The following is a 57671-nucleotide window of genomic DNA, read 5'->3' as shown; positions in this document are numbered from 1 at the left end:
CTTGGATGAAAGGCTTTATCTCCACTTACTAATAATATCCCTTCCATTTCTTCATTGGAATTAAGTAATTGTTGTGCTAATAATAAAGAAGTATGAATAGAAGCGCAATTTTGTTGAGCAACAGAAAATGTGGGTATGTCCAATAAATCATAATCATGCATCAGTTTACGAAATATATTTTGCTCATGCCAATATATCTGAGAAGTCCTAGTCAATATTATTCTATCTATCGCTTTACCCTCTTTTTGTAATTTACATATTGTTGGAGTACAAGCCTTGTAAAGCATCTCCTCCAAACTTAATTTTTCCTCTATTGGTACACATTTAAAACCTAAATTGCTGTCAAATCTATCAATATCGCTTTTACTAAACGGATAATCAACAGCATTTATCATTCTTGCAACTTCAGGAATATCAATTTTCTTACTAGGTATATAACTAGATATATGTGATAAGGCAATAGGATTCATAGTCTTACAACCTACCATTCATCATTTTATTTTTGATATCCATTTTCAATATATTGGTTGAACCCTCCATAAACTCTATCATTCTTGCATCTCTTAACCACTTTTCCAAAAGAGGATGCTCTATCAATCCGTAGTCCCCCATTAATTTTGAGCATTCTCTAACTACCTTTACTACTACACCATTCATATACTGCTTTGCCATTGATGAATAATATGAGTTAAAATTACCAGCATCACATGTAATAGCTGCCTGCAATGTTAATACTCTTCCTCTTTCAACTTCCCATTTCAACCTGTCTAAAATAAATTTATTATATTCATGATTCACGCATGTTTGTACATAATCTATAATAGCTTTACTTAATCCAATAGCAATTGCAGCTGTTGCCGGTCTCATGTGTAAAAATGTTTCCATCGCTCCTCTTATCCCTCTTTTTAACGAACTCTTGTCATGTCCCAAAATATCTTGCTCCGTTACTAGAAAATCAGTAAACTCAATCTTTCCTAAACGAGCCGATTTTAATCCGAGTGTATTATCGACACTCTGTTTAATATTGGATAAATTATTATTTTTATTAATTAAAAAAGCATCTAAAAAAATACTTTTATTTTTTGGTAAATCTTTCTTTGTCTTTTTAGCAAAAACAACCATATAATCTGCAATAGCCCCATTTCCTACATATCTTTTTTGACCATTTAATAAATAAGTATTGTTTTCTCCTTTTTCTGCAGTCATTAGCATATTGGCTACATCAGACCCCGCGGTTGGCTCTGTTAATGCAAAAGCTGACCAAGAATTTTTATTGATGAAATATTCAAAAAAATTATCCCTTTGTTCTTGCGTTCCTATTTTATCCACTATTGTTCCCGAAAGATTCGGACCTGGAAGGGATAAATATAAACTTGGATCTCCATAAGCTATTTCTTCTACAAAGATGACATTCTCTAATGCCGTTGTACCGAATACTTTATTTCCATCCTTTAAAGTAATTCCATCCCAATATCTAGAAGGTGTTTTAAAAAAATGAAGAGGCTTGAAATAGGAATCCTCAACAAAAGTATTAACAGGTTTACCAGCCCTATCACTTTCTAAAGCCAGATCTCTTACAACTGTAGCATATGGGTTTAACCATTTTTTAAATAAGTCTATTTTCATCCTTAAGCCCCCCTTTAAACTGATTTAGTATATGTTGAACCATAGAAATTTTATATTTTTTATATTTCGAGATGCTAGTATAATCAAATAACTCAGTAATATTAGTTCTATATAAATCTATTATTATTGGATACTCATTAATTCCTGTAATAGCAGCTTTTTCATTAACAATGGTGACACCAAGCATTTGCCTACTCTTTAAGTAAAATTTAATATATAGACTATTATGTATTTTAGGAATTTCTATTCCCAAAATAAGTTCATCTGATTTTAAATATAATTTATTTTGTCCCTTTACTAACTCTTTTATAGGTACCTTCTTCAAGTTATTTTTAGATCTTATCCAAACTAAAGCATTAGTAAGGTACCATCCCCCCCAATAATCTCCTGACAAATTAGCATCACAAATTGTTCCACCAATTGTTGCTCTATTCCGGACTTGTAAATCTCCTATAGTGCCCGCTGCTTGATAAAAAGCTGGAAGAGATTCTACTACTATGTGATTATTTAAAATATCGGTATGTGTAAGACACGCCCCTAAAAACACACCATTTTCTTCTACTCTAATTTCTTTAAGTTCCGGAATTCTTGTTATATCTAAAACTGTATCTGGGAAGAGAGTTCCTTTTACTATTTGGTTTGTTACAACTTGTCCACCGCTTAATATTACTTTTTTTCCCTTTTTTACAGTTAATGCTTTTATTGCATCCTCAAGACTTTTAGGTGCCATGTATTCCACCATTGTTAGCCTCCTGTATTAATGACCAAATTTTATCTGATGTTGCAGGCATATCAATATGCTCTATACCAAATATAGATATTGCATCTACGATTGCATTTATTATAGCCGGTGGACTTCCTATTGTACCTGCTTCACCTACTCCTTTAACTTTTAAAGGGTTTACGGGAGATGGGGTGATTGTCTTTTCTAGTGTGATTTTAGGAATATCCATCGCTCTTGGTAATTGGTATGTTCGAAAAGATTGTGAAAAAGGGACTTCATTATCTTCGTCATTACATACTTCTTCTAATAGTGCTTGTCCCATCCCCTGGACTATACCTCCTTTAATCTGCCCTTCAACAAGCTCTTCATGAAGTATATGTCCACAGTCATCCACTGCAAAATACTCTAATATTTTGGGTTCACCAGTTAAAATATTAATTTCGACAATGCATAAATGCGAACCAAAAGGAAATGTAAGGCTAGAGGGTTCAAAAAATACCGTTGCCTCTAAACCTGGATCAACACCTTCTGGAAGATCATGGGCTAAGTATAATTTTTGTGTCACTTCTTCAATCCTCATAGTCTGTTTTTCATTAATGAAGAATAATCCTTTTTCAAATTGAATGGAACGAATATCTTTGTCCCAAATCGCAGATAAGTATATCTTTGATTTATTAATAATTTGCTGACACGCCTTGTATATAGCACTTCCACCAACAGCAGCACTCCTACTACCATAAGTCCCTCCCCCCCAAGGTACATTGCTTGTCTCACCGGTAATTACCTCAATATCTTCAAAATTTATTCCTAGTTCTTGTGATACTATTAATGACCATGCAGTTTCATGTCCTTGACCAGCCGGGCATGATCCAGAAATAACAGTTACAGTACCTAAAGGATGAATCCTAACAACAGCAGATTCAAAACCACTCGTCATCAAACCGATTGCCTTATGTTCCTTAGATGGACCAGTTCCACAAAATTCTACATAACTCGAAAGGCCTATACCTAACTGATAGTTACTTTTATTTTCCCTTCTCATTAACTGCTCTTTTTTCCATTTTTCATATTCACTAATTTTTATTAATTTTATTAAAGATTTATGGTAGTCACCACTATCATAAGTCAATCCAGTAACTACACTTTTAGGAAATTCATAAGATTTTATGAAATTTCTCATTCTTATTTCTACAGGATTTATACCACATTTTAGAGCTATGATATCTATAATTCTTTCTAATAAATAGATTGCTTCAGGCCTTCCTGCTCCCCTATATGCATCTATGGCTACTTGATTAGTATAATATGCTTTTATTTCAACATTTATATAAGGAATATTGTAGCACCCTGATAACATCTTTGAAGTATAGATAGGCATTCCCGGTGTAGCTACTTGCAAATATGCTCCCATATTTGCATGTAATAATAAATCTATTCCTAGGATTTTTCCTGCAGGATTATAGTAGACCTTTACATCATGTATTTGATCTCTACCATGGGTAGTCGTACAAAAATTTTCATTTCTTGTCTCTATAAACTTAAGAGGCCTTTTTATTTTCTTAGCAAAGTAAGCTAACAGAACTTCTTCCCTATAAACATTCATTTTTGAACCAAATGCCCCACCTACATCAGGACATTTCACATACAAACGATTTTCCGGATGTCCTAAAGCAATTGATAAAGATAATCGTAAAGCATGGGGAAGTTGAGTAGAAGTCCACATTGTTAGCGTATCCTGATACTCATCATAGTAAGTTACTACTCCTCTAGTCTCCATTGGTAGAGGTGCTACCCTTGGAATTATGATTCTCTGTTCAAAAGAATGTACTGCATTTTCAATCTCTTTCTTATCTCCAAATGTTTTTTTTATATTGTAAGCTACGTTTTCCTTAATATTTTCATGTACAGATACATCTTTGTTATCTATTGCTTCCAATAGATTTGTAATAGCTTTTAATTTTTTATATCTTACCTTAACTTTACTAGCTGCTAATAAAGCTATTTCTCTACTTACAGCAATTATTATGACAATAGGCTCTCCTACGAATCTTACCTTTTCTTTTGCTAACAAGGGATGTCCTGGATTTTTCAGGTTCTCTACAGGCCATACAATTGAAATCTCTCCCAGGTTAGGATCTAATTCCTCACTTGTAAATATACCAATTACCCCTTCTATGAGGGCATCTGTTTTATCAATTTCTTCAATAAACGCATGCGGGACTGTACTTCTGACAAAAGTAACATAATGCATATCAGAAAGGTTAATATCGCATACGTATCTCCCCTTACCAGTAATAAATCTATTATCTTCTTTCCGCAGAGGTTTAGTATTCAAATAACCACCTCATTCCCCCCATTTAATTTGTAAAAGTTAGAAAGTAAAACCACGTATTTTACTTTCTAATTTTATCCAATTCTTCCAACACTTCTTTTGCGTGATTACTTGGATTAACATCCGTAAAAATTTTTTGGATAATACCTTTTTTATCTAAAATAAATGTGGTTCGATTAATTGATTTAATAACCTTATTAAGAAACTTTTTCTCTTCAAACACACCATATCGTTTAGCAACTTCAAAATTCTCATCACTTAATAACTGAAATGGTAATTTGTAATCATCACTAAATTTTTGATGAGATTCTAAATTATCTGCGCTAATTCCAAATAGCTCTACATCCTCGAGTTGTTGAAACTCACTATAATTATCCCTAAATGAACAAGCTTCTTTTGTACAACCTGGTGTTCCATTTTTAGGATAGAAAAACAAAACAATATATTTACCTAAATAATCATTTAAACGTAGCTCTTTCCCATTCGAAGTTAAAAGTTTAAAATCTAGAATTCTATTTTCCAGTATCATAATTAAACAGCCTCCCCATTAACTTTTGTATTTATATACTTTGTTATTTTTTCAAATGACCAAATTAATTTATTTTCTAGCAATACCTTTTCCATATCTAACTCAATATTAAATTCCTCCTCCATACTTACCAACCATCTAATAATAGTTAACGAATTTAAAGATAAAGCACTTATATCATCCTTAACTTCCATAATAGTTTCTTTATCTAATGCTCCTTCAGAAGCTACAATTAAAGTTTTTACTATTCTCTCTTTAATTTGATCCATTTTATTACCTCCATGTATTTGTTTGATCATTATAGTAATTTATAATTTCTCCTAAAATGCTTATTGCAATTTCTTCAGGTGTTTGTGCAGCTATATTTAGCCCAATTGGACAATGAATAGAATTGGTTTCCGTAGCATCAATTTCTGTCATTAAATTATTTAATCTATGTCTTGGTCCCATTACACCAATGTACTTAAACCCTAGATCAATAGCACTTTTTAAACATAAACAGTCAAACGAAAAATTATGACTCATAATAACAACTGGTGTATTCTTACTCATATTTATTAAATAGGATTCAACATTCTCTATGTTATTAGAAAGTAAAGTAACTTCTTTGCATCTGTTAGTAAATCTTTTAATTAAGCTCTCCCTAAAATCATTTATTCTTAGTTCAAAATTTAATTTTTTTGCTATTTCCATAATAGGAAATACATCATTTCCTGCCCCCATAACAATTATTTCTTTTTGGGGATAAAACGCTTGAATAAATATGCCTACCTTATTGTTCTCATCATGATACAAACCTGTTTTAATTTCTACATTCTTCAAAGCCTCTTTGATTTTGGGATCTAGTAAATCAGAATTATTCAGAATTTCCAGATCAGAATTTTCATATTTGATAAAACTCTCCCCTACTAGCCTAAAATCAATATGATTAATAATGGTACCAACTAGTACAGTCTCGTTTTTATTTAAACTATTATATATAGTATGAAGATGTGGTTGTAATTGCTTAGTATCTAAAATCAGAATATCCATGTCGCCTTTACAACCTTTATCAAAACCAAAAATAGGATCTGGTTGTGAAAGATTTAAATAACTGCCAATATCAAAACCTGTTTGATTATTCATTACGTCTAAGGATTTATCAATTATGTTATTTTCTATGCACCCCCCACTTAACTGGCTATATCCTATTCCTTTATCATTAATAACCATTTGAGCTCCCCGCTTACGGTACGTTGAACCCTTAGTATTTATAACTGTAGCTAATGCAGTTTTTCGCCCCTTTATTGTTTCACTTAATAATTTCTCTATGGTTTCCATCTATTAACCCCTTAAAAATTTTTCATTAGATAAATACATGAAATTATTTTATTAGAACAAAACATAAATAGTATTAAATGCATAATCCATTCTTTAACGGTCCCGTATTTATTTAAGTTTTAAAATACAAACTTCACTCTCGTTATCATACACATCCTGTAGCAAGAATATATTTAAGTTCTATACTATATATCTGTCAGCATCCTCACTTTCGGAAGAGTGTTATCTATTCTTTCCCTAAGCTTTCTTTTATTGCTTTGATAATAGGAGTATAGCCAGTACATCTACAATAATTCCCTCTTAATAGCTCTGCGATTTCTTCATCCTTTAATTCTGTAAAATTTTTAGTAATATAAGTACCAATCATCAAAAAACCTGGCGTGCAATATCCACATTGGAGAGCATATTGCTGTTGGAAACTTTTCTGTAATATACTATATCCCTGATCTGTCTCCAAACCTTCTACTGTAGTTATTTGTTTTTGGTTACACTGTGCTGCTAAGATAGCACATGATTTTACGGGTTCATCATCCAGTAGCACCGTGCAAGCACCACATGAAACACAATCACAGCCTATATGAGTACCTGTTAGTTTTAGATTATCTCTTAAAAAATGTACTAACGGTTGAATAGAAGAAACAGCAGTATTAATTTTTTCCCCATTCACCATTATTTCAATAGGGACTTTATTGGTCACATTCATACCCCTCTTTTAATTCTATAAATTTAAAATAGTCTTCTTGAGTATCAATATCTATTATTGGAAAATCATTTGAATTATCTATATTTTTAACCGATATCTTATTTTTATTTATTAAAGTGTTGAATCCCTTGTCACCTTCTAGTTCATCGACTTTTTTAAGTAATTTTGGTCCTAACAACACGGGATGTGCAGGGGTATTATTATAATTATTACGTATCACATCGTATTGATACTTGAGATAGCATGTTTTCATCTCAAGTATCAATTTTTGAGAAATTATAGGCTGATCTCCTAAGAAAATAAAAACAGGTATGTCACCTTTAAAGCTACCTATACCTATTTTTATTGATGATGAGATTCCTTTTTTGTATTGATCATTTCGAACAATTTCAACTTTCTTTCTTATCTTTATTGAAATGCTCTTCTCTACTGTCTTGTCCATAAAACCTAACACTAAAATAATTTGATTGAATCCTGCTTGTACTACTTGTTTTATGACATGCTGTATCATAGTTTCATTATTTATTGATAAAAGTTGCTTAGGTTTTCCCATTCTACTTGATTCACCCGCAGCTAAAATTAATGCACCAAACCTCTTGGATTTATTAATTTTTTTCAAGACCTATTTCCATGTTCAATATATTGAACTAGATGTTCAATCGTATTACTATGTTCATCAAAAGTTTCTCGGTAGTCTAACTCAATATTAAATTCATTCTCTAAATCAACCATTAATTTCATAAATTTGATAGAATCAATTTTTAATTTTCCATAGCCAATCCTATCCTCCATCTTTAATTCCTGTGTAGAAATATTATTATCTGATAATACGAGTTTTAACTTCGTTAAAATCTCTTCTCTACTCATTTTTCATACCCTCGATTCTCCTAGACTTAAAACAATTTTCAAAGCTTCTTGACTCTCGAACATTTTATAAGCTGTTTCAATGTTCCCAAAAGACATACGATGGGAAATAATAACACTAGGGTCTATTTCCCCATCTTTGATTTTTTCTAAAAGTAACTCTCCATATTTTAAAGGGTCCCCAACCACAAATTTTAATGATAACTCTTTTGCAAAAGACTTCTCAGTATTAAATGGCATAGCCTTTGAATGATGCGCTCCTACACATACTACATTACCTTTAGGACGTACTAGATCTAAAGCTGTTTGAAGTGTATTATCTGTCCCTACGGCCTCAAGTATCACATCGGCACCTCTTTGATTTGTAAAATTATAAATTTGATTTAACTCATTCGGCTTGAGAGGTATCGCTCCTAATTTCTTAGCAATTAAATGTCTATTTTCATTAGGTTCAATTAAAAAGACTTTTGACTTTGTAAACATCTTTGAACACAAAATTGTCATTAGTCCTACAGGTCCACCACCGATAACTACTACGCAATCATCTTCTTTTATTTGTCCCTCCATAGCACAGGCGTATCCGGTAGATAATATATCACCAACAAAAATAGCCTTTTCGTCAGATACATTCTCTGGAACTTTTAATAAAAGCTTATCAGCGTATGGGACTCTAACTTTTTCAGCCTGTCCACCTGGGATATACTCTCCCACAACTTCGCCATAGCCAAATAATGAAACATGTTCACAATGGTAATGCATATCTTTTTGACAGTACCAACAATCTCCACACGCAACAATATCAGAGACGACAACTCTATCCCCTACTTGGATATTTTCAACTTCATTACCTACAGATTCTACAATTCCTGTAAATTCATGTCCCATTATTGTATTATGTATAAAGTCATTAAGTTCTCCTCTATACGGATGCATATCTGTACCACAAATAGAAGTTAAAGTAACTTTTATAACAGCATCTTTAGGATGTAAAATACTTGGAACTGGAACATCTTGAATCTGGATGAGTCTAGGTCCTCTTAACAGAGCTGCTTTCATCGCCATTCTCCTTATCCTTGAATACTTTTATTTCTTTTACTGACTTAGGTTGCATTTTTATATCTATATAAGTGTTATTAATAAATAACTTCCCATTTTGCTCTCTTGGGGAGTGATTAATTAAAACGCAATTATTATGGTTATGATAATTTAAAATGTGTACATCAACAAAAGGCGATGAGAATTGTCGTCGGTGCATCAATTCCTTCTGCATAAAGGATATTTTTATAAATTTTATAAAAATTTTCTTTTTCCATAGCGTAAGGCTTATTTAATAGCGACTCTATTGGGATATTAATATAGTAAACTTTCCCTTTTCCATATGAATTTCTTGTTATAATAGGCTTCTTCGATTCATTAAATCTTGCTAACACTTCTGCTTGATTTTCTCTTATAATTGGAATTTGATTATCTTTTAAATTTTCCCATTCGACGTAATATGAAGTCCCTTCATATTCAAAACTTCTAAAATCCTCATTGTTTAATGTATAATCTTCTAATTCTATTCCAAATAGGTCAGATATCCCATGTCCGTATAAGTAATTCCCTGTACTATAGATCAATATTCCACCTTGGTATACATATTTTTTCAAATTTTCTAAATCTTCATTTGTCAAATGTAGGTTTGAAGGGAATAGAATTGCTTTATACTGTTCTAGATTTTCCCTACAAAATTCTGTTGGGATTTGCGTCTTTTTTAGCAATAAAAATGCGTAGAATTGAGATATTGATTTTTGTGTAAAATCTAAATTCTTATCATTTTCTTTAAACTGCTCTTCTGGTAAAAAAATCCCTACCTTTTTTTCACTCAACTTTCCATCTCGTATCTTATTGGAAATTTTTACACATTCTTTCAAACTGTATACACTCTTTTTAGGCTTTCCAGAAGAGCTATAAAAACCAACAAACCTTTCTCCCGGTCTTAAATTAAAAGGCTCTTTAACAGTCTCAAAATCTTTCCAACACCATGAAATAATTCCTGTTGCTCCATGTAAAATACTACTTAATCCACTCGTCAACATATAATCAGCTCTTATATCATCGGAACAACCATACAAACCAAATTCATCAACTAAGGGCTTACCATATAATTTTGCTATTGAAACTAGAAATGATACATATAATGATGATTTCCATGAATTATTGGATTCAATATTGAATTTTGTCCATAGAGGAAATCCATGTATTGCAACCGCATCCAATTCATTAGAAATATTAGATAAAACAAAAGGATGTTCTCCTACTACTGATAAATGATCACTTGCCATAATTACACTACTTTGTGGATTCCCCTTTTTTAATGCAGTAATCATATCTCTTAACCATATATTTGCTTCTTCACTTTTCAGCGATAAAACCGCTTTTTCATTTGCATATATTATTTCATCACCTATGTCAAAATATAAAATATTTTTATACTCTCTTAGTTCCTTACCTATAAACTCTAGAAAACACTCTGCTCTAGTTTTAAGTTTAATATTTCCCCATACATCCGTTGAATTATCCCAAGGTAGTTTAAATATTTGTCCATTCATCCATATTGTTAAAATTGAAGGAATACAATACAAATTAGCCTCATCTGCTAATTTAATAAACTGATGTAACCGTTCTACAACAAGATAATCATAGACTCCTTCATGAGGTTCGAAATCTTTCCAAAACAAGAAAAACCTGACTACATTAAACCCTTCACGAGACATTTTTAACAAATCAGTTCTTACTTCATCTTCATCCCATTCATGCCAATATTGACAGCCACTTTTGGATGGATGATAGTTGAAACCTATATACATAACTTATATATTCTCCTTTAATGTGTGCTCTAAAACACAACAAACTCTATGAATATCACTTACATTCAGGTTAGGATGTAAAGGTAAAGTTAGTTCTCTATCTGAAATTTCTTCAGCTATAGGACAATCACCTATTTTTGTTCCTTGTGTCTGTCTATATAGTGTAAATAAATGACATGGGGGATAGTGTACACTTGTTTGAATTCCTTCCTCTTTTAACTTACTAATAACGAGATCCCTATTTATATTTCCAGGCAATATTATAGGAAAAATATGGTGACTACTTTTTGAGACACTTACGGATTCAAAAGGTATTGTCACATCCTTTATTTGTCTTAGATTTATCCTATATTCTGAAGCTAGTGCTTCTCTTATTTTTTGATTTTCTTTGTACTTATATATCTGTTGAATCCCTATCGCAGATGCTAAATCTGTAGTCCTATAATTCATACCTACTTCCTTAACATCGTATGTTGTAGGTCTCCCTTTATGTTTTTCCCATGAGCTAACGCTCATAGAATGGGATCTAAATAAGCGTGCTCTCTCATGTAAGTTAGAGTCGGAAGTAACAAGCATTCCACCCTCACCTGTAGTTATGTTTTTTGTTGAAAAGAAACTAAAGCATCCTATGTCTCCAATGGTTCCTAAAGATCCCTTAGGAGTCTTTACAAATGGTCCATGTGCTACGTCTTCAACAACCTTTATTCCATAACTATGTGCTATCTGCATAATTCTATCCATATCTGCACTATAACCACCATAATGCACCACAATTATAGCTTTTGTTTTTGAAGTTATTTTTCTCTCTATTACTTCCGGATCTAAATTAAAATCATAGTGGCTTGTAGAATCTATAAAAACTGGTGTAGCCCCCACCATCTTTACTGCATTAGCTGACGCCACAAATGTCATTGAAGGTACTAAAACTTCGTCACCTGGCCCAATATCTAAAATTTTCATAGCTGTATGTAGAGCAGCCGTCCCACTATTTACAGCTAATCCTGGCAAACTAATATTTAAGTTTTCAGAAAATAAAACCTCGAATTTTTTAGTCTCTTCCCCCATAGATATCCATTGAGATTTTAATACTTTAGTTATAGCCGATATTTCTTCTTTACCAATTGTTAAATCATATAAAGGTATTTTCCAATCCATAATTTATACAACCCTATCTTTTTCTATTAAATTTTCTTTACTTAAATTCAATAATTGATTTTTATTTTTTTGAAAGAAATCGGTAGCTAAGTCTAACCCTCTTTTTGTCCCAATATCCATCCATACACCTTCATGAATATATGATTTAACTATTTTTTGCGATTTAATTAATTTTTTTAAAAATTCAGGTGCACCTATTTCTTCACCTTTATTTAAATAAAATATCGATTCAGGGTTTAGCATATAAATCCCTGAAGAAATTAGTAGATCGTAAGACGGCTTTTCAAGGTAATCGGTAATCTCACCAATAGAATTTCTTTCTACCACACCAAAATCAACATTTAATGAATGGTTATATAACATGACCGTACCAATTGCATTGGAATCAATATGTTCTTTGTAAAATTTTCCAAAGTCCAAATCTGTTAATATATCTGCATTCATTAATAAAAAAGGCTCATTCAAATTTTCTATTAATGTTAGTGGTCCAATTGTTCCCATTTCTTTATCTTCAACTGTATAGTCAATATTTAACCCTAACTCTTTTCCATCTCCAAAATAAGTTTGAATTAAACGAGCCTTATAATTTAAAGTTAGAGTCACATGTGTAAATCCATGGTATTGAAGTTGTCTCAAAATAACTTCTAAGATTGGTATTTCATTCAAAGGAATAAGTGGTTTAGGGATGATTTTAGTATATGGGTGTAATCTAATCCCTTTCCCCCCTGCCATTATTACTGCTCTCATATGTTTCTACCTCCCTTTCAATAATTTTCTCATATAACACTTGAATATTTTCTGTTACCTTTTCCCATGAATATTGATTGATAACCTTCTGATACCCATTTTCCCCATACAACTGAGCGAGATACTTATTTTCTAATAAAAACTGTATATTCGCTGAGATAGATTGTATTTCCGTATTTGTTATCAGCCCATTTTCCCCATGGTTAACGATATTCTTAACACCTGGAAAGTTAGCTGAAACTACTGGCTTCTTACACAGCCATGCTTCTAGGAATGTCAATGGGAATACATCTGCAGTAGAAGGTAAACATAGTAAATTACAAGCTTGTAATGCAGAAAGTTTTTCTCTTTCTGAAACTTGACCTAAATCTAATATTGCTTTATTACCTTTATACCTTTCGAATATCAATTTAGATCCTTTATAATGAGGTCCAATGAAAATAAATTTACTATTAGGATGTTTCTTTATTATGTCACTACTTGCTTTCAATAAAAGATGATAGCCTTTTGATTTTATTTTTCTTCCAAGAAATAAAATTATTTGATCATCCATTGAAATATTATATTTTTCCCGAAAATCAAATATTTCTTCATCACTTATTACAGGAGCCTGGGAAATCCTAACAATATTATTGAGATATTTTGATCCCAATTCTTGTATAAGATTCTTTTCTTCGTACTCTGTTAAAGTAACTATATTTTTTGCAAGTCGACATATATTAAGCCCTTTCCTTCGATTTTCCCATAAGCGAATATCTGTTGCAGGAGTTACTACAACTGGAGCTTTATAACTTAACTTTTGAACAACATCACAAAACTCTTCATCTACTAAATCCACTAAATGTATTAAATCTGGTTCCAGTTTTTCTAAATAATCAATATAATCGTCAAGGGATGATGAACTAGGGATAAAAATCCTTGTTCCTAGTTCATCTCTTATTATTTTATATTTTTTATGCGCATCGCTTTTTTGTACCAGTATTATATCTACCTCATTGTGTTTAGATAAAAATTTGGCAGTATAACTTGCCATGTTATCAGCACCTGATACCATTGGATAACTACTTCTAAACAACATCAATATTTTTTTTATATTCTTGTTTGTACCATTCATAAGTTCGGAACAATCCTTCTTCTAATGAGACTTTAGGCATATAGTTAATTATTCTTTTAAGTTCTTCTGTACTTGGGCATCTTCTCGCAGGTGAACCTGCTGGTGCTGGAAGATTTTCAATTTTCACATCATAATTAGCTATCTTAAATATTTTTTTACATAAATCTTTAATTTCGATTTCTTCTTCTGAGTTACCAACATGAACTATCTGACATTTTTCATCTTCTAGTAAAGCCACCTCATATGTTGCTTCCACTGCATCTGTAATAAAGCAAAACGCTCTTGTTTGTTCAGCACCATATAGTTTAAAAGGGGTTTCTTTACTGAAAATTCTTTCAATTAAAGCTGGAACTACATGGTCTTTTCCCATTCTTGGTCCATAAATATTATGATAGCGAACAATTTTCCCTGCAAAATTATATTTATTTGCGTAATGAATAGTTAATAATTCACCAGTAATCTTCGAACCCGCATAAGAATTTCTTGGTAAAGTTACATCACTAATTGCTACAGGTACGCCCTCGGATGTCGGGATTGGTATATCAAAACATTCTTTTGACCCATTATACGTTTCGCTAGATGAAGAAAAAACAAATGACTTAGGTGGATGATTTGCACACCAATCTAAAACATTAATCGTGCTCAAAATATTGGTCCTTAATACTTTTTCAGGCATTTCATTCGCATATTTAACACCATTTATAGCAGCTAAATGAAATACATAGTCGAATGACTTATCCATTAGTAGATCATCTAAAGGTTTAGTTAGATCACCTTGTATAAAGTTAAATTTAGATTCATGCTTTCTAAATTCATCATCTTCTTTAATTCTAAAAAAGTTATCAATAACCGTTACATTATGTTCTTGGGATAGTAAATACTTTACTAAATGAAAACCTATAAAACCTGCTCCACCAGTTACCAAAATTTTAGCCATTAAATCCCACTCCTAAGTAATCACATTTTTTATTTGTCACATTTTTGAGAACCTCTTTATAAATACCCCATACATCATAAATAATTTTCTGTTTCTTCTCATGAGTATCAATTATATTATCTGAATATAATTGATACTTAGGGTGATTATTTAAAATAATCACAATATCTGTTTCTTTCATTCCAGCTTCGAATGTGACAGCCTTTAGTCCAAATTCCTCTTCAATTTTTTGAGCATCAATCACAAAATCATGTAACATGATTTCTTTAACTTTCTTTCCTTTTAAAAGGTTAAGGAGCTCCCATATTGCACTTCCTCTTAAATCATCTGTTTCAGGCCGTCCCTTGTATGCCAACCCTGAAACAAAAATTTTAGTGGTATTCCAATCTAACCCTTTACTCTCCAAAATATCATTTATTTGTAACATAATACCTTTAAGCAAATTCTCATTTGTATCTCTTGCTGCTTTTACTAAATGCGGCATATATCCTTTTTGCTTAGCAGAATAAATTAAGTGATAAGGGTCTTTAGTTAAACATGATCCCCCTACATAACCCGGAGTCGCAATATCTGGTCTAGGATAATTATGATTTGCAGCTTCTATCATCTCATGTATATCTATATTAAATTTTGTTGAAATATTGGACATCTCATTCCCAAAGCTATATAAAATATCTGTATGTGCATTGCACATTAACTTCAGCATCTCTGCTGTTTCAAACGATCGTACCCTGACTACTTCTACGCCTAGCTTCTCAAAAAGTCGTTTAGCTTGCTCAAAATGTTCATCATTGGATGTTCCAATAACCTGTGGTAAATTTAATAACTCTTCTAATGCTTTACCTTGAATTGTTCTTTCTGGTGCAAATACAACTTTAGGATTTTTAATTTTATTTTGAAGTATAGGTAAAACAAATTCCCTAGTGACACCAATTGGTAATGTACTTCGAATAATTATTAAAGTATCGGATGTCATTTTATCTTTTACAGCCTCAATAGCTTCCTTGAGATATCTTAAATCTGGCTTATTATCTTTTTGTGAGTACGGAGTACCTACACAAATAATTACACTCTTTAAATTATCCGGAATATATTGTTGAACTGTAAGTCTATTATTAATTTCCTCTTTTAATATACTTTCTATTCCAGGTTCAAATAGATGCATATCCCCTCTACTCAATTGATCCCTAACTTCTTTTTTCACCTCAATACCTACAACATTCTGTTTTTTAGCAAGAAATGCACTAGCTAGTGTAACACCAACATAACCTAATCCGATTATACAAATACTATCGTTCTGTTCTTTCTCTTCTACGTATCTCATTAGTATCTATCCCCTTCTATATATTTTTCCTTCCAACTTTTCGAAATTTCTTGTACAATTTTAATTTGGTGGGGTAACTTATATTCTGCTAATCTTCTTTCTAAAAATTCTTTAACACATTCAATAGTTAGATACTCACTTTGTGCTTGAACATAGGCAACAATTCTCTCTCCATATAATGTATCCACTTCTCCTAAAACTTTACAATCTGTAATATAAGGATGATTTACTAAAGCACGTTCAATTTCGGTTGGATTTATTTTTCTACCTCCAACATTTATAAATGTTTTTGCCCGTCCTTTTAAAAAAACCTCTCCATTTTTAACGTATCCATAGTCTCCTGTTTCGAATGTTCTGTTAATAACAAACGAATGCTCACCAACTTCAGTTAAATATCCATTAAAAACCGTATGACTTTGCACTTTTAAACAACCATTATTACTTGTTTCTACTTTAACGTGAGGTAATATGTAACCCACCGCATTTAAACTTGATTTTCTAACAGGATGTGTCGCTGCTATGGCACCTGTTTCTGTACTTCCATATACTTGTTGAATAGGCAGACCGAACTTTTGGAAAAATTCCCCCTTAACTATCTTATCTAGAGGACCTCCTGATGAAATTATTAATCTTAGCGTTTCTAAATCTATTTTTGTTATTTTTTGGGCTTGAGTAAGTATGTTATAAAATACAGGTACTCCAAATAAAATTGTAGATTTTGATGCATGAACTGCATTAATGACTTTTCTGGGGGTAGGGTTTTTACATAGATACAGAGTAGCTTGACTAAAAATTGAAGTTAAACATGCACCTATTAAACCGTATGAGTGAGTTAATGGAACGGTTGAAATTATAGTATCGGTATTTTTAATATCAAACCAATCTCGATAGCTTTCCGCACCTCTCCATAAACTATGGTAAGGAATCTTGGCAATTTTAGTAATACCACTTGTTCCAGAAGTAAGCATATATAAGGATTTACTTTCTGCTTCATTGTTATTATTTGGTCTTTTCAATTGTTCACTATAAACTTCCGAGTAAGTGTAACAGCTGCTGGTTGATAGAGATTCATAGTTATAGGTATCTGGTATAATCCATACACTTGTTTCTGTAATTTTTTTAACTCTTTCTATTTCAGAAACTGTACATTTACTATCCAATGGTAGTAAACTATATTCTTGCTCTATAATTGTTAACAATATCATCAATGATCGTAAAGAATGATCTACTACTAAACCAATTTTTTCTCCCTTTTTGAAATGCTTAAAGTTATTACTAATAACGTTCATTTCCTTTATTACCTTTGTAGGAGAATATATAAATTCTTCATTGATAACTGCTGCTTCTTTTTTTAACGCTATTTGTTTTTTTAACAAAGTTTTAATATAACCCACATTTATCAAACCCTCTTAGTTATACGTAGTTAATGTAGTGGAATACAGAACCAATTCCATGAATTTCTAAAAACCTGCTATTTATACCTGCTTCTTCAATTAATCCATATGCGCCAGTTGTAGGAACTAACTTATCTACAATTTCTTGTTGACTTTCTATAAGAAATATTATTGATCTAACACATTCTTTCATGGTAATTAATTTCTTATCTAATTTCTTTGCTAGTTCTATTAATAATAATTTATTGGTTGTATACTCTGTAAAACTATCTGCTAATGTTTGGCCCACTAATTGATGTTTATGAATAGGTACATCAAAAGCAACGCGTTTTTTCGAGTAGTCAATACAAATTTTTAGTACTTGCTTTAAAGATAATAATTGTAACACTGGTATAAGGAAATAATTTATTCTTTGGTAAAGTATTGATTCATTATCTATTTCTAATTCCTTTAATATTCTCGCATATTTCAGATTGATCTCTATTACCACAATTTGATAATGAGTCAATTCAAGTCGCTGCGTAATGTAACTAGACTCTATTTCATAAATTAAATTCTGGTGTATAAATTTTACACTTTGTTCAAGATTAGCATTCTTTTCTACTATACTTATATACCGATGTCTATTTACACCTGTTGAAAATAAAAAATTAACATTCTCTATTTGAGTTAAATCATACCCAACTTCATGTACCATTTTAATAATCTGCTCAACATCAGTAGTATTTCTATTACAAAAATACTCAATCATTTGAACCATATTAGATTTATTTTTATTCATTATCATTAAACTCACCTCCTTGATTAAAACAGATTATGTTCTTTGAGCCATTCATCATTAAAAATTGTGTCTAAATATTTGGTCCCATTATCAGGACAAACTGCTAAAACTCCACCTGATTCTTTTAATTGATCGGCAATTTTGATAGCAGCATATACTACAGCTCCCGAAGATCCTCCTAATAATAAACCTTCTTTAGTAGCTAAATCCCTTGTTGTTTTAAAGGCATTATAGTCATTAACCTTTTCATGATTATCTACATGTACTGTATTAAATATTTTAGGCTTAAAATAATTTCCAGGACCTTGTTGTAAATATGGGCCTTTTTCTCCACCAAATAAAGTAGATCCAACTGGCTCCACCCCATATATTAGCAAATCTGGCCTTTTATCTTTGATACCTTTAGAGACACCCGTTATTGTTCCACCTGTGCCAACACTAATAACTATCGCTTTAATATCTTGATTAATTTGTTTTAATATTTCTTCTGCAGTATGTATTTCATGAGCATGAGGATTCATCACATTATCATATTGACTCAAATTAATATAATCTTTATTATCTGCAATTAAATTACGAATGTATTTTATACGATATTCTGTTAAATCTGCATTTTTCAAATTTATGGTTCCTTCCACCATCTCTACCTCTGCACCATATGCTTTAAGTAAGTTAAGCTTTTCTCTCGGGATATTTTCATCTGCTACACATATAACTCTGTAACCTTTTTTCTTCCCATATAAAGCTAACGCTATGCCAGTATTACCCGAAGTGGATTCGACAATAGTCATCCCTGCCCTCAATCTGCCCGATTCCTCCGCATCTTTCAGCATTTCTATAACAGGTCGATCCTTGACACTCTTACCAGGGTTAAAGCTTTCAAGCTTTAAAAATACATTCTGATATTTAGCCATTCTATTTAGTTGTACAATTGGGGTATCGCCACATAAATCAAATACAGATCTTACATAATCCATTGTTAGCTTCCTTTCATTGCTAATAAGCTAGATTTTCAATATTTACTTTCCGATTACTTTTTGAACAAAATACATCCAATAAACCATCCAAATATCTATCGCCATTATCAGGAAATATTACTACTATATTTTTTTTACCTTTTATATTTCCCTTTAACTTAAGTGCTGTAAAAAGTGCCGCTCCTGAAGATGGACCAACAAGAAGACTTTCATTTTTAATAATCTGTTCACACATTTGAACACTCTCATCGTCATTCACATGAAATACTTCATCTATAAGTTCTCTTTTTAAATTAGGAGGTGTTACATTCCCACCAATCCCCGTCATCCTACGAGCAGAAGGACAGCCACCAAAAATAGTTGATCCTTTTGCATCAACCGCTATAATTTTTGTTTTTTTCATATGCTTTTTAACAAATAAACCACAACCTGTTACTAATCCTGCGGAGCTAACAGGTATTACTAAGTAATCAATATCTTCTCCTAACGCATTATAGATTTCAAAAGCTGTTCCTTTATAATGTGCCTCTGGATTCCCCTTATTGTCATATTGATTCGGCCAGTAAGCATCTTCATATACTTCTAATAATTCCTTTACCCTATCAATCCTTGCTTGTTGATAGCCACCATAGTTATCTGGTCGAGAGACCATATCTATTGTTGCTCCATACGCTCGCATAATCTTTAAGTTAGTCGTACTAATTCTAGGATCGACTACACAATGTACCTGATATCCCTTAACTGCACCAATCATAGCTAGAGCAATTCCTAAGTTCCCTGAGCTCGACTCAATAATTCTTCCACCCGGCTTTAATATTCCTTTTTCTTCAGCAATATTAATCATATTTAATCCTGGACGATCTTTCATACTTCCCCCAGGGTTAAACCCTTCTATCTTCGCAAAAATTCTCACATCATTATCAGAAAATGCTTCTAATAACATTAATGGTGTACTACCTACCAAGTCTAGTATTGAATTGTTAACTTTATAATTTTTCATCTTTTTCTTCTCCATATTTTTTATTCCTTAAATAAAAGAATACAAATTGATTAAAAGTAATGACATAAATACACAGTTAATTTTGCGTTATTTACAGAAAAAACATTAAAGTATGAATTTTTTATTAAATAAAAAATCCTTAGTAGTAGGCCTAAGGATTTTTCGGAGAAATTAAAGTGTTTAACATAATCAATGTAATAATTTATAGTAAGAGCTTAGTGAGGAAAAGTAGTCACTATACATGGAAATAATTTAACCTTTTCATAATGCATATTAATAAAATAAATTAAGTATGGTTCACATAGCTTTAACTGCTAAAGTAAAAAAGAAGGCATTTTAAACATTTCTATATGTCTGTTATTACTGAAACAATTAAATAACTTTAATCACAAGAACTTTTGATTTTCCATCTCGTATATTTATCACCTCCTTTATACAGTTATAATCATATATATACTTGTACTGTCCCATCAATTTAGAGTTCTTAACATGTTAATACCATGTTAAGAACTACTAACATATTCCTTTTAAAGTTTTTTCATAAACCATATCCAAATAACATTTAAGTATTAACACATAGTTATATTAGGTTGAATGAACATATAAAATAAAACCACTCAGAAATACTAGTAAAGTAAGTCTAAATGGCTCTACCTAAAAAATTAGAACAATATTACGCGTTTACGCCTCCAACAAGAACTTTTGGGTTTGTCATATTAACCACCTCCTTTATATACTTATTTTCTTATTTCATAGTTATCATCTCATATACACTTGTACTGTCCCATTACTTTAAAATCATTAACATGTTAACGTTATGTTAATGACTTCCTGTACCTTCCTTCTGATCTTCTTCAGAAGATACATCTAAAAAACATTAGTAAATTAATATAAAATAATGATTTCTTATATAAAAAAATAGAACCACCCAGAAGTACTAAAAAAGTACATCTGAATAGTTCTACCTAAAAAATTAGAACAATATTACGCGTTTACGCCTCCAACAAGAACTTTTGGGTTTGTCATATTAATCACCTCCTTTATATACTTATTTTCTTATTTTCTTATTTTCTTATTTTCTTATTTCATAGTTATCATCTCATATACACTTGTACTGTTCCATTACTTTAAAATCATTAACATGTTAACGTCATGTTAATGACTTCTAGTGCCTTCCTTATGACTTTTTTATACAATACGTCTAAAAAATGTTTGTACATTAATATAAAATAATAATTTCTTATATAAAAAAATAGAACCATCCAGAAGTACTAAAAAAGTACATCTGAATAGTTCTACCTGAAAAATTAGAACAATATTAAATCTTTACGCCACCAACAAACATTTTTGTATTTGAATCTGTCATGTCTTTCCCTCCTCTCATAATATATTGCCGCTTGGCATATTTATAATATAATAATCTACTCTTATCATTCCATTATTTAATAGTAATTTTGTTGTTAACAGTACGTTAAAGAACCATCCCATATTGTTTATTTTCATATAATTCCCTTAATACTTGCTCTATTTCAGGTGTTTCAATTTCTATTTTAATTAACCTGAATTGTTTAGATAATTCATTAATAATCTTTGGTACTTCTTCATGATCACTAAATTCAAAGTACATTTTATTATCTTCTTTTTTTAGAGGAATCAAAGATGGTATCTTATTCATGTCTTCTAGCGCAATTTCCACGATTAACGTATCTTTTTTTGTGGTCATTTTCTTTAAATTATTTTTTGCACCATCAAACATAATCTTTCCTTGATCAATAAGAACAATTCTGTCACATAATTTTTCAATATCGTCCATGTTATGAGATGTTATTAATACCGTTGTTTTTTCTTCTTTATTTAAAAATTTAAGAAACTCCTGTATCTTATTTTTAGCCAAAACATCTAAGCCAATAGTTGGTTCATCTAAAAATAAAATTGGTGGTGAATGTAGTAGTGTAGCAACCATTTCTCCTCTCATTCTCTGCCCTAAAGATAATTGTCGGACTGGTCGATTTATAAATTCCTCCATATCTAATATTTCAATAAAGTTATCTAATCTTTTTTTATATACCTTAGAATCAACTTTATATATCGCTTTTAATAGTTCAAAGGAATCTTTTAATTTTAGATCCCACCATAACTGTGTTCTCTGTCCATATAGAACGCCAATATCTTTAGCATTTTCTTTACGATACTTCCCTGGTTCCCTACCCAGAACTTTTAACTCTCCTGAAGTAGGTGTTAAAACTCCTGAAAGCATTTTTATTGTTGTAGATTTCCCTGCCCCATTGGGTCCTAAATACCCTACCATTTCACCTTCAGCAATGTCCATATTTATATTATCTACAACCTTTTTCTTAGTTCCTTTCCTTCCTAAAATTTGATTCAACATAAAGAAAGAACCATTTTCTTTAGAATATACTGTAAATTCTCTCGATAAATTTTTTGCTTCAATAATCAATACAGACACCCCCAAAATTTTTTAAAAATTAAGAACCGGCTCCCGAATAAAACTTAATAGACACGTGCCAAATAATATAACTTAAAATAGATAAAATAAGTGAGACTGCCAAACAGATCAAAATAAGATTGTCATTTAATAAATAAGAACCTTTTCCTAATAAACCGGCACTTGGATAGAAGCCTATAAACCCAATAGGAAGTATAAAAGTTAAGAAAAATTGTACCCATTTCGGAAAAATTGTGACTGGATAGTTATCAACATTCGTATAGATATTGTCTAACATTTGAAACAATCCTCCACTTTGTAAAGTAATAAAGGCTGTTGATCCTATTATTAAATGGATAGATATAGAAACTATAGTTCCACAAATAATTAGTAACACGGTATATAAAATTGATACAGCACTCCATCCACTAATATGGACACCTGCGTAAATTAACGCACTTACTGCATAAATTACTGTTCCTAAACTGTTAATATTAATTTGCTTACTTGCAAACTGTAAAAGTGCGTTCATTGGTCGGACAAGGATTCTATCAAACTCCGCATTTCTTACATAATGATCAATGTCCATAATGTGTATAAATAATAGTAAGCCCAACGAATAGGAAAGCATGTTAAAAGACGAAATGAATAAAATTTCGTAAAAATTCCATCCGGCTATACTTGGAAAGTTTCTTGTTAGTACCCATATAAATAGGGTAGAAAATATTCCGAAACATGTAACACAAATAATGCCTAAGAAAAAATTAAATGGATATGCCATTCTAGAACGAATATTAGCTTTCTGCATTTTTAAATAAAGTCTTAAGTATTCCATATACTTCTCTCCTTTCTTAACCACCAGCAACTACAAGCACTCTTTGAAAATATCTAACAACTAAACGGATGATTATTATTAAGCCAACAGCCCACATTATTTGAAAAGCCAATAAACCTAAAACATTCTGAAAATTAACTTGCCCTGTTATAATAGATAATGGAATATCGTACATTCCTCTAAAAGGTAGAAATTGAGCGATTTTTTGCAAAAACTCTGGGAAAAACCACAATGGTATTAATTGTCCGGATAAAAACGAAGTAGCTAATCCTATAACAATCTCAAATCCCCAAACTTCTACAAAAACAAATGCAAGAAGAGAAATAAAAAACTGAACACAAAAATTTATTATAATACCAGCAAAAATACTAAATAAAAAAGCACACCACATTATCCATGAGCTACTAATACTAATTGGGAAAATAAACACGGTAATAACTCCAATAGGAATAACAACCGTCATAATATTCGCAAGAATCAGTCCGAACGAACGCGAAAGCATTGCAAACTCAAAATTCCATGGACGTTGAAATTCTTGTGCTATTTGTCCATTTTGAATTTTTTGACTTACTTCCCATACAATTGTAGGAGTATATAGGGATTGTAGTACAATTGAGATTGTCATATATGTTAACATTACGTCTAAAGTAACATTAACCCCATTCGCTGGGGGATTCTCATATAAGACGGTCCAAACCTGCCTTACAGCAAACACGGCTATAAGCGTTGCTATAATCTTTGTTAATACATTAAACTTGTATACTGTTGCACTCTTAAAGGTAGTTCGCATCAATTTACTGTACATATATTCGCCTCCATTCCTTATTTGAACAACTTAATCGTAACATTTAATAGTGACAATTTTTGTCATGTATAAAAGAAAAATTTTTAAAAAGGATGAAAACTGATGAGCAAGATAAATAGACTTTTTAATATATTGCTGCAAATCAACACAAAAAATAAATTTACTGTGCAAGAGCTTGCAGATGAATTTAATGTATCTAAACGTACGATTCTACGGGATTTAGAAGAATTATCTACCCTTGGAATTCCACTTTATTCTGAACGAGGTCCTCATGGGGGGTATCGTTTAATAAATAAAAATGGCTTATTACCCCCCATTACATTCTCTGAAAATGAAGCAATCTCCTTGTTTTTCGCTTGTCAATCTTTACAATATTATGATTCCATACCATTTGAACATGAATCTAAATCCGCTCTAAATAAATTTTATAATTATCTTCCACAAGAACTAAAAAAAAAAATTGATTCAATGAGTGAAAGGGTGCTCTTTATCACTCCAACAAGACAGGAAAAGACCCCTCTTTTAAAAAATATAATGGATGCTGCTATTGATCAAGAAGTGATACAAATTGAGTATGAATCAAAAAGAGGCTTCTCAAAACGAATTATACAGCCCATAGGTATTTATTCGTCTAATGGGTATTGGTATATGCCCGCATATTGCTTTAATAGGCAACAAAATAGATTGTTTCGAATAGATAGAATAAGGATGCTAGAAGTTAAAAATAACTTCCCGCAAAAGAAAGATTTTTCTAATTTAACTTTAAATACATGGTTTAAAAAAACAGAAGAAAAACCCAAAGAACTTATAAAATTATATGTAATTTTAACAAGAGAAGGTATTCTTAAATGTGATTTTAACATCTGGTTACGTGAAAAAATTAAAATACTTGATGATGGAACAGGTCTAATTGATACATACCTAAATAAAAATGAAATTGGATATATGAGTGAGTTTTTTTTAGGTTTGGGAGATGACGTTGAAGTTAAACATCCTATAGAAATAGTTACACTAATCAAAGAAAAAGCTTCAGCTATATTAAATAAATATGCGTAAAGTATATACAAGGATATTCTAACATTCCATCAGTTTTGTTAGTCATAAATTTTAATATATAGTCCAATTCAATTAGAATTAAGATACTTTTATAAAGACATAATTTTCAAAAAACATAGAGACAAACCTTAAACAAGCCTCTAAAAAACTTTTGCTTAAAGGGATTTCATTTACACTGTTTCACTTAATCGGTATAATGAACAATTGAAATTTTTCATTATACCGATTAAAAACTTTATCAATTCGTGAGTGGGATTACCCTACTTGTGGCGCACATCACGATAGAGATCGAAATGCAGCGCTCAAATCTTAGAAACCAAGCAATTCGTCTCTTAACCGTAGGAACTACGGGATCTCCTAATGAATTAGAAACCGTTAGGTTTCCGTACTTAGGAATCTCCCACTTCAAACAGTCCGTGAGGATGTTAAGTGGTGAGTAGTTCAATAAAATAGATATTCTTTCTTTACATTTTTTCAATAATAATTTGTCTATTGTACCAGTGACTTAATTTGTCTCTAGCATTTTCAGAAAGACGCTTTGTTTTTCGATTATAGAATCTGGAAAGAGTAGGTTGCGAAATATCTATTTCTTCCGAAAGTTCTCTCATTTTTATGTTCTTTTTAGTATGAAAAAAAACTAGTTTCTCTCGAATCAATTTTTCATTCTCATCCGTATTCAAAGGTTTACTATTTATTTTTACAATTTGATTTTCCCCTTGTATTACATCTATATTTTTTCTTGTTTTCATTTTCCCCACAGAATTAATTAATTCTTCTGGTGGTAAAATCACAATTCCTAACTGTGAATAATAATTTTCAAACCAATACTTCTTTGTAAACTGTGTCTCATCTAAATCTTTAGTGTACGCCCAATGTGAAATAACTTTTTCTTTTTCTAAATCTATTAACACATTTTCTAATTGCTCACGAATACGGTGTGGACGCCCCTTAGCTATATTAATCCCTATAACAGATAATAGTCCTTTTTCTCCACCAATTGAATATGGTCTTTTTAAATTACTGTACTGTTGTCGAATTCTCCACTGCCAAGATAAGTAGCGAATGAGTCGCTTATGGAATTTGTGGCGATAACTATTATACTCCAATGCTTTTTTAGATAATAACGCTGTTGTGCTACTAGATTCGTATAAATACATCGATAAAAAGCTACCTGGCTTTATTCTACAAGATTCAATACCTACGTAATCATTGGTATTTTTATCTCTCCAAAGAACTACAGAATCTAAAACGAAAAGTCTTTTAATTATTTCACGTTTCATTTCAAATTGCTTACCAGTTTCTGCACGATCATTTAAAACCACGACCTCATTATCATCATTTAAATAAATAAAGATACTCGCCAAGGCAGCTATCCGTTGTGCAATTTTAATTTTATCTTCTGCACGATAATACTCTATACCGTTTGCTGTTGCTTTTGGCATATTACACATATCTAGTACATTTTCATAGCTGAAATCAATAAAATCGTCTGGAGATTTTGCTTGATTCAACCACTGTATTGTAATTGTATCTAAACAGTCTGCGGTAAGATCGTCCATATTACTCATTACACCATCAATTAATGTATTCCATCGCGCTGCTTCTTCAATGTTCGCTAACCTTAAATCTTCATCTTTGTGAGAAGAGAGTTTTGCTACTCCACTACTATCTTTCGTTTCAATTAGATACGACTGTAATTTTGTATTTTCATCTTCTTCAAATTGATTCTTTGCTATTCCATCCCTTAACTTATAATAAACTGCAGAGTTATTCACTTCAAGGTAGTTTTCAAGCACGTTTTTGTGATTAGATTCAATTAAAATTTTAGGTGTTATATTATTAACTTTGTTGTCTTTCGGAAATTCTTGTTCAACAAATCTACCAATAGTTTCGTTGATTTCAATTTTATATTTCTCTATACTTGTGAATATTTGCAAAGAAGAGAGGCCACTTCCTTGCTTTTGTTCAAGCCACTTCACAAGCATTGAAAATGAAGGAGAATAATAAAACGAGGTTACAATCTTACTATTATTTTCTTTAACTTCTTCATAATAAGAATTCCATTTTTGCCACAACTCCGCATTATTTTTATAGAGCGGCTCTGATATCAATATTGCATCTCGAAATAATTGTAGAACATTCTCCATGTATACCCTCCTTCATTGTAAATTTTAGTCGAGGATTTATAAAAGTGAAATTTTAATTGCTACATGAACTCCCCTCCTAACAAAATTTGAGGATTTATTAGATGATTTTTAAATTATAGATTTATAATCTTGGAAAATCACCTTTTTTTATCATAGATGTTTACATATATTGATAGCGATCTCTGACATTGATTATATAAAACCAAATTAATTTTTAACATAAAATTAGCGTTAAATAAACATACTGTCGTAATATCAAATGATTTTCAACATATTTAAAGTAAAAGCCCACTGCTTTTGAAGTGAACCCCGAAAGCGGGACACATATCAAAACACCTAAACCATCTGTTCCCTATATTCTTTAGGGGATAGGGGGTTTAATTTTTCTTGAATTCGCACACAATTGTAGTAATGAATGTATTCTAGCACAATCTTTCGCACAGTTGTGTTGGATACTTTTGTTATCTTTTGTGAGTAGAAAGCTTCACTTTTTAAATGACCAAAGAAGCTTTCCATGACGGCATTATCATGGCAATTTCCTCTCCGGGACATGCTGGTGATAATGCCGTTTTCTTTGGCACATGCTTGAAATTCCTTCGCTGTATAAATACTCCCTTGATCCGAGTGAAGGATGACATCTTTTACTTTTCTTCCTCTCATTGCTTGTTTTAATGTCTTCATCGCTAATGTCAGTGTTTGTGACTCACTGACGACATAACTAATAATTTCACGATTAAAGGCATCCATAATCGTTGATAAATACAAGGTACGCTCTCCAAATAATAAGTAAGTCACATCTGTAAACCACTTTTCATTTGGGGCCGATGCTTCAAATTGACGTTCCAATCGATGAGGAGCTACCACTGGTTCCGCACCTTTGAGAGTATATGATATTGTCTCATAATCCGTAATACTTTTTTATGATTCACACACAGTCCCATTTTTGGAAGAGTGGCGGTCACTCTTCGATATCCATACCGTAATTTGTGCCTAAGACAGACGGCCTTTATCTTCTCTTCTATATCATCTTTAAGACGTTCCGTTCGTTGTAACCAGCGATAAAATGTGGAACGGGGTAATTCTAATACGCTACATAATTCTCTTACAGTTATTTTTGTTTTTACATCTCTCCATAAAGTAACTACAGTTTCTGGTTTCAACTCCTTTCGATTTCCAGATACTTTCCCCATACAAGTAATTTTGTTTTTAAATGTTTATTTTCTAAACGTAGTTGTTCTAATTCACTTAGCTCTTTTGGCCCTTTTCCATAAGAATATTGTTTTCCTACAGGTTGTTGAAAACGATACGTTTGATCTGTACGATACCATTTCATCCATGTCTTAATTTGGGAAACATTTTTAATGCCGAGCTTCTCCATAATGGTGTGATTTGAATAACCATCCTTTTTCATTTCAATCACTTTCCACTTTATTTCTTCTGGGTAATGAACTCTTGTCTTCAAACGAAAAACACCTCCTGAATTTGCATACTTAGTATGCGAATTCAGGAGGTGTTTTTTTCATGTACCACTATTCGGCTTCACTTCATTTTCAAGAAAAATTTGGGGCTTTTTTTGTTTTGGTGGCGTTTATTCTTCTTAAGTTGATGGATGTGTGGTGCTACCCCATCGCTATCAAGCTAAGCTTATGCAATGTCAATTTTAGGCGAGATTGTTTCTTTTTTCTAAAGGGCAAGTGTAGGTGATTGAAAGATTTGCATACGAAATAAACGGTTCTGGTGCAAATATATGAAGAAGAACATGGATGATGGTAGATTCTTAACGGAATCGTATTTTATGCTATAAGTCCAAACACTTGGTGAACGAACTCTTTCTGATTTTGGACAGACTGATTCTGTAAATCAATTTGTCCCTTTTTTATCATATGTATGGCTTCCACACCACTCAATATAGAAGTTGCTGTTTTATATGATTTAAATCCCAACATAGAACGCACACGTTTCTTGATAAAACGATGATCTTGTTCCACTATATTATTAAGATATCTAACTTGTCTTAGTTGTATGCCTTCGGGCATATGGATCTCCTCTTTCAACTCTTGCACCGCTATAGGGTAGGCAGGGTTCTTATCTACTGTTATCACACGAGGTTTAGAAACATACGAAAAAGCCAAAGCTTTCTTGAAAAAGCGCTTGGCTGCTTGTTTATCTCTTGATTTACTAAGATAAAAATCAATGGTGTTCCCTTCGGAATCTACAGCACGATATAAATACATCCATTGACCTTTTACTTTGATATAGGTTTCATCAACTCTCCATGAGTCATTTGTTGATTTAAGATGATATCGTACTTTCTCTTCTAATTGAGGCCCATATTGATGAACCCAACGCATAATGGTTGTGTGAGCGATTGATATTCCTCCTTCTTCCATCATTTCCACCAGGTTACGAAAGCTTAAATTGTACAGAAGGTACCATCTTACTGTTAATAAGATTAGTTCGGGCTGATAGTGTTTCCACTTGAATAAGTTTTGCTTTTCCATACTAATCACGTCCTTTTTTAAAGTACTAGTATGTCCAAGTTTCAGAGATTCGTTACATGAGCCTTATAGTTTTTGCACCAGAACCATAAAAACTATATTGAAAGACCGCATTTTGTATAAAAATATACCTTAAGTTGATGGATGTGCGGCTGAATCCCTAAACAGGACTTTATTCCAATTTTTTCATTATAAATCTTTGCAATGTATTTTATAAGCTCTAACTAAAACGAAAAAATTTAGATAGATATTTCCAGAAATGGGCTTAGTTAATGTTAGAAGTATTGAAGTTAATATCAATCACAAATATTTGTGATTGATATTAACTTCAAAAATAGTCTAAATCCTTAAGTTGATGGATATGTGCATTAATGCTAATTTTTTGAATTTAAACTAAATATGATAAAATATTATCTGTATAAGATCTTTTGCACGAATATAAGAAGGGGTACTTGGCTTTGAACATGACAAAAGGAGACGCTATACTGCGTTTGTTAACGGAAATTAAATTAGAGCTGGAAAAAACAAAAGAAGCAATTGAAAAAGTAGAAGATCGATTAGATAAGATAGAAAAACAAACCCTTACTCCAAAAGCAGAAACAGAAAAAGATTGGAAATATCCTTCTAAAATGAAATGAGTTTGGAAGGATATTATTAAATTTAGAATATGCAGCAACAAACATATACTCTGAAACACCGCTTTATATTGTTTAATCAAAATGTTAAAATATTAACTGTACGATGAGATTAGTTTCCTTGGTACTACTATCACACAGAATTGCCCTAGCCTTGCTAGGGCTTTTTCTATAAATCTTTATTTACATAAGAAACGTAGGTACGTTATAATAATCTCTTATTACATTTAAAGAGGTGCAAAAAATGAATAAAACCGAATTAACAAAAATGGTAGCAGAAAAAGCAGAGCTTACACAAAAAGATGCAGCTGTAGCTACACAAGCTGTATTAGACGCTATAACAAATGCGCTTGCAAATGAAGAGAAAGTACAGATTCTAGGTTTTGGTACATTTGAAGTGCGTGAAAGATCTGCACGTACAGGACGTAATCCACAAACAGGTGAAGAAATGCAAATCGCTGCATCTAAAGCACCTGCTTTTAAAGCCGGAAAAGAATTAAAAACAGCAGTGAAATAATTATACATAGTGAAAAAGGATCTGATATGAATAACAGATCCTTTTTCTTTAGTAACATATTATACTTTCTTATCGTGTCTGTTTAGCCAGGCTTTAGAAACTTCTTGTTCCCCAGATACTTCAATCTTAACCTCGCCATCTTCTTTGTATATCCGTTCAATGATTGGTATCGTCACCATTTGTTTTTCTTTTTGTTTTCGAAAAGTATCCAAGTTGATAATAGTCATGTTGCACTCTCCTTTAATGATTTCCAAAGAAAAAGGCACCCGTATGAGTGCCCTTCCCCTAACTTGAACTACCATTTACCTTTAAGAAACATCGCTTAAAGAAAATTGTATCATATTTGTTATCTTTTTATAATACTGATTATTAACACAACTAAATTAAACAGAAAGAACTAACTTACTATCAAATTTGGAAGTTCATACACGTGTAAATATATTAATTATTTTACTAGAAATTGCTGCAATGTCTCTACTAAGAATTTTGCCCCTTGTGGGCTAACATTGATTTCCCCATCTGCTAATGAGAGATTATGTTCTGCAACCTCACCTGTAATCATACAAGCATGATTAGGTTCATATTTTTTCAATAGAATTGCCTCCCCTTCCACAAAGATTTCCATTGGTGTTTTATCATGAATATCAAAAGTTCTTCTTAATTCTTTTGGGAGTACTACTCGTCCTAATCCATCTATTTTCCTAGTTATTCCTATAGATCTCATTTGGTTACAATCCTTTCACTTGTTATATTTTCAGTGGAATTCACTCTCTACTATAATTCCTCAACTTGTGACCAATCACATTTTAGGCCATTTTCTTTAGCCCAGTTCTCTATTTGTTCTTGTGTCCATCCTTTTCTTGTTCCTATTTCTACATACGGATTTGGAAGTGCTGCGAGTATTTTTGTACGATCATTTCGCCTCTTAAGCCATACTGATAATGCTGTAGGATTTCCTGAGAAAACTACTTTGCTGATGTCCCTATTCCCGTAAGCTTTGATTGTCATGCTTAATCTCCTTCTCTATTTCTTCCCATATTTCATTTATCTTTGTTGTTTGGAAATACCGCATGAGTGTGCTAGCACATAATCCGAATTCTTTGAAACGACGTATTGGAATACATCCCTCATTTACTTTATATACACGTTTTAATTTATCTGCTAATCCTTGTTTGGTATAAACTTTTCGAGTACCGTACGTTGAAATAAGTCCTGCTCTTTTATGCAATTCAAGCATACCACCAAATCGTAGAGCAAAGACATCTGCATTATATATATCATGAGATTCATTTAACTGCTTTGGTGTTGCTGCTTGTCCTAAACAATTAGAAAAATCAATATACATTTGAAGTAATTCTTCATCGGTTTCTTTCACAACCTCGGGTGTCTTATTAATTGGTGTAATACCAGCTGCAATTAACGCATTATTATAGTTTTGAAACATGTTTATAAAGATATTACGACTATATCCTAACTGTTCAAGCTTCTTTTGAGAAGGTACTTCCCCAAATTTTTTATACAACTCTTGCAGTATTTGAATGAGTTCTTCTCTTGTATAGTGAAATCCACACAAATCGTCTTTAGAAATACCAGATAACAAAAGTATGCGATTCCAGCGCATGTTAAAACGAGTCTCATAATACGTTACGGATGGCACTATTTCTTTATTTCTTTCGTTCATAAATACATTCTTTTTAGTCGTTCCAAGACGCATTATCTCACTTTTAAGTAACTGTAGTAGCTCTTTATCACTTTGTGTGTAGACAGTCCCGTCAAAAGGCTCATAGCCTAATGAAATAATGAAATCTCTATACCCCATATGAAGATACCGCTTAATTACTTTGGAATCTGGCAATGTTTTGTCTGTAATCAAATCATTTGTTGTCGGGATTCTATTATTCTTACGAATCCACATATGAAATATCTCGATAATTGCTTCTGCTGTAAAAGTTCTCTGATTTAGATGTTCAAAACCAGCCGCAGCAAGGGCATTATTCCAACTCCCAAATATTTTTTTAATGGGCGTCTGTTGTTTAATATCTCTTTTGGTTGGAATCTTCCCCAATTCTTTCGCTTTATACTGAATAATCAAGATCAACTCTTCTTTTGTATATTGCATTCGTCACTCACCTACATAAAAGAATATTATCTTCTTTTCTCAACAGCTTCTTTTATTCCTTTTTCGATAGCATTCCATACTTCAATTACATCGTAGTGATCTAACCCTTCTTTTGAAAGACTATTAGTTAAGTAGGTTTCATAGGAACCCTCTAAATTAGTTACATTTTCAAGATAAAAATCTAATTCATTATCATATTCATCTTTGTTTTTGCTATGACTTCCTTCACACATTTCAATTGAAACATATTCCTTTGCGATTTCTTCTAAACTTCTCATTCCTACACACCCCTTAATTATATTCTTACATTTATAATAACAGATACGTAGACGATCGTCTACGTATCTTGTTTCCTCAAAAAATAAATTAGGGATCTCTATACATGCGCATCAAGCTAAATTTGACTTTTGCTGAAAAGGAAAAATACACACTGTAGACATTAAACAGCGTATCGGTTATGACTAGATTTTTCAAACTAGAAGGGAATTAACTTTATATCGTGTATAATTAGACAGTACCCCCTATCTTAATTTTACTATCTTATTTCAAAAGGGTATTTACAAAAGAAGAGGAAACAAGAAAAGCTGGATATGATTTATAATCATGCAGTGCAGGGAGAAGGCTATTTCCAGAGTCCATCTTATTACTGGAAAAACATTGTGGTACAACATTTCAATAGGATACAACGCAAAGAGATGACTGTTGAACAACTTGTCAATTTTCTTGAAAAAGAAGAAATCAAGTTCTCACAACCTAAATCGTTAATTCAGTATCCAGTGGTAGAATGTTTGAAATATATTGCGAAAGTAAGTGGAGAAAATTTAGAATTACGAAAAACATTTAATGCCATTACTTTAATAAGGGATAGAGTCACATACCCATCAAGCTCAGAAATTCATTGTTCCCCAAAACGAGAAAAATGAGTTAAGGGCTAATAGACCACTATAGAAAAATAAAATTTTCATTTTTGTGAGAATCTAATATAATAGCTTGATGGATGTGGTGAGACCCCTATATAAACTGTAATTTTATTCACCTTTTTTGTTTATATATATAAATTTATTAGTTAATATATCGATGTCTTGACTTAAATACAAAACTTGCTTATGAGTAAAACCATACTTCTCTACAAGCTTAATTAGTTCTTGTTTCTTTTCTTCAATTAGTTTATGTACATTTCCCATCTCCATATCTTTAAAAGCTCCTTTAATACTATTTATCAGTAAAATTATAGTATAAATACAAAAATAAGGGAACTAGAAATTTTAGTAATTGAGTTTTAGAGCAGACTAATTAATATATATAAATCAAGATATATGTATAATTGCATTTAAAATCTTCTATATTGATGTTATACTAATATTAATCGAGAAGCATCTGATTAATCACTACATTTTCTTAAATAACATGTCAACGTATAAAAAGACACTTTAAGTAGTGTCTTTTTATACGTTTTGAGCCTAATACTAGGATAGAACTAAAGGTGCAATAAAAAGAGTACCCGCCATTAGGTACTCTTCAACAAGTAAGTATGGCGCTCCAAGTTTCACCTCATATGATAACTCGTCCCCACGGATCCATCATATGATTTTTTTATTAGAATGTTCACTGGTTTAATGTGTAATTTCTATATAACAAAGAAAAAAGCACCAGTTTTGGATGTTTAATGTATACTAATATTAATATTGAATAGCTTTATTGATAAACTTTCTAGAACAATAAATATACTAGCTGAAACTGATCTATATCCGATATTCTTTCCTGTAACATTAATAGTAATCTCCGCTAAATGGGGTTTCATATCATCTTTTTCAAAAATTTTATCTTCAACCTTTTCAATTATTGCTTCACTATCCACTTCTTTAAAAGTTTTCAGCAATCTTGTTTCTAATAAAGTAAAATCAAAATTTTCATCCTTAACCACATCAAATTTAATCTTCATTTTTCTTTCCCCATTTTTAATAAGTTAACATCTTTGTATTAATATAATTATATATATTTGTATTAAATAATTCAAAAAATATGTTTTATAAAACTATCATCCATAGTTCACATCTCCAATAGAGAGAAATGAAAAAAACAAATGGTAAAGTTCCTTCTTTCAAGGTCAAGACTATCCTCAACCTTCTCCAAGCCACCGCATCATATAATTTTTTAACTATCCTTAGCTACGAGCTTTACGTTCGGTGACTGGGAGAAGACTAAGAATCTTCTCGTTTTAAGTCCGTAGACTTCGAGAGCTATGGGGTAACTCTCTCATTTACACAACGTTTAGGAATATCTTTAAATCTATAAGACACATATGTTTCTTCCGGCGCCTTATTTGAACCTATACATAAGACGGAGGGGAATGTTCCGCTGTATTGGCTCAAACAAAGAGCGGAAGCTCTCTGCTCGTTTAGACCTATATTTTTATAACGATACAGTTCATCCAATCGAACGAACCATCACCACATTTGTAAAACAATCCATCTCGAAATCAAGACCTTGAAAGTAGTTTCCGCTACCTCTCAGTAATAATAGTGTATCACCTAAATATCAAGAACAGTGTGTCATCGTTGTGGCATGATTGTGGTTTCTTTTCATTCCTCTGCTCACTCTTCTAATATGGTCATAGCTATAACCTAGCTCACTAGCAAACTGTTTTTAATTGAATCCCATCACATCACGTAAATTAATAATCTGCTGTTCTAGCCCCTTCTTCATTCTGATCAAGGTTGGCATTATCAGATGAAGAAATATCGTGGTGCCTTACAAAAGCATCAAATTACACAAAGTATGTCTCGAAAAGGGAACTGTTACGATAATGCGGTGATTAAAAATTTCGGTTCTGGTGCAAAAATAAAATAAAAGAGAATAAAGCGCATATATTCCTAACGGAATCGTATCTTATGCTGCAAGTCCAAACAATTGATGGATGAATTCTTTCTGATTTTGGACAGACTGGTCCCGTAAATCAAGCTGTTCTTTTTTAATCATATGCATAGCTTCTACTCCAGAAAGAATGGATGTAGCTGTGTCAAAAGATTTGAGCCCTAGCATAGAACGGATTCGCTTCTTTATAAAGCGATGATCTTGTTCTACTATGTTATTCAAGTACTTTTGTTGTCTAAGTTGCATACCATCAGGTATGCTTTTTTCTTTTTTCAACTGTTCAATTGCTATAGGATAAGCCGGGTTCTTATCGACTGTTATAACACGTGGCTTTGAAACATGAAAAGACCGCAAAGCTTTCTTGAAAAAGCGCTTTGCAGCCTTTTGGTCTCTTGTTTTGTTTAGGAAAAAATCAATTGTGTTTCCTTTCGAATCAACAGCACGATACAGATACATCCATTGACCTTTTACTTTGATATATGTTTCATCGACTCTCCAAGAGTCATTTGTTTATTTGAGGTGACGGCGGATTCGTTTGTCCAATTCAGGACCATACTGATGAACCCAACGCATAATCGTTGTATGAGAAATGGATAAACCCCGTTCTTCTAGCATTTCCACCAAATCCCGAAAACTGAGGCTGTACCGTAGGTACCATCTTACCGTTAACAAAATAATATCAGGCTGATAATGCTTCCATTTGAATACATTTTCCTTTTCCATACCAATCACGCACCCTTTTTAAAGTAATAGTAACAGTATGTCCAAGATTTATAGATTCATTGCAATTGTCCTTAAGTTTTTGCACCAGAACCCAATTTTTGACCAACCTCCTTCGGTATGTATGACATTTAACTTTTGTCCATCTTTTACTTTATCGACAACTTTTGATTCCGTAGTTGGCTTTTCACGTACGTTGAGTACATCCGCTGTTACGATAGTTTCTGCGATAACAGATGTTGTAAAAGCCCCCAATCCCAAAACTGTTGCTGTTGCTGCACCAATTATTTTTTTCATAATTTCCTCCATTACGTTTATTTTTTAAATTCTATTATATTAAATGTTTCTGTAAAATTAGGTGAATTCACAGAATAACAACACATTTGTAACAATATATTAATATAACTTAATATATTGTTTTTATCAGAGTCTCTTTCTAATCCAAGCTTTAAAAAATAAATGGCCACTAAAATAACCCAATACAAAAAGCATCTAATCCTATTTTAATTAGATGCTTTCATATAGTCCTTGAGCCTAACATTGTAAACTATTTATGCGACAGTAAATCCTTTTTTATCACATCCCAGAGCGAATTATCTTGACGTATCGGTTTACCATCTTCGCCCCATTTTATTTTTTCTGTTCCCAATTCATAATTCATTCCCGTCCAAGTGTCTTCACGAAACGCATAGAATGATTTATGCCAACCTTTTTGGTTGAAGATAGAAATAAGATCTTGCATGTATTGGGTAGCACCAGGGACAGTACGGTTAATTCCAAACTCCTCCGCAATAATTCGATTAGATGGTACATGATTTTTCTTAGACCATTGTTGGATTGGCTTTAAAAATTTCTCTAATCCCTGTTTGTTCCACATTACAGGTTTCTCTAAATCCCCTACTTTTACAAATCCCGGATATTGATATTCCTTGTTTTGTTTTTCACCTTGGCTCGTTAATTCATATGGTTCATACATATGAAATGCGTAAAGTGTTTTTTTATCCTTTACTGGTTTTAAATATTTAAAGGCCCATGGAGTAGCATATAAACCTGAATCTAAAATAATCGGTGTTTCTTGGTCCACTTCACGAATGGAATTAATGACCTTTTGATTAAATCTATTTAAATCCGCTGTCGTTCCTTTCACTTTTTCATACCATTTCTCGTAATCTTCCGTCCAAAAATCATTATATCTATTATTTTTAGCTGTTTCTGGATGCGGTTCATTTATAATATTGTAACCAACCACTGCAGGGTGATCTTTTAGTTCAAGAGCAAGGTCCTTCCAAAATTCACTTGCTTGTTCTTGATACTTCTCTTCTTCCCAGATTCTATCATCATTCTTATTATTATTGAATTGGCGCCATCGATCACCAGGTAAGGATAACATTGTAAGAACGACTTTCATTCCTTGCGATTGTGCGGCATCTAAATCCGCTTTTAATTTTTCCAAATCTTCCTTTACCAATCCCTGATAGTTATCTGCATTCCCTATCAGAAAATCCTTTCCAGAAGTATCTGGTTTATCCTCAAATAAGAAATCTTTATCTTTCGCCCATTTATCAGGTGCTAAACGGACATATTCAATATTAGCTTCCTTTGCACTTTTATAGTTTTCAGGTAATGAAGTACTATTCATAAAATTAGTACCTTTTCTTTTGGAATCCCAAAAATGAATTTTGGAATCACTCTTGTGATAAGTATCAGCTTTCACATTCATTTCCTGTACTCCAAAACTCATCATTCCTAATAACGCAACAATTCGCAAAACTTTTTTCACAACTTTTCCTTCTTTCTATATATATTTTACACACATAACATACCTTTGTTTTGTTACAGGAATATGGCAATTTTCCAAAAATACCTTTTAAGTTTATAAAGCGGAAGTCTATTTATACATAAAAAAGACCAAGGATATATACACTAAGAAAAGTCTAGAAGATACGGAATATTTAAAAATGAATCGCCTCAAAAAGAACATGTAGTAATTTCTACATGTTCTTTTTTTTCTTATTAACCGACCAAGGTTATATTGTAAATGTTCATAGCATTGTATGCTGAAATTTAAATTGTAAGTTCTAATGTAAACTTTTTATCATTAGTTTACATTCAAAATATGAAAAATAAAGAGATTAGAACATCTAAAAAACCAGATCTACGCTAGCTTTTTTTACATAGTTTTCTTTAGAAGAAATCACTATATCTAAAAACCTATAAAAATTCCCTCAAAAGATTTAAAGGGACTTTTATAACATTTCCCTTAACTTCATAGTTATAGCCTACAACCTATGCAATTCTATTTTTCGCTTTTATCTAAGTCGCGTAATAACAAGATGTGCTGAAACAGACTCTGTTCCTCCAGCCAGAGGAGTAATGGTTAGTGCTGTGGATTCGCTAGCAGGGTTACGTACAGTAAGTATTGAATTGATGACTGATGTTTGCACAAGAGCCATTCCTACTATCTGAGAAGTACCAGTTGCTCGACCAACTACCGTATAAGCTAATTCAACAGCTCCTGCTCCGGAATTAAGAGTTAAAACTAGTTGACCCGCTTCGGTCACACTCACCTGAAACAAGACCTGATAACTACCGATTGCAGACAAATTAAATGTATCAGCACCAGTACGTGCAATCCCCGCTCCACTAAAAGGTCCGTCTCTTGGAAAATCTACGTCTCCACCAACTGCAACTGTTGCAGCATTATCAGGGGGCATCAACGCATAAAAATCCGCAAAATCTAATACTCCTCCTGTCAGGCCTGTTGCTCCCGTTGGACCTATGTCTCCTGTCGGGCCTGTTGCTCCCGTTGGACCTATGTCTCCTGTCGGACCTGTTGCTCCCGTTGAACCTGTTACTCCTGTCGGACCTGTTACTCCCGTTGGACCTATGTCTCCTGTCGGACCTGTTGCTCCCATTGAACCTGTTACTCCCGTTGAACCTGTTACTCCCGTTGAACCTGTTACTCCCGTTGAACCTGTTACTCCCGTTGAACCTGTTACTCCTGTCAGGCCTGTCGGACCTGTTGCTCCCGTTGAACCTGTTACTCCTGTCAGGCCTGTCGGACCTGTTGCTCCCGTTGAACCTGGTACTCCTGTCAGGCCTGTCGGACCTGTTACTCCCGTTGAACCGGTTGCTCCTGTTAGACCTGTTACTCCTGTCGGACCTGTTGCTCCCGTTGAACCTGTTGCTCCCGTTGAACCTGTTACTCCCGTTGAACCTGTTACTCCCGTTGAACCTGTTACTCCCGTTGAACCTGTTACTCCTGTCAGGCCTGTCGGACCTGTTGCTCCCGTTGGACCTATGTCTCCTGTCGGACCTGTTGCTCCCGTTGAACCTGGTACTCCTGTCAGGCCTGTCGGACCTGTTACTCCCGTTGAACCGGTTGCTCCTGTTAGACCTGTTACTCCTGTCGGACCTGTTGCTCCCGTTGGACCTGTTGCTCCTGTCGGGCCTAACTGAGCCAAGGGCAAAATAATCTTTTGTATTAATTGTATTTGTGCCTGTCTTGTAGTGTTATCAATAACAAATAAATTAATAAGGGATAATAAATTATTTACTAATGTTTGTAATTCAGTTGTTAAAACAATAAAATTTAGTTGAGATATATTTAAAATAGTAATTAAGTTCTTAGTAATAGATATAAGATCTGCTTGTTGTTGTTGATTTAAAAATCCCGCTTGTGCAAATGCTAATAATTGATTTAGAATAACAACTAATTTCCCTATATTTTGCGGTGTGGGTACTGTAAGTACTGCTGGTATTGATACAATGAGCTCATTAAGAATATTGGTCCAATTAGTCAATGCTGTTAATGTCAAAGGAATTATATCTTGTCTTTGAATTGGAGGACAATTACAAAAGTTAGGTTGGCAACCCCTCCTGCAATTTACCATATTTATCACGTCCTTAAATTTATACATACATATACAATATATTTAATGAATCAATAATTTCTTTTGAACCTATCAAACATCTATAAATTACAAAAAAGGCTCACTCCTTATCTATTTTTATATAGGAGTGAACCTTTTTTATTATTAAGTATTTAATGTAACACTTTCTATATCTTCACAACTTATGAAGATAAAACTAGAAGATGCCGGTGTTATTATACCTTCCTCCTCTAATATAACTATACAAAGTGTTGAAATGAATTGTTGTAATATAGCAGGTCCAATAATTTGACCGGATCTAGTTGTAATTGTAACCACAGTTCCCAATGACCACTAAGTAAATCATATTCCAATTGGATTTTCACGCCTGCCTTATTACTACTCCCACCTGAACCTTGATAGTCAGTGGCGAATTGATCAGGTAGTTGAAACACTGTTGCATCTAGAATACGGATACGATTGAAAGTAGAGATTATATGTGCAGAAAGTGAGGGATTTGAACAGAGTTTTTGTGTGAGAAGAGAAGTAAAGACTTCTCGAAGAAATGCGACAGCTGCTGGATTAAAGCGTTGATTCAGTCCTTCTGGACTCATGAGTGTAGCTGTATTTGCATAAAGCTGACTACGTAAGAGAATCACTTGCTACATGTTGACTAATCCAAATACATAAAGCAGCCAAATCTCGTGCACCAAACTTACTTTTACGTTTTACGAAACCCGTTTCCTGTGCGAGCTGTTGAAGGATACTTGGAGATAGATATCGCTGTAGTCTTCAGCGAATAAATGAAACTCAACTTGAATCGATAGAGTCATACAAAACGCCATCCTTTCTGTATTTTTCTACAAAAAGAATAGCGTTTTTTTGATTATATGGATACAAATTTATCTTAGATTGATAGCGATGTATGGTGACCTCTATTAGAATATTTAAGAAATTATTATTTAAGCTTTTTTCGGAGGAAGTTACAATATATTTTTCTTTACGTATTGGTATATGGATAGTTTTAAATTATTTTCAGAAATTTATTTTATGTGTGGAATATAAAGTAGGAGCTGGTGTATAACAGTACAAATACAAAAAGCGTGAACAGTTTAGCATTTTCACGCTTTTTGTATGGAATAAATCATAAAAAATGTAGGGAAATGTCGAAAGGATTAAATTGATTTTAAAAATTGAAGGTGATACCATAAAATTAAACAACGTTTAAAACATTGTTTAATTAATAAATTCTAGAGGGGGAGATAAGTTGAGGGAAAATGAAAAAATATCAACGAAAGAAAAGATTTTAAATACAACATTGGAGTTAATTAAAGACGAAGGTTTCGAAAGTGTAACAATAAGAAAAATTGCGGCATTGTCAGATACAAATATCGCGCTTGTAAATTACCATTTTGGTTCAAAAGAAAAATTGATTAGTGAGACGATTAAAGTCTTATTAATTAGCTTTCAAGGCACTTTTTCTATTTTAGATGATATTAAAGTGCCAGCGAAAGAAAGATTAAAAATATTTTTATTGGATTATGTACTAGTAATTCAGCAATACCCTGAGTTAGTTAGGAAAATTATTGCAATGGGAACTACGGGATTTACATCTCAATACGAATATGGAGATTTTTTGAAGAGGCTCGGTTTTAGTAAAGTGAAGAGTATTTTGAGCGAAATAACAAATGAAACGGATCAGGAAATTTTAATGATGATGACAGTGCAAATATTTGGATCCATTTTTCTTCCAGCATTAATGATGCCAATTCTTGAATCAGGGGCAGATATAAGAGTACTGCCTGTAGAAAAACAGATTGATTTCCTATTTGAACGCTATTTTTATAAAAATTGAGACAGTGGGTGATAGAGATGGTTAGTTTCTTTAGAAAGCATTGGTGTGATATCCATATAGCGCCATAGCTTAGCATTACCTTCTATATCTGAATTAACTCCAGCAATTTTCTTAAACAAAAATATACACCCTTTCTTCTCTTTCTTACTTCATCTTGTTTCTTCTATTATATAAGACATCAATCTTCAGTTATATTTTTAGGGAATAGTACATTCATTGCTTAAACTGTTAAAATCCAATCTCCCCTTTGTTTCCCTTCAGGTTTATAGTATTTCATTTTCCCCTCTTCAATCAATCTACCCACTAGTCCCTCCTTTTTAGCTCTCCTTAATTTCATCCGCAGCGCATCTTGTGTTATTCTCCAACGATCACATGCTTCTCTCGGTGTCATAATTTCATCTAGCATAAATAACATCCTAACCACCCCTAGTTACTTATAAGTAACAAACAAATTTTTAGGTATATTCACAGGTATTACTACAAGTTCTATTTATGAGAGAACTTGTATATTTGATTTAACTAAAATCTCAAAAGAACATATTAATTATTTCAATTACTAATTTTACAAACTTTCCCCATCGGATCAAAGTCTCCAGTTTGGAAGTCTTTTTTGTTTTTTTGACATTTTTAGTATTCTTCTTGCTCTTCTGCTTTTTAAGTTTTTTATTCACCTTGAGAACCCCTTCTATAACATAGTAAAGATTATTAATCTTCCACTATGTTATAGAGCGTATCTAACAAACTTCTATTCCTCTACGCATTCATTATCAACCATACATACCACTATCACCTTTACACACTACTATCATCCCTATTATTAATAAGGTTTAAAACACCCTTTAAAAAAAGGAATAGATGTGACAAAATGGCATTCACATCGTATTCACCTGAATTTTCATATTCCAAAAAGGTACAACTTTTAAAACATATTTAATATTCATTTAGTGAAAACGAGTTTTACAAATGTATGAAAATGTTAAACCCATAAAAACTCGTTGTATCATGTGTATATACTGATATAACGGGTTTTTATATGAATATTTAACTGTCTATTTTACTAATTATAAAAAAACATGAACTTAGTTTTACTTTTTAGGGATAATACTTCATGTAAAATGGACATTTTATTTATATTTTTGATAGATTTCTTGCGAAATATGTACCTAGAGCGGTATTTAAATTTAAATGTGATACGATTGTTGTATAGTAGCAAGTATTAAAAGAAAAGTAGATAAAAATAGGGGGCGCATTTCATGTATAACTTACAAGAAGATATGTATGAACAATTAAAAGAGAAAAAAGGGGATATCACTATATTTTTAAAGAATGGGGTCCCCATACGTGGGCAGATCCTTACAACGGATAAATTTACTGTTCTTATGATGGTTCATGGTAAGCAACAACTAGTCTACAAGCAAGCAATTTCCACAATTCTTAAGTAATTCTTTTTCCTTTTTCGAGGGAAGAGGAAAAAACACCAAAAAAAGAAGATTGAGATCAATCTTCTTTAAAAAAGGAACAGATGACAGATTACTACTCCAACTCCTAATCAATTATAATTAAGCGTGTAGTGACATTCAATTCATTCTAAATTTTCTCAATATTTTTGTTTTATTATTAAATTATAATATAAGTAATTCTTTTTATTATTATATGTTTGTTCTTTCTTGTTGCAGAATCCTTAAGCTATTAAGGATTCCTTTTTTGTATCTAAAATCCAAAAATAAAAAGATAAGATCCGGGAACACGATCTTATCTTTAGCACAAGGAGTAAACAAAAGGATAACCATCATATTTTTATTATAATTTATTTTTTGTTGATTTTGAATATTAGAAACACAATTAACAAGTATATCTATATTGAGAAATTTATTACAAAATTAACTGTAAATGATTTAAAAAGCGAAAGTAAACTTTTACCCATTAGTTTACATCTTTTTATAATTTGTTAAATACGTCAATAAATATCCAAATAAAAACCCATTGATATCAGCATATGTGTATGATATCAATGGGTTTTTATGAGTTTAACATTTTGTATCCTTTGTAAAACTTGTTCTCAATTTGTAAATATTAAACATGCTCGAAAAAAGGGCTCTATTTAGATGCTTTTGCTAAATGAATATGTTACTATCTAACAGCTGGTATTCATCATCTCAAAAAATTCAGTAACTTCATCATAAAAAGTGCTCCTAGATAAATCTAGGAGCACTTTTTATGAAACATTATTTTTTATTTGCCTTTGATCCACTTTATGATAGTAACCGTGTTTTACTACTTGCCTAACATCATCTACTTCAATTCCCATTATCTCTGTAATATCTACAACAATTGTATTCTGTAGAACACTCACTACATATCCAGTTAATTGTAAATTAGGATTTTTACGATATAAAAATAGAACGTAATCCCCAATTGTTACCTTAATTATTCGTTAGGTTTCCCTTTTTTTACTTCTTCATACTGTTTAGCAAGTCTATAAAATGAAGAACACTTAATATCATATTTCTTCATTGCTTCTATATTTAAAAATTTCCACTCTAAATACAATAAGAAAAACAAAAAGAACTTGTAGAAATCACTACAAGTTCTTTTTCAAATAATGTATAAAAGGTGAATCAAACTATCTCATTACTCGAAACGAGGCCCCCCATAATTACCATAAACATTTGGGCGTAGTTTCAATATATATCAGTCTCCTATGTAAGTGGCTTCCATAATGCTAAAGCGAATATCCAATTCGAGTCACCATTTCCTTGATGATTTTGAACAGCTTCATACACTTTCCCTTGATGTTCTACTTTATCTCCCTTTGTATATGCCTTCTTCGAATCCCATTTTTCATAAGATTCATTTTGATTTTTTGTTTTTATTGGGAGAATGTTACTTTGAATCGATGTATTTCCAGCTGCATCTACAGCCTTCACTGCATATTTATATTCCTTATTAACTGTAAGATTTTGATCAGTAAACGTCGTTCCTTGTACCGTTTGAATCAATTGTCCATCGCGTAATACCTGATATTCTTTTACACCTACATTATCTGAAGAAGCATTCCATTGTAGCTCTACACTGTTAGAAGTAACGTTGCTTGCATATAATCCTTGTGGCTGTGTGGGAGCTTCTGTATCTGGTTTCGGATTAACAATGTTATCTACTTTCTTCACTCCTTCTTTTGTAATCTCATACACCACTTTATCCCCAAAACTTTCCTGAATGTTTTTTTCTATATTTGTAATGGTAGCTCTGTTCGCACCTTCTACATGTGTGAATTCAATAAAATCGCCTACTTTTACCGGAATTTTTGCTTGCTCAGCATTTTGTTGCTTATTTCCATAAATTTCTTTGTTATAGATCACTTTACCTGATGTATTTTGCACTTTAATACTTGCATATGTACTATCAAAGTAGTTATGTGGTACACCTGCTCTTAGATCAATTTGCATTTCTTCTGTTGATTTATTTAAATTTACTTTCGCAAATTCAAAATCACCAATCCCTTTCAGAGACCATGCAAATTCGTTACCTTCAAAAATGTTTGGAGATTCATTTTTGATTTGTACCTTTTTCTCAACAGTTTGATCAAATAAATCAGTTAATATAATTTTTGCATAAGTATTTGTAGATAATAGTGTAGATTGACTAACCTGACTTTGATAAGATTTAATATTATCAATTATCTCGATTGGTTGTCCTGTCATATTTTCATCATTATAAATTTCAATTTTACCTTTAAATTGTGGTGTGCTATTTTCTTTTAGTTTCCAAGATACATTTAATTTTTCATTTTCATAATATATAGATTGTATATCAAAATCTATTTTTCCTATTTCAGGTTGAGTAGGTTGAGTTAGCGCGAATATTTTTCCTGTTCCAATGGTAGACTGCGTATTACCTCCTGCTTTGACCCATAGATATTCTGAAGTAGCTCCTCCATCATATTGATGAGAAGTATCATGCTGTCCAGAAATACTTTGATTATTCCAAGAACTCCATTGTTTATCTACTAACTTTCGGCTATAACCATTTTTTAGGCGCGCTTCTCGAACATCCTGTCCATTACCAGCCCAGTCTTCTTGAAACATTCCTAATCCATGATTAAATGCAACATTAGCAACCGGAAAGTCCATAATTGCAATTAGATGCCATTTATTCTTTGTTACATCTTTCATCCATTGTCCAAATTTAGTATGACCATTTTCTTGCCATGAACGCATTGTCATTCTGTACCAATTGTAATCTTTCCATCCATAAGTTGTTTGAACCTTCAGTCCTGTTCCTTCTCCTCCAAAGAGTCCAGCTTGTGAATTCGGAGATAAGTATTCGGCCTTTATAGCTTCTTTAGAGGCAATTGGATCCCATAAGGCAAAATGTAAAGTACGTTTTCCATTTTCATCAAACCCACTTTGTTGTTGAAAACCAGCGTATCCCCCAGCTTCACCACCTGCATTCCAGTTGTGTACAGCCCAATACGTATAAGGTGCAGTCTGAACTGGTGACCAGTCTATACTAATAATATCTGAGGAAGCTGTATTTTGTGGACTCACATAAACTGAAGGAGCAGCTGAACGTGTTACTGCTTTAGTGTGCGAAATAGACGTTCCAAACATAGAAAATATGCTACATGCTGCGGTAATTATAATAACTTTATTAAATGTTTTTTTCGTTTTCTGTCTAATCATTAATCTACTTCCTTTTCTAATTTTTATTATTAAATAATAACTTAATAGAGAAATCTATCAAGATTCAAGCAACATCCCATAATTCTTGAAAATACCGCCCAAATCTATGATGTTCTATATCCACATCTGATTCTTACATAATTAATTGATTGTAAGTTGTTTCCATAACGATAACGCAAATATCCAATTCAGGTCACCATTTCCTTGATGATTTTGAACAGCTTCATACACTTTCCCTTGATGTTCTACTTTATCTCCCTTTGTATAAGCCTTCTTCGGATCCCATTTTTCATAAAATTCATTTTGATTTTTTGTTTTTACCGGAATAAGGTTACTTTGAATTGATGTATTTCCAGCTACATCTACAGCTTTCACTGCATATTTATATTCCACATTAACTGTTAGGTTTTGATCAATAAACGTCGTTCCTTGTACCTTTTGAATCAATTGTCCATCACGTAATACCTGATATTCTTTTACACCTACATTATCTGAAGAAGGATTCCATTTTAGCTCTACACTGTTAGAAGTAACGTTGCTTGCATATAATCCTTGTGGCTGTGTGGGGGCTTCTGTATCTGGCTTAGGATTAACAATTCGATTTACTTTCTTCAGGCCATCCTTTGTAACTTCATACATTGCTTTTTTATCAAAGCTTTCACGTTTATTATTATCTAAATTTATTAATGTTGCCCTCTCTCCGCCTTCTAGATGTGTAAGCTCAATAAAATCGCCGATCTTTACTGGAACTTTTTGTGTTTCAGCATTTTGCTGTTTATTCCCATAAACTTCTTTGTTATAGATCACTTTACCTGATGTGTTTTGCACTTTAATACTTGCATATATATTATCAAAGTAGTTATGTGGTACACTTGCTTTTAGATCAATTTGCATTTCTTCTGTTGATTTATTTAAATTTACTTTTGCGAATTCAAAATTTCCAATCCCTTTCAGCGACCATGCAAACTGGTTTCCTTCCAAGATATCTTCTGTATTTGGTACATCGCTTTTTATTTGAGTAAGAAGATCCATCATCGGTCGCGGTTCATTCGCAAAAACAGAAATGATACTGTTATTTAATTCTTTCCACTCAGCATCTGTTACATTTGGATTTTGTAACATAAGAGAAACGTAATCTGTCCATACTAAAAAATTGATTGGTAAAATATTGGTGGATATTTTATAAATTGCAATTTTATTATCTGCTGAAGTCATCGCTTTCGCTAACCAGCGTAATCGCTCTGATTGATCTAGTTTTACTGGGTCAAGTTCAGCATTTTCAAATAGTAGCATATACGGTACTTGATTTGTCGGGCTATTATCTGACCAAGGAATAACAGTTGCATCATGACGGCTCGATTTACTCCATCCGGATATATCATTTCCTAAATTCCAAGAAGATGGTTTGTTATTCCATATGAGTGCACAATGTCCAGGTTGTCCAACAGGCATAGCTGCCACTCCAAAGGCTTGGCTTACTTGCGTACCAAACTTCGAAATATTACCGCATACCCCGCCAAATCTGTAAATGGAAGAAAGATTCCAACCTAAACCGTAGAATGCATCATTTCCAGCGTGAATACTAACGCCATCTTTGTTATGGGTTACATAATTAATCAAATATGCACTTTCCCCTACCTTATCTTGATTTTTAAGTTCTGGATGTTCCGTATTAATCATATTTCTTGCCCAAGTTAAATCTTCTTCTGGTGACCAAGTATTCACTACTAATCTTAAATGCCAAACATTATATGTTCTAAAGGAAGGAAGTAACTCATTATTTTGATCTGCTGATTTATAATGTTGGTACCTTGTTAATGGATTAATAGGTTGATTGTTTGTCCAATATTTTATAGGTTCAGCATGAGCTAACGATGTAGCTATCGCTAATTTCAAATACAATCCTTCATGAGAATCTGCATCCACATTCCAGATTGTATTCCATATCTCAAGTGCATTTACAGGATTTTTTCCCGTTGGACTACCACCTTCAAGATAGGTATTCATCACACTTGTATTTTTCATAGCCCAGCTAAGAAATTTCTGATGGTCAGCATCTTTTTTTGCAAATGCATCCATTGTTGCAGCACCTGTTTGTAATATGAATTGAAACTGAGCCAAAGCTGCTGCAAATACTGGGTCTGTAAGCTTCTTTTTTAAACTCTCTTCAGTCATACCTCCAATATTTCCATTCAGATATGCTGTGAGATTATTCAAATGAGCTTCAAAATTACCCTTTGCAATTGCCTGATCCGTCTGTTGGTTCAATGTTTCTAAAGTGAATGTTTCTTGATTGAATGACATTGTTTCAGCTGAAACCTTTGTATGCGGAATCGTAGCAATACTGCCTAAAATAATCGGCATAGTTAATAATAAAGATGAAATCCTTTTCAAAATAATTCCCCCTTTTTTGTTTTTGAACTTTGACTGCTGCATGATTCCCCTTTATATATAATTCTTCCCACGCCTAAAGGCATAAGGAATTAAACAGCCAAAATGAATATAATTTGGTAGTTTCCTAACCTTTCGCAACTGGCTGACATAGTGGAATGCACCTTAGTCCCTATAGCTTTCACTAATTTTGCCTTTATCGAATTTCATTTTCAGTTTCCATTTAAATAAATTTTCCTTTTCTATACTAATCACACACCTTTTATAGTGTAATAGTATCAGTATATCCAGGTTTGAAAGACTATTTCAGTCACTTTAAATTTTCTGCACCAGAACCCTTTTATCCGTCTACACCAAAGTAATACAATGCTCCAGTATACTTCAAAGACCCAGATGGTAACAGTTTAGAATTAATATGTTATGTTGAAGTTCCTAATGAATGAAACCATAATACAGATAAGTATTCATTTGTAGATTGGAAGAAACTAGTTAATTCAGTTCATTTTTGGGAACAAATAATTGTTTAAGTTGATGGGCATGTATGATGGCCCCCTATTATCATACCGGTTCTGTTGCAAAGTTTCTTAACATCAAATTAAATGAGGTATTTTTCACTAACTATTATGCAATTATAAATAGTTTTTGTAATTCACTGCACGTCGAAAGACAGGAGTCTGATGTAAAACTCCTGTTTTTCTTATATAAAGCATAAACGGTTTCGATTCCCTTGATTGTACGTGAAGCATGCTGAAGGTTTTGAAATCCTGTGGATTTGACAAAGCGGCGTTTCACATGTCTATGGTCCTGTTCTATGATATTATTCAAATGCTTGACTGTACAATGAGCAGTATATTTATAAAAGCCTTGTTCATTTAATTTTTTAAATGCACAAAGTAATGCCGGTGCTTTGTCTGTTGTTAGAACCGTTGGTTCTCCAAATATTTTTACTAACCTTTTCATAAAGGCATATGCAGCCTGATGATCCCGTTTTTTACAAAGTTGAATATCCAATGTGTACCCTTCCTTATCAATTGCACGATATAGGTAACGCCATACCCCTTTAACTTTGATATAGTTTTCATCCAGATGCCAAGATAGTTGCGCAGATTTATTTTTCTTTTTCCAAATCTAATAAATGAGATTTCCATATTCATGAACCCATCGCATGATGGTTGTGGGATGGACCGACACACCACATTCTTTTAAAATTTCAGATACATCTCGATAACTTAAAGAAAAACGACAGTAGTAGTCGACAGCTACTAAAATAGTATCCTACCTGAATTGTTTCCCCTTAAAATATTCCATTTATGATTCTCCTCAATCTATTTTGCAAAAGTTTAACTTAGTTTTAAAAACCTTGCAACAGAACCATATAATTCCTTCAAATTTTTTTATATAAATAACAATTCCAATTGTTCCATATTTCAGCATATTATGTCTATAACATATGCAGCATTACATATAGTGATATATATATATATAATCGAATTATTATTTTCGAGTTGCTATCCCTTATAGGCGTACCACCAACATTTTAACGAAAATATACGCTAAGCAAATTTCAACAAAGAAAAAGCCAGTTTCCTGTAAGTTAAGGAAATTGGCTTTAGTTTGTATTAACTTAAAGAGATTCTATGATTTTATAATAAGTGGACTACAAGCACTTCGTAAAAAAATCATACTAAGCACATTTTGATTTTCAATCCATATCTGCAAAATCAAATCGATGCAAACAAACAAGATAATCAAGTTTCAAAAACGCAAGCCTGGAAAGATAGAATGAACAAAAGTTATAGCGCAATTGAAAGTGTAAATACAAATTTCATTTTAAATCAAAAATAATGCAAGAAAATAAGCACATCTTATTAAAAAACAGATGTGCTTATTTTTTAATTCCTATGCATTTTTACGTTTTAAGAAAATCACTCCACCAACAATTAACAGCAATGCACCTGCAGCCATAGAGATCCAACTTGTAAGGTTAGTACCTGTTTGCGGTAACCATCCAATTTTAGATTGAATTTCTTTCTTAGGTTGTGGTTGCTCTTTTACTTGCTCTTTAGGTTGTTCTGATGTTGGAGTATTTTTATCTGGATTCGGCTGTTCTGGTTTAGGTTGTTCCGGTTTTACCTCTTTAAATTTCACTGTTTGACCCTTATCTTCAATGTCAACGTGAATAGCAACTAAGACATTATCTTGATACAGTTCTTCAAACACGACTACTTCTTTACCTTGTAATGCAGAAGCATTAAATGTGAAATCTAGTGTGATAGAACCATTTTTCTCTTTTGCAGTAAACTTAGATTCTGCTGTTACTTCTTTACCATCAACTAATAATGGCTTGTTTGTTGCTTTATCCATTAGTTTACCTTTTACAACGTAATCTTTACCCACGATTAAGTCTTTGTATTCCACTTTATCTTGGATTGTTACAGATTTTGTAGCGTCTAACTCTTTAGAACCATCAGCTTTGTTTGTAGCTGTTGTTTTAATAGAAGGTTCTACAAATCGAACTGTTTGACCTACATCGTTAATATCAGCGTGAGTTGCAATTACTTGACCTTCATGTAATAAGTCTTCAAACACGACTACTTCTCTTCCTTGCTGTTCAGCGCCAACGAAAGTAAAGTCTAATGTTACAAAACCATTCTTTTCTTTTGCAGTAAACTTAGTCTCAGCTGTTACTTCTTTACCATCAATTAATAATGGTTTGTTAATAGCTTTGTTCATTAGTTTACCTTTTACAGTGTACTCTTTACCAACAACTAAGTTAATATACTCTACTTTATCTTGGATAGTGATAGAATCGTTTGCATGAATCTCTTTTCCACCATCAGCTTTGTTTGTAGCTGTTGTTTTTACTGAAGGCTTAACAAACTTAACAGTTTGACCTTTATCATTGATATCAGCATGTGTAGTAACAACTTTTCTGTCTTTCAGTAACTCTTCGAATACTACTACTTCTTTTTCTTCTAAGCCAGTTGCATCAAATGTGAAGTCTAATGTAATAGAACCATTTGCTTCTTTTGGTGTAAACTTAGTTTCAGCTGTTACTTCTTTACCATTTACAACTAATGGTTTATTAGTTTCTTTATCCATTAATTTACCTTTTAAAGTGTACTCTTTACCTACTTGTAGGTCTTTGTATTCCACTTTATCTTGGATTGTTACAGACTTAGAAGTGTGCATTTCTTTTGTACCATCTGTTTTATCAGTAGCTGTTGTTTTTATTGAAGGAATCTTTTCATCTTTGACAATATGTTTAATGATTTGACCATTCTCTTTGATCTCAAAAGAAAACGTTTCTTCATTCAATACATAACCTTTTGGTGCAATAGTTTCTTTATATGTGTATTTTCCAAATGGTAACTTTTCAAACTTCGCGATACCTTTATCGTCTGTTTTTCCTTTTACTACTTCTTTTCCTGCTTCGTTATAAATAGTAAACTCTGCATTTGGAAGTTTGTTGTTTCCATCAGCTACATCAACTTTTGTAATTTCTAGATCACCTTTGATAAGATGATTGACTGCCAATAGCTCAATAATTTTCCCATGTTCCTTTATTTCGAACACGATTGGTTCTGTAATAAGAACATAACCATTTGGAGAAGCCTTTTCTACAAATGAATATTTACCATACGCTAAATCTTTGACGTTAACTTCACCATTTTTATCTGTCTTATATTCGCCAATTACTTTCCCGCTTGCATCTTTTAGCTCGAATACTGCACCTTCTAATTTTTTACCGATATCTTCATTATCTACTTTAAGTAACTTTACACTACCTTTCACTTCTGTATTTTCCACTGTAAAAGTAAGTGTATTATTGTGTTCTTTAATTTCAAAAGGATACTTTGTTTTATTTCCAATATATCCATTAGGTGTTTTTGTCTCTAAGAAATAATATTTACCATACGTAAGACCATCAACATTTGCAATTCCATTTTCTTTTGTTACTACTTTTTTCACTTCTTTACCATCTTCAGTGAAGACCGTGAATTCAACATTTGGTAAAACCTTTCCTGAATCACTAAGTTTTTTAATTTCGATGTTACCTTTCACTTTGTTATTTACTACTTGAACTGCTCCTGTTTCCCCTGTCTTAACTTCAATAGTCTGTGGTTTATCACCTGAAACATAACCTGTTGGTGCTTTAATTTCTTTTACTGTGTAGGTACCAATTGGTAAGTTGTTTAATTCTGCAATACCATTAGCACCAGTCGTGATTTTTCCAACTGATTCATTATTTGCATTAAAGACTTCAAATACTGCACCAGCTAAAGCTTCCCCATTTTCTCCAACCTTTTTAATTTTTAAAGAACCAGCAGCTTCCCAATTTACTGCAAGGTCACTACTAAGCTTCTCCTCATTTCTTTCTAGTAGTACTGTAGCATTCTGGACAGTATCAGTACCGCGGTAAGCAATTGCTTGAACTTTTGTTAAGTTAGCAGCAACACTTAGATTAAATTCACCTGTTTTTGTATCTTTAGGAATTTGGATACGGAATTTTTCCCCAACTGAAAGTTGATCTCTCACTTCTCCATTTTCACTAACAATTTTTACTCCATTAGGTGCATTTTTCGCTACTACCTTATAAGAACCACTTTTAGCATTTGTTTCTACTGTGTAAAGGTTTGTTTCAAAGAACTCACCCTTTAATTCTGCTTTTTGCTTTTCAGCAGGAATCACATTCATAAAAATATCTTGAGTATCTTCACTTCTATTAGCACCATCAATAATAGCTTTAGCTGCTTTTTCGACATTTTTATTCGTATGCTTTAATTCATTTACATCAAGTTGACCTAATGCATTCCAAACGGCAAGTTGTGTCGCGTAATGTGCTTCATTCTTATTAGCTACTCCCAGCTGTTCTACACTTTTTTGCGGGAAACCATTTAATAGGACTCTATATACTACATTATCTGTTTTCCCCATTTCAGGAAGATCTTCTCCATTTGGTGATTTTAAACCTAGAGTTAAACAATAAGCGATTTGACCGCTTGAATTTTTGATAATTTCAGTTCGGATATCCTTTCCTAAACTGTTGCTATAGCTCCAGTTCATTGAATACTTTTCATGCGTCATAACCTCCGCATTTGCCTTCGGTAGAAACACATTAAAGAATAATGCTAGTACTGATAATAATGCAAGAACTCTTTTAACAACTCTTTTCCCCAATTTTAAAACCTCCCTAGATAAAATGAACCTGATGTATTATTTAAATATTTAAAATAATCACAACGAAGATATTTCATATTATAAGACATAAAGTTACAAATATTATATTATTTTTACAAATTATTTATTTTCTCAACATCCATTACAAATTATTATATTAAAATATATAATTTAATAAAAGCAACAATATTCGGGATACCTTAACAAAATTAGAAGCTGGGTAAAATACTAGAATAACAGTAGTTGAAGTACGGAAACGATTCTGGGTATGAAAGACTACTACAAAGATATTTTAAGAGAGGGATATAGTTCACACACACTTAACAACAAATGAAACAACATCACTCATTTTCCCAAACATAAATTCAATAATTTCATTTCCAAAATCTTAATGGTTTAGTAATCATTCTTCTTCTAAATCTACAAAATTAGCTCCTGACCACCTATGAAGTACCCTTCAAAGTTCTTTTCTTCAAATGAACTTTTTAAAGAATAATACTATAAAAACAATCGCATCCTAACTAAAAATTCCGAAAAAACATTTAGTTATTTAATATGTAAACAGATATTTTTTGCTTGAATATAAGGATTAATAATGAATTTTTATTGCATTTGCACCTGCAATATTTATATCGAAACTAGTAAATTATGTTATTATAGGATTTTTACTATTAGTTTACTGGAAATTTGCATTATTATGTGTCAATAAATATCATTGTATTTAATATAAAATGAAATGAAAAAGGAGGTTTTACGTAATTAATTATTAGAACTTTCAGATAATAAATTATACTAAAATTAGTAGGAAGAATATGAGTAAAAAAGTAACAACGTTATGACGAAGTTCGACTATTGGTCTAAGTATCCTAGTATCTCAATCGTGACCTCTTGAAGACTTTTTCGTTTTCAAATAAATTAAATTAACAAAAAAATAATAATTTTTAATTTTTTCTTTGTAATTTATTAAATTACATGTTAATATGGCGAAGGCTATAAAATGGATTTCGTCATATACAATGTTTTTTCGGAATATTCACTCCAGAAAAACGTACCTATTTCAGTAATTTACTTCATGTTTTACTTATATAAGGGCTACTTTCAGTTCTTTTGTTCATAAGTAAAAGTAACTTTTTATTTCTATCTTCCTCATCGGTTCTAATATAAATAGTAAAAAAGCACTTTTTCAAGTGCCCTTCCTTTTCTTTTTTAAAGATAGAAAATCTAATACAACCAAACACCTAGATTAAACACATTCATAATCCTGCTTACAAACTCGCAGAGAGGCATAAACTATGGGAATTCCTACACTATTATTAAATACCTTTATTATTATAATTTGTATCCTTAGTTACCAAGTATTTTGGCTAGAACATAAAGAAAAAATGGTATGTAATACTATATTAATTTCTGTTCTTTCCTCCATTTCAATTATTTTTTGTATGACTTTTCCTTTTTATTTACATGCTGGGTTCATTTATGATTTACGTTTTATTCCCATCATATTAGTTTTTCTATATGGAAATACAAAGTGCGTTATTTGTATTGGAGTTTTATATCTTTCTTATAGATTTTACTTAGGTGGAAGCGGAGTTTTCCCATCATTTATTATTTTTACTATTATTTCTGTTATTACAATCATGTTTCGTTACTTATCACCTACTTTTTTCAAGGAAAAGAAGATATTATTAAGCATTATACTTATTTTGATATGTACAACTTCCCTTTCTATCTGCGGTATTGTAACGCATATAAATACAGGTGGTAAAATTGACTCTACTCTCATCGAATTTTCATTTAATTATATAGTCATAAATATTTTCACATTATTATTATCAGTTTATTTAATAGAAGGAATGATCGAGAAATATAAAATAAAAGAAAGAATGCAAAGAGCAGAAAAATTTTATATAGCTAGCGAACTAGCTGCATCTATCGCGCATGAAATCCATAATCCACTAACCACGGTACAGGGATTCACTCAGTTATTAAATGAAAATGAAAGTTCTAAGGTACCTCAAGATAAGTACTTGGAAATCATGTTAATTGAAATGCAACAAATACAATCTACTATTAATAACTATTTATCTTTAACCAAACCACAAAACATTATAAAAGAGGAACTAGATATTAATTACATATTAAATCAAGTGAAAGATAATATTTCACCACTCGCTCTTTCATATAATGTTGAAATAAAACAGCATATTACAACAGGTTCCCTTTACATATATGCTAATCCTGAAAAATTAAAAATATGTCTAACCAACATCATACAAAATGGAATTGAGGCTATGAAAAATGGTGGCGTATTACAAATAAATATACAAAAAATAAAAGATACTATTGTAATTGATATTATTGATACAGGAATAGGAATGTCTTCCCAACAAATAAAACGTATTGCCTTGCCATTTTATTCAACAACAGAAAAAGGTACTGGGCTTGGTACTATGATTGCGTACAGTATTATTAAAGAATTAAACGGAGATATAGAGATAGAAAGTGAACTAGGAAAAGGTACACACTTTTCTATCACTATCCCCTGCTAATATAATAGAAGATTTATTTAAATGATATTATTTTGTGGCTAATATACCCATATAAAAAGAGGACGTAACTATTCGTCCTCTTTTTATATGGTTCTGGTGCAAAAATAAAATAC

49 protein-coding genes, 9 pseudogenes and 1 riboswitch (1 of these 59 running past the window's edge) are annotated in these 57671 nt (G+C 32.1%); of the genes and pseudogenes, 10 read left to right on the top strand and 48 right to left on the bottom strand.

Translation table 11 applies throughout. From position 1 onward, the window contains the following. The 24 genes from JFU18_RS27940 to JFU18_RS27825 form a co-directional block, all read right to left on the bottom strand. Window positions 1–470, bottom strand: the 5' portion of a protein-coding gene (locus JFU18_RS27940) for a hypothetical protein (RefSeq protein ID WP_201050423.1). Its footprint begins 409 nt before the window's first position; only the first 470 of its 879 coding nucleotides appear in the window; its start codon is at window positions 468–470; the stop codon falls past the left edge of the window. A 4-nt stretch (window positions 471–474) separates the two neighbouring features. Further along, a complete protein-coding gene (locus JFU18_RS27935) occupies window positions 475–1626 on the bottom strand; it encodes an acyl-CoA dehydrogenase family protein (protein ID WP_201033400.1) in 1152 nt (383 codons plus the stop codon). Then, complete coding sequence (locus JFU18_RS27930) at window positions 1607–2368, bottom strand: FAD binding domain-containing protein (protein WP_088031205.1); 762 nt, start codon at window positions 2366–2368, stop codon at window positions 1607–1609. The genes JFU18_RS27935 and JFU18_RS27930 overlap by 20 nt, the downstream gene beginning before the upstream one ends. Beyond that, window positions 2346–4685: a xanthine dehydrogenase family protein molybdopterin-binding subunit gene (locus JFU18_RS27925; RefSeq protein ID WP_201033401.1), complete on the bottom strand. Its 2340-nt coding sequence runs from the start codon at window positions 4683–4685 to the stop codon at window positions 2346–2348. Before JFU18_RS27925 ends, JFU18_RS27930 begins: the two co-directional genes overlap by 23 nt. Before the next feature lie 58 nt (window positions 4686–4743). Further along, on the bottom strand, window positions 4744–5211 hold the full coding sequence (locus JFU18_RS27920) for a peroxiredoxin (protein ID WP_201033402.1): 468 nt from the start codon (window positions 5209–5211) through the stop codon (window positions 4744–4746). A 2-nt stretch (window positions 5212–5213) separates the two neighbouring features. Beyond that, window positions 5214–5480, bottom strand: coding sequence for a phosphopantetheine-binding protein (locus JFU18_RS27915; protein ID WP_201033403.1), 267 nt, complete (start codon window positions 5478–5480; stop codon window positions 5214–5216). Between the two features lie 4 nt (window positions 5481–5484). Next, on the bottom strand, window positions 5485–6531 hold the full coding sequence (locus JFU18_RS27910) for an XdhC family protein (protein ID WP_201035015.1): 1047 nt from the start codon (window positions 6529–6531) through the stop codon (window positions 5485–5487). 226 nt (window positions 6532–6757) lie between these two features. Further along, the gene (locus JFU18_RS27905; RefSeq protein WP_088031210.1) at window positions 6758–7228 is read right to left on the bottom strand and encodes a (2Fe-2S)-binding protein; all 471 of its coding nucleotides are present in this window, start codon (window positions 7226–7228) and stop codon (window positions 6758–6760) included. Then, window positions 7218–7853, bottom strand: coding sequence for a nucleotidyltransferase family protein (locus JFU18_RS27900; RefSeq protein WP_201033405.1), 636 nt, complete (start codon window positions 7851–7853; stop codon window positions 7218–7220). The genes JFU18_RS27905 and JFU18_RS27900 overlap by 11 nt, the downstream gene beginning before the upstream one ends. Then, window positions 7850–8101 (bottom strand): acyl carrier protein, encoded by a 252-nt coding sequence (locus JFU18_RS27895; RefSeq protein ID WP_088031212.1) that lies wholly within the window; start codon window positions 8099–8101, stop codon window positions 7850–7852. Before JFU18_RS27895 ends, JFU18_RS27900 begins: the two co-directional genes overlap by 4 nt. Window positions 8102–8104: 3 nt before the next feature. Continuing rightward, window positions 8105–9154, bottom strand: a complete 1050-nt coding sequence (locus JFU18_RS27890; protein WP_201033407.1) for an alcohol dehydrogenase catalytic domain-containing protein — start codon at window positions 9152–9154, stop codon at window positions 8105–8107. Between the two features lie 164 nt (window positions 9155–9318). Next, window positions 9319–10947 (bottom strand): beta-galactosidase trimerization domain-containing protein, encoded by a 1629-nt coding sequence (locus tag JFU18_RS27885; RefSeq protein ID WP_201050420.1) that lies wholly within the window; start codon window positions 10945–10947, stop codon window positions 9319–9321. A gap of 3 nt (window positions 10948–10950) precedes the next feature. Further along, on the bottom strand, window positions 10951–12102 hold the full coding sequence (locus JFU18_RS27880) for a DegT/DnrJ/EryC1/StrS family aminotransferase (protein ID WP_088031215.1): 1152 nt from the start codon (window positions 12100–12102) through the stop codon (window positions 10951–10953). A 3-nt stretch (window positions 12103–12105) separates the two neighbouring features. Further along, window positions 12106–12849 (bottom strand): sugar phosphate nucleotidyltransferase, encoded by a 744-nt coding sequence (locus tag JFU18_RS27875; protein WP_201035017.1) that lies wholly within the window; start codon window positions 12847–12849, stop codon window positions 12106–12108. Then, the gene (locus JFU18_RS27870) at window positions 12812–13882 is read right to left on the bottom strand and encodes a glycosyltransferase family 4 protein (RefSeq protein ID WP_201033410.1); all 1071 of its coding nucleotides are present in this window, start codon (window positions 13880–13882) and stop codon (window positions 12812–12814) included. Before JFU18_RS27870 ends, JFU18_RS27875 begins: the two co-directional genes overlap by 38 nt. Window positions 13883–13916: 34 nt before the next feature. After that, the gene (locus tag JFU18_RS27865; RefSeq protein ID WP_201050418.1) at window positions 13917–14900 is read right to left on the bottom strand and encodes an NAD-dependent epimerase/dehydratase family protein; all 984 of its coding nucleotides are present in this window, start codon (window positions 14898–14900) and stop codon (window positions 13917–13919) included. Then, window positions 14893–16224, bottom strand: coding sequence for a nucleotide sugar dehydrogenase (locus JFU18_RS27860; protein ID WP_201035018.1), 1332 nt, complete (start codon window positions 16222–16224; stop codon window positions 14893–14895). The genes JFU18_RS27865 and JFU18_RS27860 overlap by 8 nt, the downstream gene beginning before the upstream one ends. Continuing rightward, entirely contained in the window at window positions 16224–17618 is a 1395-nt protein-coding gene (locus JFU18_RS27855) for a class I adenylate-forming enzyme family protein (protein WP_201033412.1), read from the bottom strand. Before JFU18_RS27855 ends, JFU18_RS27860 begins: the two co-directional genes overlap by 1 nt. 19 nt (window positions 17619–17637) lie before the next feature. Then, entirely contained in the window at window positions 17638–18405 is a 768-nt protein-coding gene (locus JFU18_RS27850; protein WP_088031221.1) for an acyl-CoA dehydrogenase family protein, read from the bottom strand. A gap of 17 nt (window positions 18406–18422) precedes the next feature. Further along, entirely contained in the window at window positions 18423–19376 is a 954-nt protein-coding gene (locus JFU18_RS27845) for a PLP-dependent cysteine synthase family protein (protein ID WP_088031222.1), read from the bottom strand. Between the two features lie 19 nt (window positions 19377–19395). Next, window positions 19396–20376: a 2,3-diaminopropionate biosynthesis protein SbnA gene (gene sbnA / locus JFU18_RS27840; protein WP_176280902.1), complete on the bottom strand. Its 981-nt coding sequence runs from the start codon at window positions 20374–20376 to the stop codon at window positions 19396–19398. 1471 nt (window positions 20377–21847) lie between these two features. After that, window positions 21848–22843, bottom strand: coding sequence for an ABC transporter ATP-binding protein (locus JFU18_RS27835; RefSeq protein WP_240381037.1), 996 nt, complete (start codon window positions 22841–22843; stop codon window positions 21848–21850). A 19-nt stretch (window positions 22844–22862) separates the two neighbouring features. Continuing rightward, the gene (locus JFU18_RS27830; protein WP_088031225.1) at window positions 22863–23657 is read right to left on the bottom strand and encodes an ABC transporter permease; all 795 of its coding nucleotides are present in this window, start codon (window positions 23655–23657) and stop codon (window positions 22863–22865) included. Between the two features lie 16 nt (window positions 23658–23673). Beyond that, window positions 23674–24462, bottom strand: coding sequence for an ABC transporter permease (locus JFU18_RS27825; RefSeq protein ID WP_201050416.1), 789 nt, complete (start codon window positions 24460–24462; stop codon window positions 23674–23676). A 102-nt stretch (window positions 24463–24564) separates the two neighbouring features. Here JFU18_RS27825 and JFU18_RS27820 point away from each other — a divergent pair, with 102 nt between their 5' ends. Together JFU18_RS27820 and JFU18_RS30025 are read left to right on the top strand one after the other, a co-directional pair. Next, window positions 24565–25518, top strand: coding sequence for a helix-turn-helix transcriptional regulator (locus tag JFU18_RS27820; protein WP_088031227.1), 954 nt, complete (start codon window positions 24565–24567; stop codon window positions 25516–25518). A gap of 226 nt (window positions 25519–25744) precedes the next feature. Next, a pseudogene (locus JFU18_RS30025) lies at window positions 25745–25871 on the top strand (zinc ribbon domain-containing protein); the annotation flags it as partial. 111 nt (window positions 25872–25982) lie between these two features. Here JFU18_RS30025 and JFU18_RS27815 read toward each other — a convergent pair. The 3 genes and pseudogenes from JFU18_RS27815 to JFU18_RS27805 form a co-directional block, all read right to left on the bottom strand. After that, complete coding sequence (locus JFU18_RS27815; RefSeq protein WP_149191289.1) at window positions 25983–27665, bottom strand: helix-turn-helix domain-containing protein; 1683 nt, start codon at window positions 27663–27665, stop codon at window positions 25983–25985. A gap of 336 nt (window positions 27666–28001) precedes the next feature. Next, window positions 28002–29127, bottom strand: a pseudogene (locus JFU18_RS27810) (IS3 family transposase). 331 nt (window positions 29128–29458) lie between these two features. Beyond that, on the bottom strand, window positions 29459–30166 hold the full coding sequence (locus tag JFU18_RS27805; RefSeq protein WP_201033416.1) for an IS6 family transposase: 708 nt from the start codon (window positions 30164–30166) through the stop codon (window positions 29459–29461). Window positions 30167–30621: 455 nt separating this feature from the next. Between JFU18_RS27805 and JFU18_RS27800 the strand changes: the two genes are divergently transcribed. Beyond that, entirely contained in the window at window positions 30622–30801 is a 180-nt protein-coding gene (locus JFU18_RS27800; RefSeq protein ID WP_201033554.1) for a hypothetical protein, read from the top strand. A 241-nt stretch (window positions 30802–31042) separates the two neighbouring features. Continuing rightward, entirely contained in the window at window positions 31043–31315 is a 273-nt protein-coding gene (locus JFU18_RS27795; protein WP_201033417.1) for an HU family DNA-binding protein, read from the top strand. A gap of 59 nt (window positions 31316–31374) precedes the next feature. On the opposite strand, the gene JFU18_RS27790 is transcribed toward JFU18_RS27795, so the two are convergent. The 5 genes from JFU18_RS27790 to JFU18_RS27770 all read right to left on the bottom strand — a co-directional run bounded on the left by JFU18_RS27790 (window position 31375) and on the right by JFU18_RS27770 (window position 33712). Continuing rightward, window positions 31375–31542 carry a hypothetical protein gene (locus JFU18_RS27790; protein WP_187770561.1) on the bottom strand — a complete coding sequence of 56 codons (168 nt, stop codon included), beginning with the start codon at window positions 31540–31542 and terminating at the stop codon, window positions 31375–31377. A gap of 218 nt (window positions 31543–31760) precedes the next feature. Further along, on the bottom strand, window positions 31761–32039 hold the full coding sequence (locus JFU18_RS27785) for an AbrB/MazE/SpoVT family DNA-binding domain-containing protein (protein ID WP_201033418.1): 279 nt from the start codon (window positions 32037–32039) through the stop codon (window positions 31761–31763). A gap of 50 nt (window positions 32040–32089) precedes the next feature. Next, window positions 32090–32323: a hypothetical protein gene (locus JFU18_RS27780; RefSeq protein ID WP_149191295.1), complete on the bottom strand. Its 234-nt coding sequence runs from the start codon at window positions 32321–32323 to the stop codon at window positions 32090–32092. Next, window positions 32298–33434 (bottom strand): homing endonuclease associated repeat-containing protein, encoded by a 1137-nt coding sequence (locus JFU18_RS27775; protein ID WP_201033419.1) that lies wholly within the window; start codon window positions 33432–33434, stop codon window positions 32298–32300. The genes JFU18_RS27780 and JFU18_RS27775 overlap by 26 nt, the downstream gene beginning before the upstream one ends. 26 nt (window positions 33435–33460) lie before the next feature. Continuing rightward, window positions 33461–33712, bottom strand: a complete 252-nt coding sequence (locus tag JFU18_RS27770) for a hypothetical protein (protein ID WP_201033420.1) — start codon at window positions 33710–33712, stop codon at window positions 33461–33463. A gap of 417 nt (window positions 33713–34129) precedes the next feature. On the opposite strand from JFU18_RS27770, the gene JFU18_RS30020 reads away from it, so the two are divergent. Continuing rightward, the gene (locus JFU18_RS30020) at window positions 34130–34357 is read left to right on the top strand and encodes a hypothetical protein (protein ID WP_242488465.1); all 228 of its coding nucleotides are present in this window, start codon (window positions 34130–34132) and stop codon (window positions 34355–34357) included. Window positions 34358–34462: 105 nt separating this feature from the next. Here JFU18_RS30020 and JFU18_RS27760 read toward each other — a convergent pair whose 3' ends face one another. Both JFU18_RS27760 and JFU18_RS27755 read right to left on the bottom strand, forming a co-directional pair. Further along, window positions 34463–34624: an aspartyl-phosphate phosphatase Spo0E family protein gene (locus JFU18_RS27760; RefSeq protein WP_201033421.1), complete on the bottom strand. Its 162-nt coding sequence runs from the start codon at window positions 34622–34624 to the stop codon at window positions 34463–34465. Between the two features lie 473 nt (window positions 34625–35097). Continuing rightward, entirely contained in the window at window positions 35098–35376 is a 279-nt protein-coding gene (locus tag JFU18_RS27755; protein WP_201033422.1) for a hypothetical protein, read from the bottom strand. Between the two features lie 755 nt (window positions 35377–36131). On the opposite strand from JFU18_RS27755, the pseudogene JFU18_RS30585 reads away from it, so the two are divergent. Beyond that, window positions 36132–36260, top strand: a pseudogene (locus JFU18_RS30585) (DDE-type integrase/transposase/recombinase); the annotation flags it as partial. Window positions 36261–36323: 63 nt separating this feature from the next. Here the strand turns inward: JFU18_RS30585 and JFU18_RS27745 are convergent. The 6 genes and pseudogenes from JFU18_RS27745 to JFU18_RS27725 all read right to left on the bottom strand — a co-directional run. Continuing rightward, a pseudogene (locus JFU18_RS27745) lies at window positions 36324–37031 on the bottom strand (IS6 family transposase). A 93-nt stretch (window positions 37032–37124) separates the two neighbouring features. Further along, window positions 37125–37325 (bottom strand): annotated as a pseudogene (locus tag JFU18_RS27740) (SH3 domain-containing protein); the annotation flags it as partial. Window positions 37326–37575: 250 nt separating this feature from the next. Beyond that, window positions 37576–38808 carry a glycoside hydrolase family 5 protein gene (locus tag JFU18_RS27735; RefSeq protein ID WP_201035022.1) on the bottom strand — a complete coding sequence of 411 codons (1233 nt, stop codon included), beginning with the start codon at window positions 38806–38808 and terminating at the stop codon, window positions 37576–37578. 529 nt (window positions 38809–39337) lie between these two features. Next, entirely contained in the window at window positions 39338–40846 is a 1509-nt protein-coding gene (locus tag JFU18_RS30255; protein ID WP_274606773.1) for a collagen-like repeat preface domain-containing protein, read from the bottom strand. A 219-nt stretch (window positions 40847–41065) separates the two neighbouring features. After that, window positions 41066–41248, bottom strand: a complete 183-nt coding sequence (locus tag JFU18_RS30420; RefSeq protein ID WP_151304230.1) for a CGEA protein — start codon at window positions 41246–41248, stop codon at window positions 41066–41068. Then, a pseudogene (locus JFU18_RS27725) lies at window positions 41191–41733 on the bottom strand (transposase); the annotation flags it as partial. The gene JFU18_RS30420 and the pseudogene JFU18_RS27725, both read right to left, overlap by 58 nt. Before the next feature lie 434 nt (window positions 41734–42167). Here JFU18_RS27725 and JFU18_RS27720 point away from each other — a divergent pair. After that, the gene (locus JFU18_RS27720; protein WP_201035024.1) at window positions 42168–42755 is read left to right on the top strand and encodes a TetR/AcrR family transcriptional regulator; all 588 of its coding nucleotides are present in this window, start codon (window positions 42168–42170) and stop codon (window positions 42753–42755) included. Here JFU18_RS27720 and JFU18_RS30250 read toward each other — a convergent pair. Then, on the bottom strand, window positions 42743–42874 hold the full coding sequence (locus JFU18_RS30250; RefSeq protein WP_274606758.1) for a hypothetical protein: 132 nt from the start codon (window positions 42872–42874) through the stop codon (window positions 42743–42745). The two genes, JFU18_RS27720 and JFU18_RS30250, sit on opposite strands and share 13 nt — an antisense overlap. A 101-nt stretch (window positions 42875–42975) precedes the next feature. Further along, a complete protein-coding gene (locus JFU18_RS27710) occupies window positions 42976–43170 on the bottom strand; it encodes a helix-turn-helix domain-containing protein (protein WP_201033426.1) in 195 nt (64 codons plus the stop codon). Between the two features lie 838 nt (window positions 43171–44008). On the opposite strand from JFU18_RS27710, the gene hfq reads away from it, so the two are divergent. Continuing rightward, window positions 44009–44197 (top strand): RNA chaperone Hfq, encoded by a 189-nt coding sequence (hfq, locus tag JFU18_RS27705; protein ID WP_002144450.1) that lies wholly within the window; start codon window positions 44009–44011, stop codon window positions 44195–44197. Window positions 44198–44970: 773 nt separating this feature from the next. Here the strand turns inward: hfq and JFU18_RS27700 are convergent. The 4 genes and pseudogenes from JFU18_RS27700 to JFU18_RS27690 all read right to left on the bottom strand — a co-directional run bounded on the left by JFU18_RS27700 (window position 44971) and on the right by JFU18_RS27690 (window position 49831). Continuing rightward, window positions 44971–45186, bottom strand: coding sequence for a DUF2187 family protein (locus JFU18_RS27700; protein ID WP_201033544.1), 216 nt, complete (start codon window positions 45184–45186; stop codon window positions 44971–44973). Further along, window positions 45183–45314, bottom strand: a pseudogene (locus JFU18_RS30580) (recombinase family protein); the annotation flags it as partial. The gene JFU18_RS27700 and the pseudogene JFU18_RS30580, both read right to left, overlap by 4 nt. Before the next feature lie 140 nt (window positions 45315–45454). After that, a complete protein-coding gene (locus JFU18_RS27695; protein WP_201035025.1) occupies window positions 45455–47437 on the bottom strand; it encodes a DUF3472 domain-containing protein in 1983 nt (660 codons plus the stop codon). Between the two features lie 141 nt (window positions 47438–47578). Continuing rightward, the gene (locus JFU18_RS27690; protein ID WP_201033428.1) at window positions 47579–49831 is read right to left on the bottom strand and encodes a putative mucin/carbohydrate-binding domain-containing protein; all 2253 of its coding nucleotides are present in this window, start codon (window positions 49829–49831) and stop codon (window positions 47579–47581) included. 130 nt (window positions 49832–49961) lie between these two features. Continuing rightward, a riboswitch (cyclic di-GMP riboswitch) is annotated at window positions 49962–50032 on the bottom strand. A 161-nt stretch (window positions 50033–50193) separates the two neighbouring features. Between JFU18_RS27690 and JFU18_RS27685 the strand changes: the two are divergent. Next, window positions 50194–50271: pseudogene (locus tag JFU18_RS27685) on the top strand (VOC family protein); the annotation flags it as partial. 178 nt (window positions 50272–50449) lie between these two features. Here JFU18_RS27685 and JFU18_RS27680 read toward each other — a convergent pair. Continuing rightward, window positions 50450–51097, bottom strand: a pseudogene (locus JFU18_RS27680) (IS6 family transposase). A 630-nt stretch (window positions 51098–51727) separates the two neighbouring features. Next, window positions 51728–55009 carry a VaFE repeat-containing surface-anchored protein gene (locus tag JFU18_RS27675; protein ID WP_201035026.1) on the bottom strand — a complete coding sequence of 1094 codons (3282 nt, stop codon included), beginning with the start codon at window positions 55007–55009 and terminating at the stop codon, window positions 51728–51730. A 1292-nt stretch (window positions 55010–56301) separates the two neighbouring features. Between JFU18_RS27675 and JFU18_RS27670 the strand changes: the two genes are divergently transcribed. Then, entirely contained in the window at window positions 56302–57558 is a 1257-nt protein-coding gene (locus JFU18_RS27670; protein WP_201050414.1) for a sensor histidine kinase, read from the top strand. Window positions 57559–57671 lie beyond the last annotated feature (113 nt).

Source organism: Bacillus sp. TH22 (assembly GCF_016651015.1).
Taxonomy (GTDB): Bacteria; Bacillota; Bacilli; order Bacillales; family Bacillaceae_G; genus Bacillus_A; species Bacillus_A mycoides.
The sequence above is the reverse complement of the archived record's forward strand: the minus strand, read 5'-3'. Positions and strand labels throughout refer to the sequence as shown.

Bases quoted from the DNA above. Each gene is read 5' to 3' on its own strand.
- JFU18_RS27935 (WP_201033400.1), bottom strand. From the start codon at position 1,626: ATGAAAATAGACTTATTTAAAAAATGGTTAAACCCATATGCTACAGTT.
- JFU18_RS27930 (WP_088031205.1), bottom strand. From the start codon at position 2,368: ATGGTGGAATACATGGCACCTAAAAGTCTTGAGGATGCAATAAAAGCA.
- JFU18_RS27920 (WP_201033402.1), bottom strand. From the start codon at position 5,211: ATGATACTGGAAAATAGAATTCTAGATTTTAAACTTTTAACTTCGAAT.
- JFU18_RS27915 (WP_201033403.1), bottom strand. From the start codon at position 5,480: ATGGATCAAATTAAAGAGAGAATAGTAAAAACTTTAATTGTAGCTTCT.
- JFU18_RS27910 (WP_201035015.1), bottom strand. From the start codon at position 6,531: ATGGAAACCATAGAGAAATTATTAAGTGAAACAATAAAGGGGCGAAAA.
- JFU18_RS27895 (WP_088031212.1), bottom strand. From the start codon at position 8,101: ATGAGTAGAGAAGAGATTTTAACGAAGTTAAAACTCGTATTATCAGAT.
- JFU18_RS27890 (WP_201033407.1), bottom strand. From the start codon at position 9,154: ATGAAAGCAGCTCTGTTAAGAGGACCTAGACTCATCCAGATTCAAGAT.
- JFU18_RS27885 (WP_201050420.1), bottom strand. From the start codon at position 10,947: ATGTATATAGGTTTCAACTATCATCCATCCAAAAGTGGCTGTCAATAT.
- JFU18_RS27880 (WP_088031215.1), bottom strand. From the start codon at position 12,102: ATGGATTGGAAAATACCTTTATATGATTTAACAATTGGTAAAGAAGAA.
- JFU18_RS27875 (WP_201035017.1), bottom strand. From the start codon at position 12,849: ATGAGAGCAGTAATAATGGCAGGGGGGAAAGGGATTAGATTACACCCA.
- JFU18_RS27870 (WP_201033410.1), bottom strand. From the start codon at position 13,882: ATGGCAAGTTATACTGCCAAATTTTTATCTAAACACAATGAGGTAGAT.
- JFU18_RS27865 (WP_201050418.1), bottom strand. From the start codon at position 14,900: ATGGCTAAAATTTTGGTAACTGGTGGAGCAGGTTTTATAGGTTTTCAT.
- JFU18_RS27860 (WP_201035018.1), bottom strand. From the start codon at position 16,224: ATGAGATACGTAGAAGAGAAAGAACAGAACGATAGTATTTGTATAATC.
- JFU18_RS27850 (WP_088031221.1), bottom strand. From the start codon at position 18,405: ATGATAATGAATAAAAATAAATCTAATATGGTTCAAATGATTGAGTAT.
- JFU18_RS27845 (WP_088031222.1), bottom strand. From the start codon at position 19,376: ATGGATTATGTAAGATCTGTATTTGATTTATGTGGCGATACCCCAATT.
- sbnA (WP_176280902.1), bottom strand. From the start codon at position 20,376: ATGAAAAATTATAAAGTTAACAATTCAATACTAGACTTGGTAGGTAGT.
- JFU18_RS27830 (WP_088031225.1), bottom strand. From the start codon at position 23,657: ATGGAATACTTAAGACTTTATTTAAAAATGCAGAAAGCTAATATTCGT.
- JFU18_RS27825 (WP_201050416.1), bottom strand. From the start codon at position 24,462: ATGTACAGTAAATTGATGCGAACTACCTTTAAGAGTGCAACAGTATAC.
- JFU18_RS27820 (WP_088031227.1), top strand. From the start codon at position 24,565: ATGAGCAAGATAAATAGACTTTTTAATATATTGCTGCAAATCAACACA.
- JFU18_RS27815 (WP_149191289.1), bottom strand. From the start codon at position 27,665: ATGGAGAATGTTCTACAATTATTTCGAGATGCAATATTGATATCAGAG.
- JFU18_RS27805 (WP_201033416.1), bottom strand. From the start codon at position 30,166: ATGGAAAAGCAAAACTTATTCAAGTGGAAACACTATCAGCCCGAACTA.
- JFU18_RS27795 (WP_201033417.1), top strand. From the start codon at position 31,043: ATGAATAAAACCGAATTAACAAAAATGGTAGCAGAAAAAGCAGAGCTT.
- JFU18_RS27790 (WP_187770561.1), bottom strand. From the start codon at position 31,542: ATGACTATTATCAACTTGGATACTTTTCGAAAACAAAAAGAAAAACAA.
- JFU18_RS27785 (WP_201033418.1), bottom strand. From the start codon at position 32,039: ATGAGATCTATAGGAATAACTAGGAAAATAGATGGATTAGGACGAGTA.
- JFU18_RS27780 (WP_149191295.1), bottom strand. From the start codon at position 32,323: ATGACAATCAAAGCTTACGGGAATAGGGACATCAGCAAAGTAGTTTTC.
- JFU18_RS27775 (WP_201033419.1), bottom strand. From the start codon at position 33,434: ATGCAATATACAAAAGAAGAGTTGATCTTGATTATTCAGTATAAAGCG.
- JFU18_RS27770 (WP_201033420.1), bottom strand. From the start codon at position 33,712: ATGAGAAGTTTAGAAGAAATCGCAAAGGAATATGTTTCAATTGAAATG.
- JFU18_RS30020 (WP_242488465.1), top strand. From the start codon at position 34,130: ATGACTGTTGAACAACTTGTCAATTTTCTTGAAAAAGAAGAAATCAAG.
- JFU18_RS27760 (WP_201033421.1), bottom strand. From the start codon at position 34,624: ATGGAGATGGGAAATGTACATAAACTAATTGAAGAAAAGAAACAAGAA.
- JFU18_RS27755 (WP_201033422.1), bottom strand. From the start codon at position 35,376: ATGAAGATTAAATTTGATGTGGTTAAGGATGAAAATTTTGATTTTACT.
- JFU18_RS27710 (WP_201033426.1), bottom strand. From the start codon at position 43,170: ATGTTATTTATGCTAGATGAAATTATGACACCGAGAGAAGCATGTGAT.
- hfq (WP_002144450.1), top strand. From the start codon at position 44,009: ATGTATAACTTACAAGAAGATATGTATGAACAATTAAAAGAGAAAAAA.
- JFU18_RS27695 (WP_201035025.1), bottom strand. From the start codon at position 47,437: ATGATTAGACAGAAAACGAAAAAAACATTTAATAAAGTTATTATAATT.
- JFU18_RS27670 (WP_201050414.1), top strand. From the start codon at position 56,302: ATGGGAATTCCTACACTATTATTAAATACCTTTATTATTATAATTTGT.